Origin of the sequence: Lentzea sp. NPDC006480 (assembly GCF_040611995.1) — a bacterium.
Lineage (GTDB): Bacteria > Actinomycetota > Actinomycetes > Mycobacteriales > Pseudonocardiaceae > Lentzea.
Genome location: NZ_JBEXPJ010000007.1, coordinates 1 through 54,926, shown reverse-complemented (window position 1 = coordinate 54,926; position 54,926 = coordinate 1). Strand labels below are relative to the sequence as shown.

Sequence of the window (54,926 nt, the reverse complement as noted above, 5' to 3'; positions counted from 1 at the left end):
CCTCCAGCCGCTTGAGGAGCGGGCTGAGCGTGCCGGGATCCAGCTGCAACACGTTGCCGAGGTCCTTGACCGTGCGCGGCGACCTCTCCCAGAGGGCCAACATGACCAGGTACTGGGGGTGGGTGAGGTTCAGCGGCTCGAGGATCGGCCGGTACACCGCGATCACCGTGCGGGATGCGACGGCGAGGGCGAAGCACACCTGGCGCTCCAGTTCGAGCGGGTTCTCGGGGATACTTGGTGTACTAATCATTTGTGTACACAGTAACTCGTGGGCGCGCTCAGGTCCAAGGGATGTGGCGCGTCAGACTCCCGGTTCCCGGCGTGGCTGATCGGGGTGAGGGCGAAGGGAAGCTTCGGCAGATCGGCCGTGGCTGATCAGGGTGAAGCCGTCAGGCAGCTTCGGCAGCTCGGGGGTGGCTGATCAGGGTGAAGGCGAAGGGAAGCTTCGGGATCCGTCCGAAGTGCGGGAGATGATGTCGATCGGGGTGACCAGCGACTTCGTGAAGGTGGCGACCGCTCGGCCGAAATCGAGTCGTTGGCGGGCCCCGCCCACCCAGGGGGCTGACCACCACGAGGGGATGGCCCAAATTTATCGGGTTCGCGGCGCTGTCAAGGGCCCGCTCGGCGATCTGTGGACAACTCGGGCGGTCGCGGCAGTTGTCCACAGATCGCTCGCGGGGCCCCTTGACAGCCCGGTTGCGCCGTTAAGTTGAAGTGCAGGTGGGGCCGGCGGTCAGCCCCCTGGGTGGGCGGGGCCCTCTTCGCAGCGCAGTTCGAGGCGAGCGTCAGGCGTGGCTGATCGGGGTGAAGCCGGTGGGGAGCCAGGGGAGCTCCGGCGTGCGGGCGATGATGTCGGCGCCGGCGGGCGTGACCAGCGACTTCGTGAAGGTGATCAGGGCCCAGTCGTCGTGCAGCTCCTCCACCTGCCACGTCGAGGTGAAGAGGGCCAGCGCGCCCTTGCCACGCCAGCGGAACTTGCCCGGCGCGAGCTGCACGTCCACGCCTTCGATGGTCTTGGGGCGGCCCTTGCTGTCGCGGTAGGAGACGACGTCGAGCATGCGGTCGTCAGAGAGCGGCTCGTAGTGGAAGCGGGGGTGGGTGCGGCGGCCGGAGGTCCACATCGGGAACGTCGTGGCCATCACGTACCAGTCGCCGAGGAGACGCTCGATCACGTCATGCCTTTCCCGGGTTGAAGAGGTTCAGCGGGTCGAGCGTGTGCTTGATGGATTGCTGGACAGCGAAGACGTCCGGGCCGAGCTCGCGGATCATGCCGTCGCGCTTGAGCAGGCCCACGCCGTGCTCGCCGGTGACGGTGCCGCCGAGGGCGAGTGCCTCGGTGATGATGTCCTCGAAGGCTGCTTGGGCGGCGATGCGGGCGTTGTCGTCGCCGGGTGGGGTGATCAGCAACGGGTGCAGGTTGCCGTCGCCGGCGTGCGCGATGGTGGCGATCTGGACGTCGTGGCGAGTACCGATCTCCTCGATGCGGGCGAGCATGAGCGGGACCAGCGAGCGTGGCACGCAGACGTCTTCGGTGAGGAGCGGGCCCAGGCGTTCGAGGGCCGGGTAGGTGAGGCGGCGGGCGGCGAAGAGCGCTTCGGCTTCGGTCGAGTCGGTGGAGCGTTCGGTCCAGACGGCGCCCGCGTCGGTGAAGGCCGCGGTCAGGCCGTCGGCGTCTTCCGGTGTTTCGGCGCGGGCCAGCAGCATCGCTTCGGTTTCGGGTTCGATGCCCAGGTGCTTCCAGTCCTCGACGGCTTGCAGGCACGCGCGGTCGATCAACTCCAGAGCCGCTGGTTGCAGGCCTCGGCGCGTGCTCAAAGCGACGGCTTCGCCTGCGTCGACCAGGGTGGCGAAGGCTCCTACGACGGTGGCCGACGGGGGTGGGGCCGGGCGCAGGCGCAGGGTGATCTCGGTGACGACGCCGAGCGTGCCCTCGGAGCCGACCAGCAGGCTGGTGAGGTCGTAGCCCGCGACGCCCTTGTTGGTGCGCCTGCCGAGCTTCACCGCGGTGCCGTAGGAGACCGGGCCGCCCATCACGACTTCCAGGCCGAGCACGTAGTCGCGCGTGACGCCGTACTTGAGGCAGCACAGGCCGCCCGCATTGGTGGCGACGTTGCCGCCGATCGTCGACCACGGTGAGCTGGCCGGGTCCGGCGGGTACCAGAGTCCTTGCGCGGCAACGGCTTTCTTGAGGTCGTCGTTCACCACGCCCGGCTGCACGACGGCGAGGAGGTTGTCCTGGTCGATCTCGATGATCCGGTTCATCCGGCTCAGATCCAGGATCAGGCACCCGTCGGAGGCGTTGGCGCCGCCGGACAACCCGGTGCCCGCGCCGCGCGGCACGATCGGGGTGCCGCCGGCGGCGCAGGCTCGCACGGCCTGTTGAACGTCCTCGGTCGACAGCGGGCGGAACGCGGCGACCGGTGTGCCTGCCGGGGCCCACTCGGCCTCGTCGTGGCTGAGACCGGCGAGCGTGGCCGGGTCGGTGAGCAAGCCGGGGAGGTCCACGCACCCCAACGTAGCCAAATGGGCTGTCACCGCCGAGGATTCCGGCGGCGACAGCCCATTTCGGTACGACTAGAGCGAGCGGACCGCCGCGGCGAGACGGGTGATGCCCTCGTCGATCTGCTCCGGGGTGACGCCCGAGAACGCGAGGCGCATCTCGTTGTCGCCGCCCTCCAGCAGGAAGTCGGAGCCCTTCACGAACTCGACGCCGTGCTCCTTGGCGACCGGGAACAGCTTCTCGATCGACACGCCCGGCAGCTCGACCCACATGAAGTAGCCACCCTGCGGCGCGGTGAAGACGGCCTCCGGGAGCTCGCGCTTGAGCGCGGCCACGAGGGCGTCGCGGCGGGCACGCAGGGCGGTGCGGACGTTCACGACCGACTCGTCGAGACGGCCGGAGCGGCAGTACGAGTTCACGATCGACTGCGCCACCATGTTCGGCGAGATGTACGTGGTGGTCGCGATGTCCTGGACCTTCTTGATCACGGCCTTCGGACCCACCAGGTAACCGCAGCGGATGCCGGGCGCCATGGTCTTCGAGAACGACGACGCGTAGACGACCTTCTCGTTCTTGTCCTGCGACAGCATCGTCGGCAGCGGCTCGCCCTCGAACCGCACCTTGACGTACGGGTCGTCCTCGAACAGCACGAAGTCGTACTCGGCCGAGAGCTCCAGCAGCCGCGCGCGCTTCGCCTCGGACAGCGTGTAGCCGGCCGGGTTGTGGAAGTTCGGGATGATGTGCGCGAGCTTCGGGCGCACACCGCTCTCCAGCAGCTTCTCGAGCGCGTCGACGTTGATGCCGTCGGTCTCCAGCTCGATCGCGTGGATGTTGGCGCCGCGCTGGCGCAGGTTCAGCAGCGTGCGGTCGTAGGTCGGAGCCTCGACCACCACGTCGTCGCCCGGCTGGACGAGCAGTTCGAACAGGAACGCGTCGGCCTGCATCGAGCCGTTGGTGACGAGCACCTGCTCCGGCTCGACACCGTGCTGCTCGGCGAGCCAGGTGCGCAGCGGCACGTAGCCGACGCTCGTGCCGTACGCGAAGGTGCCGCCCGGGTCGTCCGTGAAGGCTTTCTGCGCCGCGTCGCGCAGGCCTTCCTGGTCGATGATGTCGAGAGAGGGCGCTCCGCGCGTGAACAGGATCGAGGCCATGCGCGGAGCGTACAACTCCCACGATTTGGGCTAAGCCCTATATACGTATGAGTTGAGCAGCTGCACGGCCTGAGCCGCGTTGCCGAGGTGATAGAGATCGACTGCCAGGAAGTTCGGCTTCTTCCTGGCCGCTGGCTGGCAGAACTGCTGCGCGCGGTTGCCGAGCTTGCCGTTGTCGGTCGTGGCGGTGCCGGTGAACGGGACGTCGCGGAAGTGGTTCATGACGAACAACGGCTGGAAGCTGCCCGTCGCGGTGAGCGGTTTTTCATCCCATCGGCTGTAACAGGACCAGTCGGAGCTGCCGAGGCCCGAACCCATCGACCAGTAGTTCTCGACCGTCCAGTCCTTCTGGTACAGCACACCCGAGTCCTCGCGGCCGTCCTTGCCGTGGTCGGTGAAGATCAGCAACCGCTTGTTCGCCGCCTGCAGTTCGCTGCGCTTCGGCCATCCGTTCTGCTGCACGCCTTCCGCCCGGTACAGAACGTCGTTCAGCCCCTGCACCTTGCGGAGCTCCGCGCGGATCGTGTTCGCGTCCGTGTAGTCCTCCAGGAAGACCGTGATGATCTCGCTGCGGTTGTTCTTGAGGAAGTCGACGATTCGCTGGATGTCGACGTTCAGCGCCACCGGCTTGCTGACGAGCGTGCAGCTGTTGTGGCACAGGATCGCGCCGTCGGGCGTCTGGTGGATGTCCAGCATGAAGCCGCGGACGCCGTCGCCCAGTTGCTGCACGATGCCGCGCGTCTGGTTCTTGGCGAGGTTGACGAACGGCGGCGCGAACCCGCCGTCCACCCCGTTCGCATAAGCGTTGTGGGCGGTCAGGAACGTCATCTGGTCGAGCCGCGGGTCGGCCGGCATGGGGTCGGTCTGGTTCTGGACCGGGGTCAGGTACCAGCGGGACTGGCCGCTGAGGCTGAAGAACTCCCATTGATCACCGAACTGTTTCGGGTCGTGAACCGTATCCCCTTGTGAGCACGAACCCATGGTGAGCTGGCGGGTGATGCACTGGCCCGGCGAGTCGGTGTTCTCGAACCTCCCGTCGCTCAGCCGCCATTGCTGGTGGTCCTCGTTGCCCTTGGGGCGGTGCAGGGCGACTCCATTGCCGCTCTGGGCGACGTTGAGGCCGGTGCTGACACTGGTGATGTAGTACGTGCCCGACGGAGCCGCGTTGGCGGCGGTGGGCACCAGGGGAAGTAGCAGCAGGGCTGCGACGGCAGGGAGGTATCGCACGGTGACCAGGTTCACTCATCCGAGTGAAACATGAAACATCCTCAGGCGTTTGGACGTTTAACACTGTGGGTATCCCACGCATCGTTCAAGCCTCTTCACAGGTAGTACAACTCCACGGCAGCCGTCGCCCAGCCGAAGGGTTCGGGCCGGTTCTGAGCGCCGCCTTCACAAGCCGCGCAGGGTTCGACTCCCTCGGTTGCCTCTGCTTTCAGTCGTCGTTCCCGCGGCGAGAAGACAGGCGTCGTGGTCGACGGACCGCGGCGCCTTCTTCGGTTCAGAAGGGCGGATCGCCGCTCGAGGTGAAGTCGAACTCCTCGTGGGTCGACTCCTGCCCCGCAGGAGCGCGCTGGCGTTTGTGGAGGGCTCGCAGCCGGTCGCCCGCGTACTGGAGCGCTTCGTGCAGCTGGTCCGTGGTGGCCTCGGCGCGGCGCTCAACGCCCATCAGGTCGTTCAGCTCCCGGTTGACCGAGCCCGGATGGCGCTTGGTCTCCTTGGCGAGTACGAACGCCGCTTTGTTGAGTGACGTCCGCAGCTCGTGGGAAGGCGCCCCCGCGGTGAGGCGGCGAGGCCGCCGCGGGCGCGGTGGTTCGGCGGACGGTCCGCGCTCCCTGTTGGTCAGGGCGATCTCGCGTTCGCGCGGGGTCAGGTGGGACCAGCACGCCACCGGGTCCGGCGCCGGGTCGGCGGGGTCGGGCTCGCCCCAGTCGGCGGATCGACGCGCACAGCGGCGCCCGTTCTTCTTCAGCCTCACGCACTGCGACCCCATCACCACGCCTCTCGATCATCATCGGCCTCCAATGGAACTGTGTGTGACCTCACGATGACAGACAGGTCTGACAATTTTGGAAGCCCAGCTCAGGGGCTGTTTCAGGGGCATCCCGGAGTTGCGGCGGGCCTCCAGCCGAGACGATCGGGAGCATGGGGGACAGGCTTCTCAAGATCACCGGGATCGCGTCGGTCGTGTTCACGATCGGCACGGCCCTGCACGCGTTCGTGATCATCAACGAGCAGACGTTGCAGCGGATGTTCGAGCTGGCGAACGCGGCACCTCAACCGGGGTTTCTGACCGCGTTCCGCATCGTCGGCTGCGTCTACGTCGCCGGGAACGCGATCGGGATCCTTGCCCTGAAAGGCAAGCCGCGCACCTGGCTCTTCTGGGTCGTCATCGCGGTCAACGCGACGCAGGCGGCAGGGGTGCGGATGGTGCCGCCGGAGATGTGGACCGCCGTGCTGGACGAGTTCGGCCTGGTGGGCACGTTGCCTTCGCTGGTCACCGACGGCGGGGCGCTCGTGCTCACGCTGATCTTGGTGATCACCGCGGTGGCGCGGAAATCCGTCTGGGCACAAAAGAAGCCCGCCCGGCAGCATGCCGAGCGGGCTTGAAGAGAGGTGAATCAGATGGCGCGGACCGCCTGTGCCTGCGGACCCTTCTGACCCTGGCCGATCTCGAACTCCACGCGCTGCTGCTCTTCCAGCGACTTGAAGCCGTTGCCCTCGATCTGCGAGTAGTGCACGAACACGTCCGGACCGCCGCCGTCCTGCGCGATGAATCCGAAGCCCTTCTCGCCGTTGAACCACTTCACGGTGCCCTGCGCCATACCGAATGCTCCCTAGATGTTGGTCCCCCGCCAAAGCGGGGTGCGCGGGCAGTCTGCCAGTAGCGGGGCTCTCTCACATCGTGGTTAGCCCAGTGGTGTGACGAAGTAAGTTGAACCGAGTACCCCGAGAGGAGCAGGGATGACGAACTGGCTGGACGTCGCGCACGAGGTGGCGGCGACGCTCAGGTCCGACGCGGCGGACAGGGACCGGGCCAACCAGCCACCCACCAAAGAGGTGGAACTGCTCCGGCAGAGCGGCCTGCTGAACGTCCAGGACTGGGCCCAGCAGCAGAAGATCGGCCGCGTCATCGGGGCCGCCGACGCCAACATCGGGCACCTCCTCGGGTACCACTACCTGCAGGTTTGGCGCAGCGGACTGTTCGACGCCCCGTTCAGCGTCCAGCCCGACCAGTTCTGGGCCGGCGTCAGCAACCCGCTCGACGCGGCCCTCGAACTCACGCCCACCCAGACGGGATTCGTCCTCAACGGACGCAAGACTTTCGCCACCGGAGCGGCCGTGGCCGACCGGCTCGTGGTCAGCGCCACCCGCACCGACAACGGCGAGAAGCTCACGTTCCTGCTCGACGGAAAAGCGACGGGAATCACCTACCTGGACGACTGGGACAACATCGGCCAGCGGCTCACCGCGTCCGGCGGCGTCAACTTCGAGAACGTCGAAGTCACGGAAATCCTCGGCGTCCAGCCCGCCGGCGAGGACCCGCGCATCAGCCTCGCCGCCATCGGCTTCCAGCTCGTGCTCGCCCAGCTCTACGTGGCCATCGCGGAAGGCGCGCTCGCCGAGGCCGCCGACTACACCCGCACCAAGACGCGGCCGTGGTTCGTCAGCGGCGTCGAGGCAGCCACCGAGGACCCGTACATCGTCGCGGCGTACGGCGAGATGGTGTCCCAGACCAGGGCCGCCGGGCTGCTCGCGGACGAGGCCGCCAGGCAGCTCCACGAAGCCACCGAGCTCGGCCGCCACCTCACGCCCGGCAAGCGCGGCGAGGTCGCCGTGACGATCTCCGAGGCCAAGGTGGTCAGCACCAAGCTCGTCAACGAGGTCACCAGCCGGATCTTCGAGCAGGTCGGCGCGCGCGGAACGGCCGCCAAGTACGGCGTGGACCGCTTCTGGCGCAACGCCCGCACGCTCACGCTGCACGACCCGGTCGTCTACAAGGCCCGCGAGGTCGGCGAGCACTTCCTCACCGGCGCCCGCCCCGCCTACACCGGGTACAGCTGATGCAGCCCGTCCTCGCCGACTCGGTCAGGCTCACCGACGACGGCGTGCTGATCCTCGACCGCCGCGAGTTCCCGTTCGAACGCAACTGGCTGCTCTGCCGGACGGCCGAGGACGTCGCGCGGGCCATCGAGGACATGGTCACCCAGTCCTCCGGCCCGTACTTCGCGGTGCTCTACGGCATGGTGCTCAAAGCACGCACCCTCGAAGGGAAACCCTTCGCCGACGCACGTGCGGAACTCGCAAGAACGGCAGCGGAACTCGAAAACACGAGGCGCACCAACAACGCCTTGCGCAAGGCCACCGAGATCGTCCTGGAACACGTCGACGCGGCCAAGGACATCACCCAGGCGCTGAAAGGCGCCGAAGAAGGCGACCGCAGGTACCGGGCGAAGAGCCAGGCATTGGGCGAGCACACGGCGAACCTGCTGCCCCAGCACGCCAGCGTCCTCACCCACTGCTGGGCCGACCTGTACCTCACCGAAACCGTCAGGGCCGCACAAAACCAGGGCAAGCAGCTCCGGTTCTTCTGCACGGAAACCAGGCCCTACCTGCAGGGAGCCCGGCTCACCGCCGAGACGTTGATCGAGATGGGCGTCGACACCACGCTCATCACGGACGGCATGGGCGCGGCCGTGCTGCAGTCCGGAGAAGTGGACGCATTGGTCACGGCGGCCGATCGGGTCACCATGGACGGGCACGTCGTCAACAAGGTCGGCACACTGGGGCTGGCCGTGGCGGCGCACGCGTTCGGCGTACCGTTTCACGCCCTGGTGCAGGCACCGGACCGGCAGGCCCCGACCGCGCGGGACGTGCCGATCGAGCACCGCGACGGCAGCGAGGTGTTGCACGTCAGAGGCAGACCGAGTGCCACGCCACGGGTGAAAGGGCTGTACCCGGCGTTCGACGTGACGCCGCCGCGGTTCGTCACGGACGTGGTGACGGACAAAGGGGTGTACGGCGCCGGCGAGCTGGACAAGTACTACGAGGGAGAACAGCGGTGAGCAAGTGGGTCGTGCTCGACATCGAGGGCACGCTGAGCGCGACGGACCAGGTGCTGGTCGTCCTGTACGACTACGCCCGCCCGCGGCTCGGGCCGTGGATCGAGCAGCACGGTGACGACCCGGTGTTCGCCGACGCCGTCCAGCAGATCAAGGAGCTCAGCGGCCACGACGACGTTGTCAAAGCACTGCACGACTGGATGGACGCCGACCAGAAGGTCACGCCCCTCAAGACGTTGCAGGGCTTGATCTGGCAGCAGGGCTACGCGCAGGGCGACCTCGTGGCGGAGTTCTTCCCGGACGTCGTCCCCGCGATCCGCAAGTGGCACGACGACGGCGTGAAACTCGCGATCTTCTCCAGCGGCTCGGTCGCCGGCCAGATCGCCTTCTTCCAGCACACCACCGACGGCGACCTGACCCCGCTGCTGGAGCACCACTTCGACACGGTCAACGCCGGACCGAAGCGCGAAGCCGCGTCGTACCACAAGATCGCGGAAGTCCTGCAGTCCGACGACATCACCTTCTACAGCGACGTTCCGGCCGAGCTGCACGCCGCGCAGGAAGCCGGCTGGAAGACGGTCGGCGTCGCGCGCGCGGGCGAGCCGTACGGCAACGCCGACTTCACGCCCCACCCGACGGTCTGGGAACTCTCGTGACGGCGGAGCTCGCCCGCGAGTGCGTCCGCTACGCCCAGATGGGCTGGATGCGCGGCACTTCAGGCAACCTTTCCGTGGTCCTGCAACGTGATCCGCTCCGGCTCGCGGTCACGGTCAGCGGCGTCGACAAGGGCGAGATCACCGCCGAGGACAGCGTGGTGATCGACTCCGATGGTCTCGCCGTCGACAGCGACAAGATCCCGTCCGCCGAAGCCGGTCTGCACGCCCGGATCGCGCGCGTCGCCGGTGCGGGCGCTGTCGTGCACGTCCACGCACTGGCCACGGTCGTCGCGGCCGAGCACTGGCCGGACGGCGTGGTGCTGCGGGACCTCGAAATGCTCAAGGGCTTCGGCCGCCAGGCGCACGAAGAGGTCGTGGTCCCGGTCGTGCAGAACTCGCAGGACATGGCCGAGCTCGGCGACGCGTTCGAGAAGGGCTTCGATCCCGGAGTCCCGGCGCTGCTCGTCGCCCGGCACGGCGTGTACGTGTGGGGCGACGACCTGATCCAGGCCCGGCACCGGCTGGAATGCCTGGAGTGGTTGCTGCGCTTCAAGGTGGAGACGCGAGACATCTTTACGGGGAGGCACTCATGACGCTGCTGACGGTGTGGCCGGACTCCGGCCCCGAGGAGACCGTGCTGCGCACCACCGACGCCGAGGAGATCGCCACCGCGCTCAAGGAGCACGGCGTGCGCTTCCACCGCTGGTCCGTTGTGGACGGTGTCACCGCCGAGAACGCCTTGCGGATCTACGAGTCCGACGTCGCCCGCGTCAGCGAGACGGAGGGCTACACCTACGTCGACGCGATGGAGATGACCCCGGCCGACACCGACGAGTACCGCGCGAAGGCCGTCGAGTTCCGCAACAAGTTCCTCGCCGAGCACACCCACGACGACGACGAGGACCGCTACTTCGCCCGTGGCGCAGGCGTTTTCTACCTGCACCTCGGTGACAAGGTGTACGCGGTGTTCTGCGAGGCGGGCGACCTGCTGAGCGTCCCGGCGAACACGACGCACTGGTTCGACATGGGCACCACGCCCGACTACGTGTCGATCCGGTTCTTCCACGACGACGACGGCTGGATCGGCAACTTCACCGGCAGCGACATCGCCACGAAGTTCCCGACCTTCGACGAACTCCGTTCAGGCATGTGAAAAGTTCGCCCATCTGAATCTAGTTCCGGAACTTGAACCAGCTATTGATCCCTCCGCCTTCGTGCCCCCAAAGTGGTACAGACCACTTATCGAAGGTCGGAGGGATTCAACGTGGAAACCCCTGCGCTCCACACCCGTCGTTCCGTGCTCGCCCTTGCCCTGGCCACACCTCTCATCGTGGCCCCGGCGGCTCAGGCCCTCGCTCAGCCGCCGTCAGCCCAAGATGTTTCGGCACAATGGGTCTCGGCGCCGTACACGTACACGATGCAGAAGCCGTACAACCTCGCCCTGAGCGCCCGCTACAAGTTCGAGGGCGGCGTGCACACGATGTGGGTCTACGACTACGACCAGCCCCACACCCAAGGCAGCCCAACGGATCCGCGCACCGAGATGCGCTTCAACCAGGAGTACTCCAGCGGTTCGCGCGCGTGGGAGGGCGAGATCTACATCCCGTCCGGCGTGAGCGGCCCGACCGTCGTGCAGATCCTGCGCGCCAGCCGACCGGACGGCACCCGCGCCACCGACGTCATGCTCAACGTCGCCAACGTCAACGGCGGCTCGTTGCGCAAGGACAGCGACCAGGTCATCGCCACCGGCATCTACAACAAGTGGTTCAAGATCCGGGTCGAGCACACCGCGGTCGCGGGCGGCCGCGGCACCGTCAAGGTCTACTACAACGGCGCTCTCAAGCTGACCCATCCCGACGAGGGGCCGGCGACGCGCTACTTCAAGAACGGCGTCTACCACCACGGCAGCGGACGCGCGGAGGCCCGCTTCCGCAACATCACCTACTGGAGGCAGTGATCGGCTGTCCCCAGTAGCTTGGGTGGCATGGGGGAATCGCTGTACCAGGACCTGGTCGACGCAGGTGGCCTCAGGGCTGTGCTCGAGGCCACCTGCCCCGGCTGTGAGATCGAGATGCTCGAAGCTCGGGGTGCCTTCGGCGGCTTCGTGGCCATCGCGACCAAGGACGACCGCGCCGTGAAAGTCCTGCCGGTCGTCCGCGAGCGGTTGTTCTACGTGCGGCACAAGCTGAGGGGGATGTACCTGAGCTTCCTGTTCACCACGGAGCTGGCAGAGGTCACAGGATCCGCCGCGACCTGGCTGGGCGGCGCCACCCCGCGAGAGCTGGCAGCCGCATGGCCGTTCGCCGATTTCGTCGACGTCGCCGACGCGTACGAGTCCGGCGACCGGATCGAACTCAGGTGGCAGATGTTTCGCGCACACGACAACCACGGGCTGAGTGAGTTCATCGAGGCGGCGATGCGCGAGCCGCGCCTGCGGCGGATGTTCCCGTTCACCTCGATGTACTGGATGTCGTTCCGGCCGACGGCGGACGAGTACCGGGTGCCCGGCCCGTGGGTGCGGTCGGTTGGCGACGGACGGTTCACGGTGACTGAGAATCGCCGCGTGGAAGCCGACGTCACGTACGACGCGGCCGAGGCGGTCAGGGTGTGCATGACCGAGATGGACAGGCTCGGGATTCCGTCGCCAGAGGACCTTCGCGCCGACGGATAGATCGGAATTTCGGCGTGACCCGAACGTTGCGGAGCCCGGTCCCGGTGTGGTGATGCTGGTCCAGACCACTAACCGAGGCCGGAGGCTTCCTCGTGACCCTGCCCCGTCGTTCCCTGTTCGCGCTGCCCGCGGTCGCCCTGCTCGCGACGCCCGCGCACGCCGCACCGGCGTGGACGCAGAAGCCGTTCACCTACAAGATCCAGAAGCCCTACAACCTGCCGGAGAGCGCGCGCTACAAGTTCGAGGGCGGCGTCCACTCCATGTGGGTCTTCGACAACGACAAGCCCCTGAGCGAGGGCAGCAAGACCGACCCGCGCACCGAGATGCGCTGGGACCAGGAGTACTCCAGCGGCCAGCACGCGTGGGAGGGTGAGATCTACGTCCCCAGCGGCGTCAACGGCCCGACCGTCATGCAGATCCTGCGTGTGGGCGGCGGCGACCCCGGCACTCCGGCCACCGACTTCATGATCAACGCCACCAACGCCAACGGTGGCACGCTCCGGTACTACACGAGCACGGTGATCGCGTCCGGCATCTACAACAAGTGGGTGCGCATCCGCGTCGAGCACTCCGCGGTGTCAGGCGGCACCGGCAAGATCAAGGTCTTCGCGAACGGCGTGTTGAAGGCGACGGTCAGTGACCGCGGCAAGGCCACCCGGCATTTCAAGAACGGCGTCTACCACCACGGCAGCGGACGTGCGGAGGCCCGTTTCCGCAACATCACGTACTGGACTCAATGAGCATTCTCCTTTTGGGACCCTAGAGTGAGCTGCATGAGCTCACAGGTGGCGGTGGCATCGCTCGGCGGCACGATCACGATGACGGGCGCCGGTGCGGTGTCGCCGACCCTGGGGGCGAAAGACCTGGTCCAGGGTCTGGAGGTGGGGGAGATCGCCACCCTGGCGACGATCCCCGGCGCCTCGCTCACGTTCACCACGCTGCTGGAGGCCTTCGACTGGGCCGACAAGCAGATCTCGCAGGGCGCTGCCGGCGTCGTGATCATCCAGGGCACCGACACGCTCGAAGAGACCGCCTACTTCTTCGACTGCCTGTGGCCACACGAGGAACCGGTCGTCGTCACCGGTGCGATGCGGCACCCAGGACTGCCCGGCCCGGACGGCCCCGCGAACCTCGCCGCCGCCGTCGCAGTTGCCGCCGCCCCGAACTCACGTGGACGCGGTGCGCTGCTGGTGATCAACGACGAGATCCACGCCGCGCGATGGGTTCGCAAGGGGCACAGCAGTTTGCCGAGCGCGTTCGAGTCGTTCCCCGGACCGCTGGGGCTGGTTGTCGAAGGTGCTCCGCAGTACTTCCACCCCGCGCACCAGCTGCCGGCTCTGCCGCGACCTCTGGACGCTCCAACGGTTCCGCTCATCGAGGCCACATTGGACGATGACGGTGCCATCCTCGACTGGCTCAACGTCAAGGGTGCGGTCGTGGCGGCCACCGGCGTTGGCCACGTGTCGCAGGGGATGGCCGAGGCGATCTCGCGGGCACAGTTCCCGGTGGTGGTGGCGACGCGGACGGGTGCCGGGTCGACGTTCCGCAACACCTACGGCTTCGTCGGATCCGAGTCCGATCTGATCAAGCGCGGCGCAGTCATGGCGGGATGGCTATGTCCCCGTAAGGCTCGTGTGCTGCTGCGGCTCGCCCTCGGTTCTATGGCGCCTATCGAGGACGTTTTCGCTGCACGCGGCGGCGTTTTCTAGCTCTTTTTCACCCGAACGAGCCAAGGCGTGGTTTGAATCCAAGCCTTAGCTTCGGAGGGTATGACCGCGATCATTTCCACGCCGTACAGCCGGGAGCTCGGTGACGAGCTACGACGGTTGCGGGAGACGTGCACCTCGCTCAACGGCCGCGCGATGGCTGTCCAACTCGGGTGGGATCCGAGCAAGGTGTCCGACATCGAACTCGGCAAGGCGCGGGCGAGCCAAGTCGATCTCGCGCAGTACATGGCGACCTGCGGCAAGAACCTTGAGTATTTGGAACAGTTCAACCGTCGCTACCACAACGCCTTCGACCTGTACTTCGCTCAGGTGCCGGACAACCTGACCACGCTCGCGATGACCGAGGCCATGGCCAAGAAGATCGTCTCTTACGACATCCTCACGGTGCATGGGCTCCTGCAGACCGAGCGCTACGCATGGGAGCTGTTCACGGACGGCCAGATCGAGGCGCCGGAGGACATCGCGGAGTACGTTCGAGCGCGCATGGAACGACAGACGATCCTGAGGCGGCCGAACCGCCCGGAGTGCACTTTCTACGTGCATGAACTCGCCCTGCGGATGCACGTCGGCAACGCCTCGCTGTGGGCGGAGCAGTACCGGCGTCTCCTCTGGAAAACGCACGTTCTGCGGATTGTGCCTGCGGACGTCGGCGCGTTCCGTTCCGCTGCCACGCTGTACGAGTTCGGGAAGGCAGCTCCGGTCGTGTACACCGAGACCGATACAGCTCAGGTGTATGCGCAGGACAACATCGCTGTCGCACGGACCAGGCGACTGTTTGCGCGGCTGGATGCCGTCGCGTTGGATGCGGAACAATCGAAGAGCAAGCTGGCGGAGTACGTCAGCGGACTTCGAGAGGACCGTCATGACCTCGGAACGGACCTGGCGTAAAAGCACTCGCAGCAATGCCAACGGCCAAGGCAGTTGCGTGGAGGTGTCGCTGGCTCAGGACGTGTTGGTGCGGGACACGAAGAACGCGAGTGGTGGGGTTCTCGCGTTCTCCACGGCTTCCTGGCGTGCCCTGCTCACCTGGCTCTGACGACCGAGGTGTTGGCGGTCTCGACGGTCACCCGGACCGACTGAGGGGCCAGCGACTGCAGGTACTGGGCGTGATCCGGGCCGATCGTGTCGCTGAACGCGATGAAGCCCAGGTGCGGCAGCTCGGCCGCGGTGGTGGCGCAGAAGTCCTCCAGCCGGTCGAAGCCGCGCCGGATGCCGGTGGCGTCGAGGCCGAACACGGCGTGCCGGTCCAGCTTGGCGGCGCCGATGTCGAACAGGTGCAATGCGTGCAGTGCGTGGGTGAACGCCATCGCGCACACCTCGATGCGTGCGCACGAGACGAGCAGCGTTCGCACCATCGACGGGTGCAGCGACTTGCCGGACGTGCGCAGGACGACCTCGATCCCGGCGGCGCGGAACTGGTCGAGGATCTCGAACAGGCCCGGCACGCCGAGGGGTTCCCCGCCTCCCAGCGTGACGGTGTCGGGGCGCATCGAGATCAGCGCCTTGGTGATGTGCAGCATGCGTTCGTGGCTGAGCCGCGCGTGTGCGACGTCCCAGGTGATGTCCATGCGTCGTGCCCCCTGAAGCTCTCGGCGGATACGCCGATCGAAGCGGGGGAGTAGTCCCGTCGTCAGGTGACCGGTGTCCCGACTCAGGAGGGACTTCCGAGGCCTGCCTCGCGGGCGCGGACGATGGCCTGCGCGCGGTCGGCCACCTGCAGCTTGGTGAAGATCGCGGAGACGCGGTTGCGGACCGTTTTGCCGGACAGTGAGAGCCGGTGCGCGATCGAGGTGTTGTCGAGGCCGGAAGCCATCAGCTCCAGCACGTCCCGCTCGCGGTCGGTGAGCTGCGGGAACGCCACGGCCTTCGACGACGAGATGGCGGTGAAGTAGCCCATCATCCGTTGCGCGATGGTGGCGCTGAAGATCGCCTCGCCGGCACCGATGGCTTGCACGGCCCGGACGATCTCGTCGTCGTCCGTGGTCTTGACGAGGTAGCCGCGGGCGCCGGCCTTCATCGCGGCGAAGACCAGCTCGTCGTCCTCGTGCATCGTCAAAACCAAGACGCCCAGCGACGGCAACGCTTCCAGGATCTGCTTGGCGGCCTCCACGCCACCGAGAAGAGGCATGTGCAGGTCCATCACGACGACGTCGGGTTCCAGATCGAGGACGACCTTCACGGCTTCCAGCCCGTCCGAGGCCTCGCCGACCACGGACAAGCCGTCCTCGCCGTCCAGCAACGCTTTCAGGCCGCGCCGGAACACCGGGTGGTCGTCGGCGATCACCACGCGCGTCACAGCGTCCATCACTGGGCCTCCAGCGGGATCCGCGCCACCACGCGTGTCCCGTGTGGTGGCGCAGGTCCCACTGTGCACGATCCACCCAGCTCGGCGCATCGCTCACGCATGGAATCGAGACCGACACCCGGACGAGCATCAGCCGCGACGCCGCATCCGTCGTCCACGATCTCGACGACCAGGTCGCCGTCGGTGCGCACGGTGATCACGCAGGTCGAGGCGCCTGAGTGGCGTGCGGTGTTGGTCAACGCCTCCGCGACGATCCGGTAGGCCGCGACTTCGACGGCCGCGGAGAGCCCGTCGATCTCCTCGGCCTCGACGCGAACCGTCAGCTCGCCGTTGAACCGCGCGGCCTCATCGCGCACGGCCAAAGCCAGCCCCTGGTCCAGAATCGGCGGACGCAGCCCGTCGACGAGCCGCCGCACTTCGCCGGCGGTCGAGTCGACGTCACCCAGGACCGGGTCCAGGACCTCGCCCAGCGAGCGCTTCAAAGCCTTGAGCTGCAAGCGAATGCCTACCAACGCCGGTCCGACGCCGTCGTGCAGGTCGCGCCGGAGCCGCAGGCGCTCTTCTTCGCGGGCGCGCACGAGCCGTTCGCGTGCGAGCTGCAGGTCGGCGGTGAGCTTGATCGACTGAGCGGCCGGGGCGGTGGAGCGGGCGAGGTCGACGAGCAGCGACAGCTCACGGTCGCTCAACCGCTCGTCGGGCGCGCGAGGCTCAACCACAAGATCGCCAACCAGAGAACCGCGATAGGTCATGGGAAAGCGGAGCTGCGGCCACCCGCGGCTGCGTCCGTGTTCGGCCAGCACAGAGCCACCGCGAATCGCGACGTACGGCAGCTTCAACGACTCGGCGACGGTCTGGGCCACGGTCGGCAGAACGTCCTGGGAGCGTTCGAGCTTCTCGCTCAATGTCGACAAAGCGCTATGAGGATCAGCGCGCTGACCGAACAGCCACCGGTCGAGCTTCCGTTGCAGCCAGCTGCGGATGGGCGCGAACACGAGCCCGGCCGCGACGACTCCGATGACCTCGGTGTCGTTGGTGAACAACTCGCCCGCGCCGACCATCACGCCGAGGTAGACCAGCAGCAGCACGACGGTCAACGAGCCGTAGAGCAACGACCGGTGGATGAGCAGGCTGATGTCGTACAAGCCGTACCGCACGATGGCGATCACCGCGGCGGCGGGAAAAGCCAGCACGCCGATGATCCACGCGACGTGTCCGTCCGTGGTCTCGACGACGGTCGCCACGACGGCCAGTGCCAGCAGCGCAACGGCCCACACGAGCAGCCGGCGTTCGTCGCCTTCCGCTCGCCGCCACCGAATCGCCAGCGACACCACAGCGGCGATCACCGAGACGCCCGCCGCGAGCACGGCGACCAGGGTGATCGTCTTGGCGAACCCGCCGCCCGGCGTCTGCCAGAACGAAACAGGATCACCCCACGACGCCCACGCGATCCCAAGCGTGCCAACGAGAGCGCTGAACAGTGACGCACCGATGGCGATCCACCAGCGCCCGCTCAGCGGTTTGCCGTTGGGGAAGACGAGTGCCACAGCAGGCAACAACGCGTAAGTGGGCCACCAGACCCACGCCTCGACCCAGCGGGCGGGATGATCGGGAGCCTGGCCGGCGACCGCGACGGCAACGCCGCCGAACACGCCCATGACCAGCAGCAACCACCCGACGGCCGACCTGCGGACGTGGCCGATCACGCGCACCCCGAGCAGGGTGCAGGCGAACGCGACCAGCCAGTTCCGCGGATGCGAAACCGCGCCGGTGACCGCTGTGTGCACGACGGCGAAGAGCACACACGCGGCCACCAGCGCGCCGATGACCCGAGCGAGGACGACCTCGCGCCGGGTCAGTCGCTGAGCCAGTGCCACAGGTTGTGGAAGGGCGAACCGGCGTCCTGCGTCGTGAGGTCCTCGGGTGACCAGCCCTGGAACGCCATGAGCCGCGCCCGCACCTCTTCCGCGGTCATCGGGGCGGCGGCCTGGTGGGAGTGGGTGAAATCGACGTCCCCAGGCGGCGGGTTGACCGCGCGCGCCTGCAGCCCCGCGTACCAGGCGAGGAGCTCTTCGTCGGACATGAGCGAAAAGTGCGGCGGTACTACTTTCTGCTCGGACTTCGACATGTCTGGAAGGAGTCGTGGACACTCGGCTGGATACACGAGTGCCCACGATCCGTCCGACCTACCTCAGGGCAGCACCTGGATCTTGCGGCCCTTACCGGCTTTGAACTGGTCCAACGCCCCGGCGTAGTCGTCGAGCGGCACCCTGTCGCTGATGAAGATCCCGGGGTCGAGTACTCCGGTCGCGAACAGATCCGCCGCCCGTTCGAACGAGTGCAGCACCGCCATCGAGCCGGTGATGGTGATCTCCTGGTTGTAGATCTTGTACGGCTCGATGGTGACCCGCGCGGAGTAGTCGGACACGCCGAACTGGAGGAACGTGCCGCCCTTCGCGACCCGGCCGAGCCCGTCCTGGATGGCCTTCTCGTTGCCGGTGGCGTCGATGACCACGTCCCACCCGGAAGGCCGGTCCAGCTCGTCGGCCGACGACGCGACCGCCGAGACGCCCAGCTGCCGAGCCGTCTCCAGCCGCTCCGCGTTCAGGTCCACGACCTCGATCGACGACGCGCCCGTGAGCTTCCCGAGCTGCAACATCATCAAGCCCATGGTCCCGGAGCCGTAGATCAGCACCCGCGAAGCCAGCTGCGACCGCAACACGTCGTACCCGCGCACCGCACACGACAACGGCTCGATCAGCGCCGCGTCCTCGGTCCGCACGTGGTCGGGCAACTTCACGCAGTTCGCCACGGGAGCCACCGCGAACTCCGCGGCACCACCAGCAGTTGTCACACCGATCGCAGCCCACCGCTCGCACAGGTTGTTCTTGCCCGCGCGGCACATCCGGCACTCGTAGCAGTAGAGCGACGGGTCGACGGCCACGCGGTCGCCGACCTTCAGCTCGTTGACCTGAGAGCCGATCTCCACGATCGTGCCCGCGAACTCGTGGCCCGGCACGACCGGCAGCGTCGGCGCGAACTCGCCCTGCAGGATGTGCAGGTCCGTGCCGCACAACCCGCAGGCCGCCACGTCGACGACCACCTGACGCGGACCGCACCGAGGATCGTCCACAGTGGTCACTTCGACGGACCCGACGCCGGTGATGACCGCTGCTTTCACTTGACCGCTCCCAACGAAAGGCCCTGGACGAGCTTGTCCTGGGCGGCGAACCCGGCGATGAGCACCGGCAGAGACACCACGACCGCGGCCGCGCACACCTTCGCCAGGAACAGGCCCTGGGAGGTGACGAACCCGGTCAGGTACACGGGCGCGGTACCGGCGACGACACCGGTCAGCACCCGTGCGAAGAGCAGCTCGTTCCAGCTGAAGATGAAGCAGATCAACGCCGTCGCCGCGATTCCGGGCATCGCGATCGGTGCCACCACGCGGCGCAGGATCGTGATCAGCCCGGCCCCGTCGATGGAAGCGGCCTCAAGAATCTCGCGCGGCACCTCGGAGAGGAACGAGCGCATGAGCCACACCGCGATCGGCAGGTTCATCGAGCAGTACAGCAGCGTGAGGAACGAGATGTTGTCCAGCATCCCGGCGAACTGGGCGATCAGGTAGATCGGCAGCAACGCCGCGACGACCGGCATCATCTTGGTGGACAGGAAGAAGAACAGCACGTCGGTCCACTTCTCGACCGGCTTGATCGACAACGCGTAGGCCGCCGGAATCGCCAGCAGCAGCACGATGATCGTCGACCCGATCGAGGCGCTGAACGAGTTGAGCAACGGCGGCCAAGCACCGGCGTTGAAGAACTCCGTGTAGCCGTCCAAGGTCAGCGGCGCCGCGATGGAAGGCGAGTTCGTCGCAGCGTCCGTCTCGCTGTGCAGTGACGTCAGGAACATCCAGGCCACGGGCGCGAAGAACACGAGACCGCAGAACCAGGCGAGCACACCCCAAATCCGGTTCATCGCTTCTCCTCCTTGAACAGCGAGGACACCGTGCGCAACGCGAACGTCGCGATGATGATCGAACCCGCCACCACGATCACGCCGGCCGCGGAGGCCTCGCCGTACTCGTGGGCCTGGTAGAAGGTCTGGTAGATCATGTACGGCAGGTTCGCCGTGCCCAGACCACCGGACGTGATCGTGAAGACCGCGTCGAAGTTCTGCACGATGTAGATCGACCCGAGCAGCCCGCCGAGCTCCAGGTACTGCCGCAGGTGCGGGAACGTCAGGTACCGGAAGATCTGGAACGGCGAGGCGCCGTCGATCGTGGCTGCCTCAACGGGTTCGATCGGCTTCGACTGCAGACCCGCCAGCAGGATCAGCATCATGAACGGCGTCCACTGCCACACCAGCGACAACACGACCGCCGACATCGGCATCGAGCTGATCCAGTCGGGCTGTACCGAGAAGCCGAGCCAGTTCAGGATTCCGTTGAACAGGCCGTACTCCGGGTTGTAGAGCACGTGCTTCCAGATCAACGCCGCCGCGACCGGCACCACGAGGAACGGCGCGATGAGCATGGTGCGCACGAACCCGCGACCCCGGAACTTCTTGTCCAGCAACAGAGCCAGGCCGAGACCCAGCACCAGGCTGATCAGCACGACCGACGCCGTCAGCACGATCGTGTTCACGACGGAAGACCGCAGGTCCGGATCGGTGAACACGTTGACGTAGTTGTCGAACCCGGCGAACCCGCGGTTGGTGGGATCGAGCGAGTTCCACTTCAGGAACGAGATGACCAGCGTCGCCACGAACGGCAGCTGCGTCACGATGATCAGGAAGACGAGCGCGGGCAGCAGAGGTGCCCGCGTCGACCACTTCGCGTACTTCCTGCGGGGGGCGGGAGGCGGCCGGTCGACGACCGACCGCTCTGCCCGCGTGATCACAGCCATCCCGGGGCTCCCATCACTGGCCCTTGTACTTCGAGGCGACCTTCTCCGCGAGCCCCTGGCCGTTGTTCAAGGCGTCGTCCACCGTGACCGCGCCCGCGATCGCCGAGCTGATCTGCTGCGACACCTGGGTGCCCAGGTCGGTGAACTCGGGGATGCCGACGAACTGGATGCCGGGCGCCGGCCGCGGCTGCACACCGGGGTCGAGCGGCTTCGCACCCTTGATCGCGGCCTCTGCCTGCGCGGAGAACGTGCCGGAGGACTGCTTGTACTCGGCGCGCTGGTAGGTCGAGGAACGCTTGCCGTCCGGGACCTTCGACCAGCCGAGGTTCTTGCCGACGAGCTCCTCGTAACCCTTGCCGGACGCCCACGAGATGAACTTCCAGGCCGCGTCCTGCTTCTTCGACGCCTTCTGGATGCCGAACGCCCAGGTGTAGAGCCAGCCGGAGCTGTCGGTCTTCACGACCGGCGCCTGGGTGAAGCCGAGCTTGCCCTTGACCGGAGAGTCGTTGGCTTCCAGCAGGCCGGCGGCGACCGTGGCGTCGTACCACATCGCGACCTTGCCCTGCGTCATGTTGTTGAGGCACTCGGCGAACCCGGCCTGCGGAGCACCCGCCTCGCCGTAGTTGCGCACGAGGTCGACGTAGAACTTGGTGGCCTCCTTGAACTCCGGCGCGTTGACCTGCGCCTGCCAGTCCTTGGTGAACCACGTGCCGCCGAAGGTGTTCACGACCGTGGTGAGCGGTGCCATGACCTGGCCCCAGCCCGGCTGGCCGCGCAGGCAGATGCCGCGAACCTCAGGCGTGGCAACCTTCTGAGCCGCTTCCGCGACCTGCTGCCACGTCGGCTTGTCCGGCAGCGTGACGCCCTTGGCCGCGAAGATGTCCTTGCGGTACATGAGGAACGACGACTCGCCGTAGAACGGCTGCGCGTACACCTTGCCGTCCGCGGCCGTCAGCGACTGCTTGATCGGCGGCAGGATGTCGGCCTGGTCGAACGCGCTGTCCTTCGCCACGAAGTCGTCCATCGGCGCGAGCCAGCCGTTCTTGGCGTACATCGGCGTCTCGTAGTTGGAGATCGTCGCGACGTCGTACTGCCCGGCCTGGCTGGAGAAGTCCTGGCTGATCTTGTCGCGCACGTCGTTCTCGGGCAGCACGGTGAAGTTGACCTTGATACCGGTGTCCTTGGTGAAGTTGTCCGCGGTGAGCTTCTGCAGGTCCTGCATCTGCGGGTTGTTCACCATCAGCACGTTCACCGAGTCGGAGCCGCTGCCCCCACCACCTCCGGCGCCCGCGCAAGCGGAAGCCAAGAGCAACACGGCGGTGGCGGCCCCGAATGTGCGTAGGGGTGTGCGGATCGACAACATCGTCTTTCCTTCCGGGGGATCGTTTCCGGGCACGCTGAGGAGAGCCCGGCAAAAAAACTCGGGGGTGTTGATTTCGGGTGCGGCTGGAAAGTGCTCAGGCCCTGAGCACTTTGGGCCCGAGCAGGGTGTAGCGGTGGGCCTCGTGGGCGGAGAGGCCGCTGTCGGTGACGATCGCTTCGAGGTCGCTGACCTCGGCGAATCGATGAAAACTGGAGACGCCGAACTTCGTGTGCGTGCCGACGAAGATCTTCCGCCGGGCGACGCTGAGCGCTTTGGCCTTGACCGCGCCGACCGCCGGATCGGGCGTCGTCAGGCCGTGCTCGCGGGAGATCCCGTTCGCACCGATGTAGGCGAGGTCGATCACCATCTCGCCGAGCATCCTGGTGGTCCAGTGGTCCACAGTGGCCAGTGTGTGGCCGCGAACCCTCCCGCCCAGCAACAAGACCGTGCAGGACGGGTGCTCGGACATCGCCGCGGCGGTCGGCAGCGACGCCGTGATGATCGTGAGCGGGTTGGACGTGGGCAACGCCTCGGCGACGAGCTGCGGCGTGTAGCCCTCGTCGATGAACACGGTCTCGGCGTCGTCGATCCGTTCGGCCGCGGCCTTCGCGATGCGCCGCTTCTCCGGCACGTGCGACCCGGCGCGGAACCTCAGGCCCGTCTCGAAGCCGGCGCTCTCGACCGGGATGCCGCCACCGTGCGTGCGGCGCACCAGCCCGTGCTCGTCGAGCACCCGCAGGTCCCGCCGGACGGTTTCGGGCGCGACCTGCAGTTCCTGCGCCATCTCGACCACGTCGACGCGGCCGTCGGCGCGGGCCCTGGCCAGGATGCGCCGTTTGCGTTCCTCGGCTCGCATGTCACCTGCCCACTCGGCTCTTGGGTTGCCCGTTCGGGCCGTGCATGAATGAAACACCCTCGAAACACTGTGGTCGGCACCACAACTGGGTGACATCCTGCCCGGTTTTTGCCCGGTTCGCCGTGTGTGACGCCTCGTTCACGCAGGTCGACCAGACTGGGCGCGCCCGAACCGCCCCGCGCGTGTGCCCGGATGGCCTCCAGACGGCTGGTGAATTCGGTGGAACCGGGCGGCGCGGGGCGCAGTCCAACACGGACCGACGAGGGGGATCGAGACGCATGAAGTGGCTCGCGGGCCTGTTCGCCCTGGTGATCTTGGGATGCGGCTGCTTGCTGGGGATGACTGGTTTCACGAAGTTCGATCCCTCGGCCAAGGAGGTCGCGGACCGGGGGGTCGCGCGCGTGGCCGACTGCAAGAGCAGTGGGCCGGTGAGCATCCACGGCTTCGGCAACTGGTGGATCTGCCAGGCCGACGTCACGTGGGAGAGCGGGCGCCAGACGCGGGTGACGGCCGAACCAGGCCAGCTCACTCCGTCTGACGAGGAAGTACCCGTGGTGCAAAGAGGTGAGCAGAAGGTCCGCAACGGTTCCGGCAACCCGCCGGTGTACCGGGCGGACTTCGAACCCAGCATCGCGCTCGGGCTCGGCTCGTTGCTCGGCGGGATGGGCATTGGTGCGATCGGGGCGCTGGCCGTTTTGGGCACGGTGGCTTCCCGCGGCAAGAAGGCACAGGAGAGGGAGTAGATGAACCCGGCAGCAGCTGACCCTGACGCGTTGATGCGTCAGTGGAACGAGCAGATCCAGACGAAGCTTCGGCAGGCCGACGAGATGAAGCAGGTCGCGAACGCCGTCAAGGTGACGCAACGTTCGTCCGACGGCTCGGTGTCCGTCACCGTCGACCAGAACGGCATCGTCTCGGCGCTGGATCTGACCGACGCGGCGTTGCGGAAACAGCCCGCGCAGCTGTCGTCCGAGATCCTCACCGCGATGCGGACCGCTCAGGCGCAGATCGCGTCGCGCATGCAGGAGGTCATGGCGCCGATCATCGGTGACGACTCCGCGACCATGGGCGCGCTGATGGGCGGCTACCACGAGCGCTTCCCCGAGCCCGAGCCTGAAGAGCCGGTTCGCGAGCGTTCTCCCCGTCCGGATGACGACGACTTCGGCGGGCACAACTTCGCCCGTGACGACAAGGGCTGGTGATCATGACTGCGGCAGGTTTCAACGTCCACACGCAGGCGATGCGCGAGCACGCCAAGCGGCTGGACGGCATCGTGAAGCAGATCGAGACGGCGCAGCAGGCCATCGGACAGGCGCAGATCAACGGTGCCAACGCCTACGGCATCCTGTGCAGCCCGTTGCTGGAGCCGATCATGGGCACGGTCGAGGCTGCTGGGGTGGCGGCGATCGGTGCCTCGCACGGCGTTGTGGACGCCACTGTGGACGGTGTCAACGGCATGGCCGACATGTACGACGCCGCCGACAAGGCCGTCGAGGGCAGGTTGAAGAAGATCGTCGAGAAGCTGGGGGAGCTGACCTCATGACCGCACCGAACCCGTTGGTGGCCAAGGCTCCTGACGCTCCCGGCGGACTGGCCGGCATCAACCTGATCGAGCCCGCTGCGGACGCGGTCTCCGCGATCCAGCGCGGTGACTGGGCGGAGGCCGGCATCAACGTCCTCGGCGCGGGCATCGACGCGCTGGGCTTCGTCACGGACCCGTTCGGCACGCTGCTGTCGTCGGCGTTCGCGTGGTTCATCGAGCACGTCGAACCGTTGACGTCGATGCTCAACTCGCTCGCGGGCAATCCTGGTGTGATCAACCAGAACGCCGCCACCTGGGGCAACGTCGCCGATTACCTGAAGAAGGCCAGCGAGGAGATGTCGCGGATCGTCGACTCCGACACCGCGCAGTGGCAGGGTGCCGCGATCGCCGCCTACACGTCGGTGGCGAAGCTGGAAGCGCAGGGCGTGAAGGCCGCGGGCATCGCGGCGGAAGGTGTCGGCGCCGCGCTCGTCGGTGCTGGAGTGGCCGTGGCGACGGTGCGGACGATCGTGCGCGACCTGATCTCGATGGCGATGTCCGAGCTGGTGCAGGCGTTGATCCGGTGGGCTGCCGCGGCGTTGCTGACCGTCGGGCTCGCCACGCCGGGCATCATCGCGGACGGCATTCGCCTGATCATGAAGTGGGCCAAGAAGGTCTCGGACTGGCTCGACAAGGTCATCAAGACCATTCGCGGCCTGTCCAAGTGCATCGACACGATCTTCAAGACCCTCGACAAGGTCAAGGAAGTCCTGAAGGGCGTCATGCCGAAGGCGTCCGGCCCGTTCACCGAGATGTTCGAGAACATCGCGACCGGCGCCGTCAACACCACAGCCACCGGCGTGGTCAAGAACCTCCCCACCGAGTCCGCCAAGGTCGACGACTCGGCGTACGCGACTCGCTGATGGGCGTTGCTCCCCGTCCCCCTCGGCCGGGGAGCAACGTCCGGTTCAGCTCAGCCAGGCCGCCGCGTCGGGCGGGAGCTGGCCGTTGGTCAGCGGGATGCTTGACAACGTTGGCGTGGCGGGCAGATCGATCGGCTGGTCCGACAGGTTGACGATCGTGGTGTGGTTGTTGCGGCGGAACGCCAGCACGTTCTCGCCCAGGTCCAGCCACTCCAGGTCGCCGTCGATCGCACGGCGTTGCGCGAACACCTCGCGGTACAGGCTGAGCATCGATTCCGGGTCGTCGGTCTGGGCCGCGACCGAGAAGTCCTGCCAGCTTTCGGGCTGCGGCAACCAGCTCGGACCGTCCTCCGAGGACCAGGGGAGTGGCACGCGGCAGCCGTCGCGGCCTCGGTCGGTGAAGCCCGAGCGATGCCAGACCGGGTCCTCGCGCAGCTCGTCCGGCAGGTCCTCGACTTCCCAGAGACCCAGCTCCTCGCCCTGGTAGACGTAGACGCCGCCGGGAAGTGCCGCGGTGAGCATGATCGCCGCGCGGGCCCTGCGCGTGCCGAGCTCGAAGTCGGTCGGGGCGCCGTGTTGCCTGTCCGCGAAGGAGAAACCGGTCTTCTCGCGGCCATAGCGGGTCACGTGCCTGGTGACGTCGTGGTTCGAGAGCACCCAGGTCGGTGGCGCGCCAACGGGTTCGTGCGCGTCGAGGGTGTCGTCGACGACCTGGCGCAGCTCCTGGGCGTTCCAGGGGCAGCAGAGGAAGTCGAAGTTGAACGCGCTGTGCATCTCGTCCGGGCGCAGGTACCGGGCGAACCGGATCGGGTCGGGCAGCCACATCTCGCCGACCAGGATCCGGTCGCCGTCGTACTCGTCGACGATCTCGCGCCACCGGCGGTAGATCTCGTGCACGCCGTCCTGGTCGGAGTAGGGCTGCTCGGCGTCCGGGCGGCTGAAGTCCTTGACCAGGCCGTCCGCCACGTCGATGCGGAACCCGTCGACGCCGCGGTCGAGCCAGAACCGCAGGATGTCCTCGAACTCGTCCTCGACGGCCTGGTTCTCCCAGTTGAAGTCCGGCTGCTCGGCGGCGTAGAGGTGCAGGTACCAGCGGCCGTCCGGGAGCTTGCTCCACGCCGGGCCACCGAACCGCGACTTCCAGTCGTTGGGGAGCTCTTCGGTGTCCCGGATGTGGAAGCGATCCCACAGACCGTTCTTGAACCACGGGTGCTGGTCGCTGCAGTGGTTCGGGACGAGGTCGATGATGATCCGGATGCCGAGGCCGTGCGCGTCGGCGATGAGTTTCTCGGCGTCGGCGAGGGAACCGAAGACCGGTTCGATGTCGCGGTAGTCCGCCACGTCGTAGCCGCCGTCGGCGAGCGGGCTCGGATACCAGGGGTTGAGCCAGATCGCGTCGAAGCCGAGGCTCGCGATGTGCTGGAGCTTGGCGCGGAGGCCGGCCAGGTCGCCGATGCCGTCACCGTTGCCGTCCGCGAAGCTCCGGAGGTAGACCTGGTAGATGGATGCGTTGCGCCACCAACTCATCTGGGGTCCTTTCAGCCTTTTACGCCGCCCGCGGTGAGCCCCGCGAGGATGTGCCGCTGGAACGCCAGGAACAGGGCGACCATCGGCAGGCTCGCCAGCACGAGGCCCGCGAGCAGGAGGTTGATCGGGGTGTCCGGCGCGAAACGCTGCAGGGCAACGCTGAGCGTCTGCTTCGCCGGGTCGGGGAACACGAGCAGCGGCCAGATGAAGTCCTTCCAGGCCGCGACGACCGCGAAGATCGAGACGACGGCGAGGATGGGCCGCGAGATCGGCAGGATGATCCGGACGAGGGTCGTCCAGGCGTTCGCGCCGTCGATCCTGGCTGCTTCCAGCAGTTCTTCGGGGATCTGGTCGAAGAAGCGCTTGAGCAGGTAGACGTTCAGGGCGTTCGCGGCGGCCGGGAACCAGATGCCCGCCGGGTTGTTGAGCAGGTCGAGGTCGGTGAGGGTGAGGTAGACCGGGACGAGCAGCGCGGTGGCGGGCAGCATGAGCGTGGCCAGCATCAGGCCCATGATCACGTTGCCGAAGATCGGGCGCAGTTTGCTGAGCGCGTAGGCCGCCGGGACGATGACGGCCATCTGCACTGCCCACGCGCCGATCGCGACGACGAACGTGTTGAGGAAGAACCGGCCGAGGTCCATGTAGTTCCAGGCGTTGACGTACGCGCCCGGTTCCCACGTCTGCGGAAGGATCGTCGGGGGTTGCTGGGCGAGCTCGGCCGGTGGCTTGAACGCGCCGAGCAGCACCCAGATCAGGGGGAGCAGGAACGCCGCGGTGAACAGGAACAGCGTGATCGTGAGGACTGCCCAGTAGAGCTTGCCGGTGCCTCTGGTGAGGGTCCTCATGCGTCGGCCTTCCTGGTGATCTTCAGGTAGAGGAAGGAGAAGACGGCCAGCACCGTGAAGAGGATCAGGCTCAGCGCACTCGCGGTGCCGAAGTCGTTGTAGTAGAAGGCGTAGCGGTAGAGCAGGAGGAGCACGGTGACGGTGGACTCCTCCGGGCCGCCGCCGGTCATGACGAACGGCTCGGTGAAGATCTGCATGGTCGCCACGACCTGGAGCAGCAACAGCATCAGGATCACGAACTTGGTCTGCGGGATCGTGACGTGCCAGATCTTCTTGAGGATTCCGGCGCCGTCCAGGTCCGCGGCCTCGTACAGCTCACCGGGGATCGTCTGCAGCGCGGCCAGGTAGATCAGCGTCGCCGAGCCCATGTTCGCCCAGGTGATGACGAGAACCAGGCTGATCATGCTGGTGCTGCTGGAGTCGAGCCATTGGGACGTCGGCAGGCCGAGTCCTCTCAGGACTGAGTTGAACAGGCCCGGTCCCGGGTCGTAGAACCACTTCCACAGCAGGGCCGTGACGACCGGTGGCAGCATGACCGGCAGGTAGACCAGGAGGCGGAAGTAGCCCTTGGCGTGCCGCAGTTCGTTGAGCACCACGGCGGTGAGGAACGGGACGCCGAAGCCGATGACCAGGGCGAGAACCGTGAAGTACAGCGTGTTGCGCCACGCCACCACGAACAGCGGATCCGCGAGGAGTCGTTCGAAGTTCTCCCAGCCCACCCAGTCGGGGCTCGTGACGAAGTTGACCTGCTGGAAGCTCAGGACCACCCCGCGCACGACGGGCCACCAGGAGAAGATCGCGAAGACGACCAGCGCGAGGCTGAGGAAGCCGTACGCGGTGACGTGGCGCCGCACTTACTTCACCTGGGCCAGTACGGCGTTGACCTTGGTCTCCGCGTCCTTGAGCAACGCGGCGTGGTCGGCGTCGGAGTTGGTGAGAGTCGCCTGCACAACGGAGTCGAGGATCGCGTAGACCTGTTGTGCCTGCGGCGGTTCGAGCGTGCCCTTGGTCTGCTCCGAACCGTCCACATAGGCCTGGAAGTTCTTGACCGGCATCGTGGCGAACTTGCCCTTGAGCTCTTCCTGCTGCTGCCGCGGCGCACCGGTCCAGATGTCGGCGATCGGCGGGATCGGCAGGCCGACGGGCTGGCCGCGGTCCTTGTACTTCTGCAGGTTCGCCTCGAGGCGGTCCGGGTTCAGGTACTTCCACTGGATCCACTTCAGGCCGGCCTTGATCTTCTCCGGCGTGGCCTTGGGGTTGATCATGTAACCCTCGCCGCCGAGCAGAGTGCCCTTCTGCCCCGGGATCGCGGCCAGGCCGTAGTCGTCGTACTTGCCCTTGAACTGGTTGACGATCGTGGCGACGTTGTCGGGTGCGGCGAGGTACATGCCGAGCTGGCCCGCGCCCATCATGTTCTGCACGTCGCCGATCTCCAGGAGCTGCTTCTCGCCCATGGAGTTGTCGTCCCAGCGCATCTCCTTGAGACGGCGCAGGACTTCGCGGCCCTTGTCGTTGTTGAAGTCGGCGACGTACTTGTCGCCGTCCTTCTTCGCGATGTCACCGCCGACGGACTTCATCCAGGTGGTGAAGTGCCAGCCGCCCTGGTTGCTCTTGCTGTACTCGGCAAAGCCTGTGACACCAGCGTCTTTGAGCTTCTTGGCCGCTGTTCTCACCTCGTCCCAGGTCTTCGGCGGCTGGTCCGGGTTCAGGCCGGCCTTGGTGAAGTTGGTGCGGCTGTAGAGCAGACCCATCGTGTAGTTCGCGGTGGGCAGCCCGTAGACCTTGCCGTCGGCCGTGAAGACGTCTTTGAGCTCCTGCTTGAGGTCGCCGTAGTGGGGCACGTCCTTGACGTAGCTGGTCAGGTCGGCGGCCTGTTTGCGCTGGATGAGCGCCGCGGGATCGGTGAAGTAGACGTAGAAGACGTCCTCCAGCTGCCCGCCGGCGAGCTTGGCGCTGAACGTCTTCGGGTCCATGAACCCCTCGTGCGGAACGAGGTCGATGTCCGGGTTCGCCTTCTCGAACTCCGCCACGTCCTCGTCGAAGACCTTGCGGTCGAACGCCTGGGTCTGGGGCGGCTGGCCGTTGATGTTGATCTGGACCTTGCCGCCGGGCTCGGTCGTGGAACCGCTCCCACAGCCAGCGACCAGGACACAGCCCAGCAGCACGGCAGCGGACTTCTTCATGGTGGGGCCGCCCTTCTCGCGAGCGCGTCGATGTGACGGCGACCATAAGTCGTCGTTACATCTGAACGCAATATCTAGACGAAAACTCGCAAGAAGCTGACTGGCTTACCTGACCGGCGCGCTGGAGGCCCTCACCACCAGTTCGGGCTCGAAGAGGAGCTCGTCCGGCGCCACGGTGTTGCCGGAGATCTGGTTGGCGAGGAGCTCGACGGCCGCCCGCCCCATGGCCTCGATCGGCTGACGGACCGTGGTGAGGGGCGGATCGGTGCAGGTCATGAACGCGGAGTCGTCGTACCCGATGATCGACACGTCCTTGGGCACGTCGAGCCCGGCCCTGCGCACGGCCCTGATCGCCCCGAGCGCCAACGGGTCGCTCGCGCAGATGATCGCCGTGACCCCGCGCTGCACCAGCTTCGTCGCCGCCGCCTGACCGCCTTCGAGGCTGAACATGGCGTGCTCGACGTCCGCGCCGCCCTGCTTGGTGATGGCCTCAAGTTTTCGTTGGCTCGGCACGTGGTCCGGCGGCCCGAGCACAGCCCCGATCCTCTTGTGTCCCAATGACGTCAGGTGCCCGTACGCCTGCTCGACCGCGACCGCGTCGTCACACGACACCCGCGGGAACGCCAGGTCGTCTATGGCGGCGTTGACCAGCACCGCAGGCAGTTTCCTGCTCATCATCTGCTGGTAGTGGCCGTGGCTCGCGTCCTTCTGCGCGTACAGCCCGCCGGCGAACACGATCCCGGAGACGTGCTGTTCGAGCAGCAGCTCCAGGTACTCGGCCTCGGTGACCCCGCCGGCCGTCCTGGTGCACAGGACGGGGGTGAAACCGCGTTGCGCGAGCGCGTTGCCGACCACGTCCGCGAACGCGGGGAAGATCGGGTTCTGCAGCTCGGGCAGCACGAGACCGACGAGCCTGGCCCGTTCGCCCCTGAGCTGCGTCGGCCTCTCGTAACCGAGCACGTCGAGCGCGGTGAGGACGGCGCTGCGCGTGGCGTCCGAGACACCCGGCTTGCCGTTCAGCACCCGGCTGACGGTGGCCTCGCTGACCCCGACCTTGGCCGCGACCTCGGCCAGCCTCCGTTGCGTCATGGCGCAAGTGTACGCAAGTTCTTGCGCTCGCTTGCAGCACCATGCTCACCCGCTCGGCAGGCGCCCGAGACGTTAGCGCGCGTTTACCCTCGAAGAGCCGCCACAGCAGGGAGGAGACCGCGATGAGTCCCGAACGCAGCCCAGGCGCGCCTACGCCTGAAGCTCCCTCCGCGCCGAATCAGCGCACCTCTGTGGGAGAACCTGTGAGCAGAGTCGACTGGTTCCGCAGCGCGCCCAACGGCGGCACGGTGTTCGTGGCGCAAGAAGGCTCGGACTGAGTCAGTCGCGCATCTCTCGCCACAGCAACGCGATGCCGTGTCCGGGAAGCACCCACGAGCGCACGTAGAGATCGCTCAGGTCTTCCGCGCTCAGCCACTGCGCGGGCAGCGTGTTGGAGCGGAATGTGAACGGCATGACGCTGAACTCCTGCTCCGGCGCGTGATCGACGGCGAGGCTGCGTACGTCGAACGTGATCCGTTCCACGTACGACGGGTAGGGGGACTGCCAGTAGCAGAAACCGTCACTGGTGCGCTGGAGCGTGCGCGAGTTGATGGTCAGCCCGCAGATCGCCCGCACCACGTGATCGTCCGCGATGCCGCTGAGGTCGCACTCGAAGATGCGCAGGTCTCCGAGGTGGTTGTGCGAGCTCAGCTTCGGCAACGGGCCCATGGCCTCGCGGAAGAACGTCAGGTAGTTCGGCCACTGGTCGAACCGCACCTCCACCGGCGGGATCTGGCTCGGTTCCGCGGAACGCCGGTTGTTGTCGTGGTCGATGTAGTCGATCGCGATCTGGGTCGAGTGGAGCATGTCGTCGACCGAATCCAGGAACTGCGAGGGATCTGGGATGAAGTACAGCTCGAACAGCGGGAACCGGCAGGCCGCGCTGATCGTGTCGCGGAGCAGCACGCTGCTCGTGACGAAGAGGACGAACCGGTCGACCGGCACGGTGTGGCGGAACTGGTAGCTCTGCGTCGTTACCAGGTGGTAGGCCTTGGCGTCGATGCCCTGCAGTTCCAGCTTCACCGTGGTGTTCGTGCTGATCGTCAGGTCGCCGCCCTGGGGATGCACTCCCTCGCCGCCGAGCAGCCCGGACACGACGTCCTGGTTCGCCTCGTTCGCACCGTAGATCGAGGACAGGAACGTCCTGAGCACCTCGCTCGGCAGCAGGTGGGCGAGGATGTTCGGGCCCGAGATCCGGCCCAGCTCCACCACCAGCCGCTGGTGCAGGAACAGTTCGTACGCCAACAGTCCCAATCCGGCGAGAGTGGGCAACGGCCAGGCCACCGCAAAAACCTGCCGCAGCAGTTCGCCGGCGGGGGAGGCGGGGCGCCACAGCTGCGTCGCGGCGAGCCCCGCGACGGCCACGACGAGCAGGGCTAAGGCGGCGACGACCGCCCGCCTGCGCCTGCGGGTCTGAGCCGTCACCACGTGGTCGCCGCCCCCTCACTCCACCGGCTGTCCATACATGGTGGGAGTGAGGCGGCATTCGCGCCAGAGCCTTTCGGCGGACGCCGTACTAGGTGGTGCCCCGCGACCGGGGCCATCTCGGCTCGTCGTGGTCTCCCACGTAGGTGGTCAACGTGGCCTTGGGCTCAGCGTCGTCAGTGACGATGTCGTTGTACAGACCGAGCAAATGCGTGGTCATCGCGGTCTTCGCGCCGGCCTCGTCTCGGCGGCGGAGGAACCAGATCACCTGTTCGTGCTCGTTGGCCGACCTGTTGTGGACCTCGCGGGACGGGTGCGCGTGCCGCTTGCAGTCCTGCAGACCCGGCACGAGCGCCTGGTACATCTCCTCCAGCAGCTCGTTGTGGCTCGCCCGGATCAGCGCCAGGTGGAACTCCTCGTCCGACTCGATCACTTCCTGCTGGTCGTCGACCGGGGCGCGCTGGTAGCGGCGATTGAGCTTCGCGAGCTCGTCCAGTTCGCCGTCGCCCGCGCGGACCGCGGCGAGAGCCGTCGCGGTGGTCTCCAGTGAAATGCGCACTTCCAGCAGGTCGGTCGCGGAGAACCGCTTCGCCGCCAGCCTGCCCTCGAGGTGTTCCTCGATCGCCGCGAGATCGGTCCGGCGCACGTACCAGCCCAGGCCACGACGCACCTCGACGATGCCCTGCAGCTGCAACCGCTGCAGAGCTGTACGCAGCGAGCTCCGCGCGACATCCAACATACGGGCGAGTTCGGGTTCGGTGGGGAGCCGGTCACCGGCCTTGAGTGCACCGCCGATGATCTGCTCACGGAGCTTCTGCTCGATCAGCTCCGGCAGCGGGCGACGCGAGTCGGGCGAGAGCGCCCAGCTCTCGCCGAGGTGTGCGTCGTCGGCGGGCATTGGTTCAGTCTAGGGCTCTTGCCGTCTGGTTGCAACTTGTCTGGCAACCTGGCGACCGTTGACAGACAACCGACCGCGCGGGACTCTTATGTCATGCGAGACGCCTGGGATCGCCCACACCCAGGAGCACGGGCTCGCTAGTCGGGAGGGATCGAGATGTCCGCAGGGAGTGCACTCGGAATCGCCGCCGCCGTCGCAGTCGCCGTCACCGCGATCGGATGGCGCACCGTGTTGACGATGCTCGCCGTCTCCATCGTCGCGCTTGCCGTAGTCGGCTTCGTGAACGTCACCAGCATCATGCTGAGCTGATGTCGGGGAGGGGAGACAGATGCCCGCGTCACCTGGAATCCGCAGGTGACGCGGGCATCGGCCTGTTTGAGGGGTGTCGGCTATCACAGCGTTGCCAGTTACCGGTACGCTTCCGCGCTTGTACGAGGGCGACATCGATTCTTGGTGCCGCCCCAGACCTCATTGGCGTCGGGCACGCAAGTACAAGGTTGTGTCGGTGATTGGTTCGGCGGTGCCGACTTTCGCGAGCACGCATGTGATGCATGCGTCCATCGCGCCCGCCAGCGTGCTGGTCGACGAGCGGCGGACGCTCTACCGGCTCGCGGGCGAGATCTTCGCGCCCGGTGTGCAGTTGTCGGACAAGCTGGTGGATCACCCGGCGATCCGCTACGAGCTCGGTCGTGCCCTCGCCGGCCATGACGACCTCACGGCGGAGACGTTGTTCGAGGCTGCGAGGATCGACGTGCGTGACGCTGCGGGCGTCGACGTCGTGTCGGATTCGCAGGCGACTCACAAGCTGGCCACCCCGTTGCGAATCATCGCGCCGCCTGGAGCACGTCCGCAGGTGCTGACCGAAGCCGACGGCGAGCGTTTCACCGCCGCTCTCGCGCTGGTCGGCGAGGCGGTGCGGCTGTTCAGACGGCTGGCGCTGGAGATGTCCGACGACCTCCTATCTCATCTCGACCTGTTCGCCGTTCTCAAGGCGGAGACTTCAGGTGGCGTCGTGTCCGCGTCGACGCGGTACATGCCCGGCCTGGTGCTGATCGACGAGCCGGCGACCGCGATCGAGATCGTCGAGGCACTCGTGCACGAGTGCTCCCATCTCAAATTCTTCGACTTCGCCGTCACCCGCGAATTCCTCGACGGTGCGCGGGCGGAAGAAGCCGACCATTTCGTGAACTCGTGGTCCAAGGCCGACTGGCCACTGGAGCAGACGTTCGCCGCTTGGCACGCCTACACGGCGCTTGCCCAATTCTTCCGCGTGTGCGGTTCCCAGGAGCTCAGCCAGGTCTCCCTGCTGCCGAAGGCGCAGGACCGCGCTGCCGAGATCGGTCGGTGGCTCGTCGCGCACGAGGCCGATCTGCGCTCGGACGCGCGCTGGCTCCTGTACGCGCTGCTCGACCACGTTTCTCCAGGTCACGTCGATGAGATGCCGTCCTCTGTGAACGGTGCGACACTCCCGGACGTATGCCTCGTAAATGGTCACTTCCAGCTGGCACCCGGACTGAGGCTCGCCCAGGCGGCGTCAGGGCGAATGGTGGTGGCGAGGGCAGGACGCCCTCTTGACATCTTCTGGCTCGACGCGGACTCCAGCTGGGCCATAGCCCAGTTCGACGACGAAAGCGCCACGATAGAGGCGGCCGCGATGGTGGCCGTTGCAGTCGAAGAGTGGAGTGCTTCAGAAGGCGCCGTGATCCGGCGCTTGAACGTCGCGCTCGGATCGCTCGAAAACGCATCTCTCGTTCGAGCCAGGGGACGAATCATCCCATTCGAGAAGGATCCGATGACGTGACCCCGAACCAGCCAGTCCGCTCGCCCATGACGCCTCCGACGCAGGGCGGGCGCACCCCGCAACTTCCCAGTGGTGTGGGTCCAGTGGTTGGTCAGCCTGTGAACCAGGTTGATTTCTTCCGGCACATGCCCAATGGCGGTGCCACGGTTTACCTGCGTCCATCCGAGGTCGCGCAGACCGACTGATGCTTCGTTGACTTTCGCGGGAGGGGACCGGTGCACCGGTCCCCTCCCGCGTTTGGTCGTTCGGGACTCAACTTCACAGGGGCATAACAACTGGGCCACAAGGCGTACCTGAGACCGCCTCTTCACCCGTTAGGGGGACGTCGATGGTCTTAGATCTCGGCATCCCGCCGAACCCCAACGGAGTAACCCGATGCGCCTGACGCCCCTGAGAAGATCCGGCCTGCTCGGTGCCGCCGCCCTGGTTGCCGTGGCCACCCTCTCCCTGGTGACCACCGCGTTCGCCCAGCCCGACAAGCCGGCTCTCGACTCCGGTGACCAGCGCGCGGTCGCTTACGACGGCAACGTCGAGTGGAACTGGAAGACGGCCTGCACCGTCGGTGGTCTGACCGGCACGTCCATCACCTCGGACAAGTTCACGTTCACCGGCGGCAAGGGCACTCCGGACGTCGACATCACCGTGATCCCCTCCGGTGTGACGATCACCGGCGTCGTGGTGAAGGGCGGGGACGCGTACAACGTCTACCTCGCCGACAAGCTCGGGGCGCTGCCGTGGAACGACCTGCGCTCGCCGTTCAACAACGGCGGCCAGATCCCCGGTATCAGCCACTGGTACGCCTGCGGTGTCGACAAGGAGCAGACGTCGAGCAGCAGCTCGTCAACGACCTCGTCCTCGACCGTGACGCACTCGTCGACCCCGAGCTCGTCCGAGACGACGACGCCGTCTTCCTCGGAGGTCGTGACCACCACGACCACCACGACGACGGTGGCTGCGCCGGTTGACGAGGACCTGGCCTCGACCGGGTTCGGGTCCGCCTGGCTGGTCGGGCTGGGTGCCGCTCTGCTGGCCGCCGGTGCCGCCGTGCTGCTCGTGCTGCGCAGGCGTCGCGCCTAGGAGCTCTCAGCTGAACGCCGGAGGAGCCTGGACGGCTGCTCCGGCGTTCGTGCGTTCGGGTGCATGACGGATGCGGCGTGGCGATGGGCTTGGATCCCGGCCATGCCGAGATCGTTAGCCGCCTTCGCCGGGGCCCTGTTCGTGCTGATCGTGTCGACCGCCACCGCGCAGGCGGCCGACGCAGGGGACTCGCGGGCCACCGTGCACGAGAAGAGTGTCGAGACCTGTGCGGCCGCTGGGCTCGCCGGTACGACGATCGCGCCTGCTTCGGTCAAGGCGGACGTCAAGGAGGGCACGTACATCGACGTGCTGGACCACACCGGGATCACCTCGGTCGTGGTCGTCAGCAGCTCCGGCTACAACGTCTACCTCGCCGGGAAGCTGGCGAAGGGATGGGCGGACCTGCACGCGCCAGTCGACTCCGGGCGGCTGCCGGAGAAGATCACCGCGTGGTTCGCCTGCGGCACGGTCACCGAGCCGCCCAGCAGCAGCGTGCCGACGTCGCCGAGCAGCACCACGCCGCCGAGCAGCACCACGCCGCCGAGCAGTGCGACTGCCACTCCCGTGCCGACGACGACCGCGCCCGCCTCGAAGGACGAGCTCGCGGCCACCGGGTTCGGGTCGGCCTGGCTGCTCGGGCTGGGTGCCGCGCTTGTGGCTGCGGGTGCCGCGGTGTTGCTGGTGTTGCGCAGGCGGCGCGCCTAGGAGTTCTCGATCAGCAGGCCCCACAGGGTGCCGAAGAGGATGCGCACTTCGACGTGGAACTCCACGTCCTGAGGAGCCGCCCCGCCGCCGTAGATGTCCGCGGTGCGCTGGGCGGCCTCGGGACCGGCTTCACCGGCCAGGCAGGCCAGGTCCCAGGCGACGGGGCCGCGCCAGGTGTCCTCGAAGTCGAGCCACACCGGGCCGGCCGCGGTCATCAGCAGGTTGCCGTGGTGCGGATCGCCGTGCAGTGGTTGGACGTCGTTGTAGTGCGCGTCCCAGAACTCCAGGAGCTCGGAGCGGCGTGTGTAGAACGGCTCCAGGTCCGGAACACCCCGCGCGGACAGATAAGCGAGCGTGTTGTCGGTGTCGTCCAGAGGACCGCGAGTGGGCAGCGAGCCGTCGTAGTGGCGAAGTTCGGCGTGCAGGTCGGGCAGCATCTTGAGCACGTCGGGGCGCGACAGCTCTGCGGAAGGGTCGTGCGGGACGTAGGTGCTGAACGCCAGAACGAAGCCGTCGACCACATGAGGCCCCGCGGGTAGCTCTGCGGAAGGCGTCACGACCGGAACGCCGCGCGAGGCCAGAAAGGAAGACACCGAGAGGTCGCGGGCGAAATGCGAGGAGACCGACGGGCGGACGAGGGCCGTGCGTGAGGCGACCCGGGCCACGACCGGGGCCGGGCGCAGGTGCACGATCACGTTGCTGCCGGCCTTCATGACGACGGGGTCTGTGCAGACCACGCCGTGCGAGGCCGCGAACGACACGGCTGCGCGTACGGCTGCTGAGGTGCTCACGGCAAAGAGGCTGGCATCAGCCCTGTGGGAGAAGCGACTCCATTTCCGCGATCTCCTTCTCCTGGTGCGCGATGACGTCCTGCGCCAGCGTGCGAGCGCCTGGATCAGTGCCGGCGGACAGGTGCTTCTTCGCCATCTCCACGGCGCCGCGGTGGTGCAGGATCATCAGCGAGAGCCACTGGCGGTCGAACTCCGTGTCGGAGAGGTCGGCGAGGTTGCCCAGCTCGACCATGCCGTGCGAGTCGGAGTGGCCGTGTGACGAATGCGACGAAGCCTGGACGGGCGCGTTCCAGTCCTTCAACCACCCGTTCATGCGGTCGATCTCGGGCTTCTGCGCCGACGAGATCCGCGTCGCCAGGTCGATCACGCGGGGGTTCTCCGTGCGGGAGGCGACCAGTGCGGTCATCTCCAGCGCTTGCTCGTGGTGCGGCACCATGCCCTGCGCGAACGCGACGTCCGCGGAGTTGTGCGTGGCGGGCGAGCCGCAGGCGGACATGATCAGGACGGAAGCGACAGCGAGGACCATTCGGAGCACGGCGGCAGGATACGTGTGACGTGCGCTACGCCGCTGGCAGGCGGCCATGGCCCACCCGAATGGAGCTGATCGGCTCCGTCTAATATCCCGGGGAGTTTCCCGAACGAACTGGTCCCACCAAGGCCTGGAGGCACCGTGACGGCCGTAGCCCCGCAGCCGATCGCAACGCGTCCTTATCCGACGCGCACTGCGGTCAAGGGGTCCTTCCTGCTGCGGATGTTCCGCACCACGGACCACAAGCAGATCGGCATCCTGTACCTGGTCACGAGTTTCGCCTTCTTCATGGTCGGCGGCGCGATGGCCATGCTGATGCGGACCGAGCTGGCCCGTCCCGGCATGCAGTTCCTCAGCCAGGAGCAGTTCAACCAGCTCTTCACGATGCACGGCACCGTGATGCTGCTGCTGTACGCGACGCCGATCGTGTTCGGCTTCGCGAACTTCGTGCTCCCGTTGCAGATCGGCTCGCCCGACGTGGCGTTCCCGCGTCTCAACGCGTTCTCGTACTGGCTGTACCTCTTCGGCGGCCTGATCGTGATGTCCGGCTTCATCACCCCCGGTGGTGCGGCCGACTTCGGCTGGTTCGCCTACACCCCGCTGAGCAACGCGATCCACTCGCCCGGCGTCGGCGCCGACCTGTGGATCTCCGGCCTCGTCATCGGTGGTCTGGGCACGATCCTCGGTGCGGTCAACATGATCACCACCGTGGTCTGCCTGCGCGCGCCCGGCATGACGATGTTCCGCATGCCGATCTTCACCTGGAACATCCTGGTGACGTCGGTGCTGGTGCTGCTCGCGTTCCCGATCCTGACCGCGGCCCTGCTGGGCCTGCTGGCAGACCGGCATCTCGGCGCCCACGTGTTCGACCCCGCCAACGGCGGCGTGATCCTGTGGCAGCACCTCTTCTGGTTCTTCGGACACCCCGAGGTCTACATCGTCGCCCTGCCGTTCTTCGGCATCGTGTCCGAGATCTTCCCGGTGTTCAGCCGCAAGCCGATCTTCGGCTACAACGGCCTGGTCTACGCGACGCTCGGCATCGCGGCCCTGTCTGTTGCCGTGTGGGCGCACCACATGTACGCGACCGGCGCCGTGCTGCTGCCGTTCTTCGCCTTCATGACGTTCCTCATCGCGGTCCCGACCGGCGTGAAGTTCTTCAACTGGATCGGCACGATGTGGAAGGGCCAGCTGACGTTCGAGACGCCGATGCTCTTCTCGATCGGCTTCATCGTCACGTTCCTCTTCGGTGGCCTCTCCGGCATCCTGCTGGCCGCACCCGCGATCGACTTCCACGTGTCGGACACGTACTTCGTCGTCGCGCACTTCCACTACGTGCTCTACGGCACGATCGTGTTCGCGACCTTCGCGGGTATCTACTTCTGGTTCCCGAAGATCACCGGCCGGTTCATGAACGAGCCGCTCGGCAAGCTGCACTTCTGGACGACGTTCATCGGCTTCCACGCGACGTTCCTCGTCCAGCACTGGCTGGGCAACGAGGGCATGCCGCGCCGCTACGCCGACTACCTCGCGTCCGACGGCTTCACGACGCTGAACATGATCTCGACGATCGGTGCCTACATCCTGGGCGCGTCGACGCTGCCGTTCATCTGGAACGTCTTCCGCAGCTACCGCTTCGGTGAGGTCGTCACGGTCGACGACCCGTGGGGCTACGGCAACTCGCTCGAGTGGGCCACCTCGTCCCCGCCGCCGCGGCACAACTTCACCGAGCTGCCCCGGATCCGTTCGGAGCGCCCGGCGTTCGAGCTGCACTACCCGCACATGATCGAGCGGATCCGGAACGAGGGTCACGTGACCTTCACCGGCAAGGTCATCGCGCACAAGGACGCCAAGCCCGCTCCCTCGGAGCTCGCGGCCGCGGCCATCAAGTCGGGTACGGCCTCCGAAAAGGACGACCCGAACCACGACAAGTAACCTGCTGTTCACAGGTTCAACGACGAGCCCCGACTGCTGCCACGCGGTCGGGGCTCGCCGCGTCTTACGAGGAGACGACGACGTGAAAACGCCCGTGCTGATCACCGTGACCGGCCCCGACAAGCCTGGTGTCTCCTCGGTGCTGTTCGCCGTGCTGACCAGGCACGGAGTCGAGGTGCTGGACGTCGAGCAGGTCGTGATCCGGGGCCGGCTGGTGCTTGGCGCGCTGGTGTCGACCGACCACGACCCCGAGGGGCTGCAGGAGTCGGTCGAGCAGGCCATGGCCACTGTCTCGATGCATGTGGAGATCGAGCTCGGCGCCGACTCGAAGCGCACCGCGCGCCTGGAGTCCTCGCACGTGCTGATCGTGCTGGGCCGCCCGGTGACGGCCAAGGCGTTCACCGAGGTCGCGCGCAGGCTGGCGTCTCTGGGCGTCAACATCGACGCGATCCGCGGTGTCGCCGACTACCCCGTCACGGGTCTTGAGCTGCGGGTTTCGGTCGCGGACGACACGCTGGAGAACGACGCGGAGCTGCGTTCGGCGCTGGCGGACGTGTCCGTGCGGGTCGGGTTGGACATCGCGGTCGAACGAGCGGGCCTCACGAGGCGGGCCAAGCGGCTGATCGTGTTCGACGTCGACTCCACGCTCATCCAGGGCGAGGTGATCGAGATGCTGGCCGCGCACGTCGGGTGCGAGGAACAGGTGCGCGAGATCACCGAGGCCGCGATGCGCGGTGAGCTCGACTTCGCCGAGTCGCTGCGGCGCCGGGTCGCGCTGCTGGAGGGCCTCGACGAGAAGGTGCTGGACGAGGTCGGGGCGTCGCTGGAGCTCACGGCCGGCGCGCGCACGACGATCCGCACGTTGAAGCGGCTCGGGTTCTACTGCGGTGTGGTGTCCGGTGGGTTCACCTCGGTGATCACGCCGCTGGCCGACGAGCTGCACCTGGACTTCTGCGCGGCGAACACCCTCGAAGTCGTGGACGGCAAGCTGACCGGCAAGGTGGTCGGCGAGATCGTCGACCGGCCGGGCAAGGCCGTGGCGTTGCGGCGGTTCGCCGAGGAGGCCGGCGTCTCGCTGGCGCAGTGCGTGGCAGTTGGTGACGGCGCGAACGACATCGACATGCTCGGGGCTGCCGGGCTGGGGATCGCGTTCAACGCCAAGCCCGCGTTGCGCGAGGTGGCGGACACGGCGCTGTCGCACCCGTTCCTGGACGCCGTGCTGTTCATCCTCGGCGTGACGCGCGCCGAGGTGGAGGCCGCGGACGCGGCGGACGGCCTGGAGCTGACCCGGCTGTGATGATCCTCGACCTGATCGCTTCCCGGAACTACGCCGAGGAGTCCGAAGTCCGCGCGATGCCGATGGTGTTGCGGATCGAGCGGGTCGATCCGCCCGCGCGGACGGCGTTGCTGGAGGCCGCGGCTGCTTCGGCGGTCGCGGTGTGCCTGGATCCGCGTGCGGATGTCGGCGGGGAGTGGCACGAGGCCGTGCGCGCGTGGGTGGCCGGGCGGATTCGCAAGGTGTCGCGGCGGGCGCGTGGTGTGCAGTGGGACGCGGTGCAGGAGCTGCCGGGCGTGACGGTGACGGTCGACGGGGCGTCGGTGCGGTCGTTGTTGCCGGTGCTGGTGTCCGAGACGCCGCGCGAGGTCGCGAAGCTGCAGATCTCGGGCTCCGACCTGCCGGTGGACTCGCCTGGACCGGTGCCCGAGGGTGCGCGGCTGCTGTACGTGAACCCGCGGGTCGAGATGTCCGCAGGGAAGCTCGCGGCGCAGGTCGGGCACGCGTCGATGTTGCTGGCGCCGCACCTGTCCGTGGACGAGCTGAAGGCTTGGGCGGCGTTGGACTACCGGTGTGCGGTGCGGACTCCGTCGGTGGCCGAGTGGGACTCGTTGATCCACCGCGGCGACGTCGTGGCGGTGCGGGACGCGGGTTTCACGGAGGTCGAGCCGGGCACGACGACGGTACTTGCTGTTTAACATCGGGCTAACCGGGTAAATCTCCGGCTCGTGGGCTTACTCGACGTGCTCGACGCGCGGCTCGGTGACGGGCTGGAGAACGTGCTGTGCTCCCATCACGGCCGTCGGCTGCGGCGGCTGGGGTGGGGCGAGGTACTGGACGGCGACGCCACGGGGTGGTTCACGCCTCGCCGAACCGTCCAGCGCGGCAACAAGATCGAGGTCCTGATCGACGGCGCCACGGCGTTTCCCGTGGTGGCGGAAGCGATCGAGAACGCGCAGAAGTACGTCCACATCGCGAACTGGCACGCGTCGCCGGACTTCCGGCTGACCCGCGAGCCGGGTGCGCCGCAGCTGCGCGAGCTGCTTTCCGCCGCGGCGGAACGGGTTCCGGTGCGCGTGCTGTTGTGGGCCGGGCCGCCGATCCCGTTCTTCGAGCCGACCCGGAAGCGAGCTTTGGCTGCGCAGAAGGCGTTCTGGGACTGCGGCGCCGTCCGGTGCGAGCTCGACGCGCGCGAGCGGACCCTGCACTGCCACCACGAGAAGATCGTGATCGTCGACGACGTGGCGTTCGTCGGCGGGCTGGACATGACCGCCGTCGAGGGCGACCGGCACGACTCGCCGGAGCACCCGCCGCGCGACCTCGGCTGGCACGACCACGTGGCGAAGATGGAGGGCCCGGTCGTGGCGGAGGTGGCCGGTCACTTCGCGGCGCGCTGGCTGGAGATCGCGGGGGAGACCCTGCCCGCGCCCGAGGTTCCTCCGGAGGCCGGGTCGTCGTCCGTGCAGGTGGTGCGGACGGTGCCGGAGAAGACCTACTCGTTCGCGCCGCACGGCGACTTCAGCCTGCTCGACTCGTACCTGCGGGCGTTGCGGTCGGCTGAGTCGTTGATCTACCTGGAGAACCAGTTCCTGTGGTCGCCGGAGATCACCGAGGTGCTGATCGAGAAGCTGTGCCGGCCGCCTTCTGACGAGTTCCGGATGGTGCTGCTGCTGCCGCAGAAACCCAGCAACGGCGCCGACACCACCCGCGGTCAGCTGGGCCGGTTGATCGACGCGGACGTCGATCGGAGGCTGGTCGCGGCAACCCTTGTCGCACATGGCGATGCTCCGGTCTACGTGCACGCGAAGCTGGCCATTGTGGACGATCAGTGGCTCTCGGTCGGCTCGGCGAACCTGAACGAGCACTCGCTGTTCAACGACACCGAGGTCAACGTGGTGACCGACGACGCCGCGGTGGCCCGTGCGACGCGCATCCGGCTGTGGACGGAGCATCTGGGCGTTTCCGTGTCGGGTCCGGCGGACGAGGTGGTCGACCGGGTGTGGAGGCCTGCCCTGAAGGGTCGCGCGCGGGTGAGTCCGCTGCCCGGGGTGTCGCGGCGGGCCGGAAGGTTGCAAGGACCGTTACGCGGATTGCTGGTCGACGGCTGATCTCTGGGTCTAGTTTGGCGACGTGGCCAACGAGGTGACGATCCCGCTGCTGCCGTGCGCCTCCATCGACGAGGTGGCCGAGTTCTACGTGATGCTCGGGTTCACGGTCACGTACCGCCAGTACCGGCCGAACGCGTACCTGTCGGTGCGGCGTGAGGAGATCAACCTTCACTTCTTCGGCATCCCCGGGTATGTCGTGGAGCAGTCGTACAGCTCGTGCTTGATCCAGGTCGAGGATCCGCGATCGATGTACGAGGCGTTCGCCGCCGGCATGCGCGCGGTGTACGGGCAGGTGCTGCTCACGGGCATTCCGCGGATGACCCGGCCGCGGCGGGACGGGTTCCTGTTCGTCGACCCCGGTGGCAACTGGATCCGGGTGGTGCCGGCGGTGCGGGAGCGGGAGCCGTCGCGGAACGGGCTGACTCGGGCGTTGCGCAACGCGGTGACGCTGGCCGGGTCGCACGGGGCTGAGCGGCAGGCGTTGAAGATCCTCGAAGGGGCGTTGGTGCGGGAGACGCACGCTTCGGAGGAGGAGCGGGAGTCGGCGCTGGAGTTCCGCGACGAACTGCTCGAACGGCTGGGCCTGCACGGCTGAGGCCGATCGGCACGTTCTCGCTGGACGCACCTTGACGGCTTAATCTACATAGGTAGTATTGGTGGCGTGGAGCCACTGCAACGCATCGGCAAGGCCACCGTCGACGTGCTCGAAGTGCTGCTGGGTGCGGATGAGCCGCGCTGGGGGCTGGAGATCATCAAGCTGACCGGGCGGCCGTCGGGCAGCGTCTATCCGTTGCTCGACCGGTTGGAGCGGGCCGGCTGGGTCACGTCGGAGTGGGATGACGACGCGGAACGGCGCGGGCCTCGGCGGCGGATGTACCGGCTGACGGCGGACGGGGCGGCTGAAGCGCGGAAGGTCGTTGCGCGGGCCGCTCCGGAGCCGCGATTCGTGCCCAGGACGGCGCAATGAAGGTGGCGTTGTTGGTGGTGCGGTTCGCGGCGGCCGTTGTGGGTGATGAGCTCTATCGCGAGCAGTGGGAAGCGGATGTTGTTGGGGCGCGCGAACTTGGGATGTCGCCGTTGATGGTGGCGTTCGGGGCGTTGCGCGCTGTCGTCGCCATACCGTCGAAAGGTGCTGTCGTGGCTGGGATCGGGCCGTTGGGCATGGCGTTGAAGCACGCGGGAACGTCGCGTGGGCGGGTGCTGGCGATCGCTGTGGTGTCGGCGTTGCTGGTGCTCGGCGGGGTTGCACTGCTGTTCGCTTGAGCAAATTGCTCGGTGTCGTTTCGGCGCTACCGGGCTTAGCTTCGGGCGGTGGCGAACGAACTGACGATTCCACTCCTGCCCTGTCCGGACATTGATGAGATCGCGTCGTTCTACGAGATGCTCGGCTTCTCGGTGACCTATCGGCAGACGCGGCCGAACCCGCACGTGGCTTTGCAGCGGGAAGACATCAACCTGCACTTCTTCGGGATGGACGGCTTCGATCCCGAGCAGTCGTACGGCACGTGCCTCGTAATCGTGCAGGACACCGGTCCGTTGTACGAGGCGTTCGCGGCGGGGATGCGGGCGGCGCACGGGAAAGTGCTCATCTCCGGCATTCCGCGGATGACCCGGCCGCGGGTGCGCAACGACAGGTACTCCGGGTTCAGCGTGGTGGATCCCGGTGGCAACTGGATCCGGATCAACAAGGCCGCGCAGGAGCCCGAAGCGACCTCGAAGCTCGCCAAAGCAATGGAGAACGCCGCGCGGCAGGCTGATGCGCGCGGTGACGAGCGCCAGGCGTTGAAAATCCTGGAAGGCGCGCTGAAACGAGCCGAGGGTTCCGAGGAGGAACTCCAGGAAGCTCAGGCGTTCCGGGACGAGTTGATCGAACGGATCAGGGTGGCTGAGTCTATTTGGTTTGGGCCGCGTCCAGGCGCTTGAGGGCGGCCCTGACCACCTCGGGGTCGTAGGTCGTCCAGAACGGGGGGAGAGAGGCGCGCAGGAAGCCGCCGTAGCGGGCCGTGGCGAGCCTCGGGTCGAGGATTGCCACGACGCCCTTGTCCGACATCGAGCGCAGCAACCGGCCCGCGCCCTGAGCGAGCAGCAGGGCGGCGTGCGTGGCGGCGACGGTGAGGAAGCCGTTGCCGCCGCGTGAGTTGATGGCCTTCTGGCGGGCGGAGGCGAGCGGGTCGTCAGGGCGCGGGAACGGGATGCGGTCCATGATCACGAGCTGCAGGGACGGGCCGGGGACGTCGACGCCCTGCCACAGCGACAGGGTGCCGAAGAGGCAGGTGCGCTCGTCTTCGGAGAACTTCTTGACCAGCAGGCCCGTCGCGTCGTCGCCCTGGCACAGGATCGGGTAGTCGAGCTTGTCCCGCAGCGCTTCCGTGGCCGCTTTGGCCGCGCGCGTCGAGGAGAACAGGCCGAGTGCGCGGCCGCCCGCCGCGTTCACCAGGCCCTCGATCTCGTCGAGGTACTCAGGGGGCAGGCCGTCGCGGCCCGGTTGCGGCAGATGCCTTGCCACGTAAAGGATGCCGCTCGACCCGTGCTCGAAGGGCGAGCCGACGTCCAGGCCGGTCCACTTGGGACCGTCGACGTCCTTGATCTCCTTGTCGGTGGCCGCGCCCTCGATCTTGCGGACCTTCTCCGACGGCGGCAGGCCCCACTGGCGGGCCATCGTGTCGAACGCGCCGCCCAGCGTGAGGGTCGCGGAGGTCAGGACCGTGGTGCGCTTGGCGAACAGTCGTTCCCGGAGCAGCCCGCCGACGCCCAGCGGCGCGACCCGCAGCACCGGCGACTTCTGGTTGAAGTCGCCCGACACCCACACGACGTCGTGCTCCTCGCCGAACGCGTCGAGGATCCGCACCGCGCAGTCGTGGACCTCCTCCAGCAACGCCAGCGCGAGCTTGCGCGCCGTCGCCCCGTCCGGGTCCTCCTTGCGCTCCGGCCCCATCGCCGACATGCAGTTGTGCGCCGCGTCGCGGGTGGCGGCCAGGGCGCCGGCCAGTGCCCTGGGGAGGGCGTCGAGCCGGCCGGACGGCATGTCTTCCAGGATCATGGCCAGGCCGTCGCTCGCCTCGGCGAGGCGATCCGCGATGTCCTGGTCGATCAGCCGCCCGCACCTGCGCGCCGCCATCGCGACGGACGCGCCGCTCAGCTCCTCCGTGGCCACCGACGTGACGCGGTCGACCAGGTCGTGCGCCTCGTCGATCACCACCACGTCGTGGTCCGGCAGCACCTGGTAGCCCTCCAACGCGTCGATGGCGAGCATCGCGTGGTTCGTGACCACCACGTCCGCCTTGCCGGCCTGCGCCCTCGCCTTCTCCGCGAAGCAGTCGGTGCCGATCGGGCACTTCGACACACCCAGGCACTCGCGCGCGGTGACGCTGACCTGCCGCCACGCCTGCTCGCTCACGCCGGGCACGAGCTCGTCGCGGTCACCGGTCTCGGTGTCCGACGACCACTCGTTCAGCCGCTTCACCTCACGCCCGAGCTTCGACATCGCGAACGGGTCGAACAGCACGCTGTCGTCCGGCTCGTCCGGCGCGCCGTTGTGGACGCGGTGCATGCACAGGTAGTTCCTGCGGCCCTTGAGGATGGCGAACGTGGGCTCGCGGCCGAGCTCCTTCTTCAACGCCTTCGCGAGACGCGGCAGATCCCGGTCGACCAGCTGCCGCTGCAGGGCGATCGTGGCCGTGGAGACGACCACCGTCTCGGCCTCCGCCACGGCGTGCCTGATCGACGGCACCAGGTACGCGAGCGACTTGCCGGTGCCCGTGCCCGCCTGCACCGCGAGATGCTCGCCCGTGCGGATGGAGTGGTCGACGGCCTCGGCCATCTCCACCTGGCCAGGGCGCTCCGCACCACCGACGGCGTGGACGGCGGTCTCGAGGAGGCTCAGCGTGGGGGGAACTTCAGGCACGAGACAGACCGTACCCGGCAGGTCCGACAGTCTCCGCCAGACACCGCCGACCCGGATGCGGCGGACTCAGTCGCCGCCGCCTCCACCGCACCCGCCGCCGCAGCCACCTCCACCGCAGCTGCTGCCCCCGCTGTCACCGCTGCCGCACGAGCTCGACGAACACCCGCTGCCGCAACTGCTGCTGGACGACGTGTCACGCGCGGGCAGCAGTCCGACCATCACCGGCGTCAGCCCCAGCATCCCGGCGATCGCGACCCTGCCGACCCTCCCGCGCAGGCCCCTCGACGCGACCGCGCCCACCGGATCCTGTGTGCTGACCCGCAGCTGTGCCCGTTTCGCCAGGCGGTAGCCGGTCCTGGTCCGCAGTCGGCCGGGGTCGCGCGCCTTCAGCACCGAGGCCCAGACGAACACCACCACGCCGGCCGCGAAGAAGTACCAGGGCGGGTACTCGGTGATGTTCGGCACCGGGAGCTCCCGCAGCAGGTCCGGCACCACGATCCGGAAGAACCCGGCCAGCGCGAGCGCCGTCCCGAGCAGGAACAGCCACGGGTACAACCTGGGGCGCCACGACCGGTGGTGCCGCAGCAGGCCGCGGTCCGCGAGGTGGTGACGCAGGCCCTCGGCTTCAGGTGAGGTGGCCGTCTCCCGCAGGACGTCGTGCAGGTACCTGCCCACCTGGACGCTGTTCAGGATCCGCGCTTCCAGCGGCGTGAGGCGGCCGGGGTTGCGGTGGACGGCGGTCACCACGCCGTCGCGGGAGATCCGGACCGCGCCGGCGTGCAGCAGGCGGGCCAGGGCCACCTCGGCGGCGCGGGATGGGCCGCCGACGAGACAGCCCAGCTCTTCCGGAGTATGCGTCGTCACGCGGATTTCTCGGGCAGAAGCCTCAGGTCGTTACGTCGGCCAGGATCCGGTCGAACAGCTCGATGGCCGCCTTCAGGTGAGTGTCGGTGAGCGGTAGCTGTGAGCCGCGGCGGACCGACACCAAGTCCAGGAGTGGTAGGTCGGGCCAGTGGGCGGCGGCCAGCACGCCTGCGCGCGACTTGCTGACGATCTCGCCCGTGCGGATGGTGTGCCACAAGCGCGCGGGGCCCAGTCCGATCCAGAGGATGTCTTCTGGCGGCAATTCGGGCATCGTGCGAACCTGCTCGAACAAGCGCTGCCAGTAGCTGACGAGGTTGTCGCGGCAGTAGGCCTCGACGTCTGCGGACGTGCCCGGACATGTGGGGCGTGCGCCGCGCACGGTTTGACCTACGGTCCGCAGCTGCTGCCACAACACCGGAGTGATCTCGCCGGCCAACGGCGTCACGTCGAAAACCGGCTTCTCCAGCGAGCCGGCCAGGACCACGGCGACGTCAGCACCCTCGAACGAAGGCACCTCGGCAGCTGAAGACAGCTCGATGACGATGTCCAGGTCCGAGTCGGCGACGACGTCGTCCAGCACCCGCGACCCGTAGACGTGCGCGCCCACCACGAGACCGGGCAGGCGCGCGTCCAAGAACGACAGATGTTCCCCAGGTGTGATCACCTGGTCCAAGCTACCGACGCCGGACGAGTGCCCAGGCTCCCGGCAGCACGCCGGCCGCCAGCGCGATCTTCAGGGCGTCGCCGAGCAGGAACGGGACCACGCCGACAGCCACGGCCTTGGAGAAAGACATGCCGGTCACGGCCATCAGCCACGGCACACCGACGGCGTAGATCGCCAGGTTGCCGAGAGCCATGGTGCCGACGACGCGCAACGGCGTGCGGTCGCCGCCGCGTCCGGCGAGTGCGCCAACGAGAGCGCCGGCGAACACGAAGCCCACGACGTAGCCCAGCGACACCGGCACACCCGACGAACCGCCCTGGAACCACGGCACGCCCGCGACGCCCGCGATCAAGTACAGGAGCATCGAGGTCGCGCCGCGCTGCCAGCCCAGAGCAGCGCCGACCAGCAGCGCGGCGAAAGTCTGGCCCGTCAGCGGAACCGGGCTGCCCGGGATCGGCAGGGCCACCTGCGCGGCCAGGCCGGTGAAGGCGGCACCGGCGACGACCAGGGTCAGGTCGCGGACCAGTGCGCCCGGCACGAAGTCGGCGAGCACGGTGCGACGGGGCGCGAGTGCGAGTGTCACGTTCCCTCCCAGGCGGAATCGAGAGAACCTGAGGTTAACCAGGGGAACTCGAGAACGTCTTTGTTCGATCTCTACAAAGTGATCGGTCACACATCCGCGGTGACCACACGACGTTCGGTGTTGCGGCGGGTCTTGGTCCAGCCGTTGTTGCCGCGTACCAAGCGAATCAGCGCGCGCCACGACGTGATGTAGAAGGTGTAGATGTACAGCGCGTAGCCGAACCCGTACGCGATGGACTTCCAGAACGAGACCGGCACACAACGCGCGCGGTACACCGGCCCCCACAAGACGAACGGCAACAGGCCGAAGGCGCCGTACACGGTGAAGAGGATCCACGCGCCGTCGAAGAACCACGCCACGACTTCGGCAGGCGACACCGCGAACCGGTAAGCCATGAGCGCCATGGGAATCGGGTAGATGAGCGTGCCGAGCAACTGCATCCACGGTTGCGCGAGGTAGTACATCATCTCGGCGGCACCGAGGGTCGTCAGGTGCTCGGAGTCCCAGATGCGCCGCAAATAACGCATGCACTGCATGGTTCCCTGGCCCCAACGCGTGCGTTGCGCCAAGAAACGGCGCAACGAGTACAGCGCTTCCTGGTTCACGTGCGTGTCCAACGAGAACCCGGTGTGCCAGCCCGCGGTCAGCAGGTGCACGCCGAGCTCGAAGTCCTCCAGCAACGAGCCGCGCCACGGCGAACCGGTCCGCCCGGCGATCGAGTCCAAAGCGGACAGCCGGGTGAACTGACCGTTGCCGCCCATGGAGATCGTGCCGGTGGCGCCGCGCGACATCTGGATCGCCGCGATGGCCGTGCGGAACTCCAGGTCCTGCATCCGCACCAGCGCGGCACCGAAAGTCCGCCGCCACAACGAGACACCCGGCTGGCGCAGGCCCGCGTTGATCATCCGCACGTCCACCTGCACGGCGCCGATCCGCGGGTTGCCGAAGAGATGAGCAGCCGCACAGACTTCCAGGCAGTTGGGAGCCGGCCGTCCGTCAGCGTCCACCACCACGATGATCGCGCGGTCCGTGTCCGCCCGACGGCCCATCCACAGTTTCAACGTTCTGTACGCGTCGTTCAACGCGTTGCCCTTGCCGGTCCGGGCATAGGGCCGTTGGCGCTGCACGAGATGGATGTGCGTGTCGCGCACACCGCCGTTGCGCTTCAACGTCCGCACAACGCCGGCAGTGCGGTCGTCGGAGTCGTCGTCGATCACCCACACGTGCGCGATGGGGAAGGTCCCCCGCAGATACCTGATCGTGTCACCGATGACGGCTTCCTCGTCGCGGCACGGCACGAAGAAGTGCCACTCCAACGATGCGGGATCGCCCAGAGGCGCCGGTTTGCGCCGCAGGTACGGCACCACGATGAAGAGAACGTACGTCACGAAGGCGACGCTCATCGTCAGAGCGAGCGCCTGCGTGAACCCGAGGACGAGGTCGAGGCTCACTTGCGGGTGGCCAGCCAGACGAAGGCGACCAGCGCGGCCGCGCCACCGAAGACGCTCACCATCGAGCCCAGCAGCGTGTGGCCCCAGTAGTACCCGGTGTCGACGCCCAGCCACTGCACCAGCCCGACCAGGGTCAGCACGCGGAACTGGTTCACGATCACCACCGCCAGCGCGGCGACTCCCAGGGCGAACAGCACGCGCGACTGGATGCGAGGCCTGAGCGCGATCATCACGGCACCGACGACGATCAGCGGCAGCACCAGGAACGCCGAGGTGCACTCCGGCGTCATCCGCAGGCCCAGCGGCGTGTCCGAGCCCAGTCCGAAGTAGACGGTCTGCCGGTCCGGGATCACGTCCACGCCGTAGGAGCTGATGACGCTGAGAATCGCGCCGGACAGCGAGATCTCCGCCGTGCGGTACAGGCGGTGTGCGAACACGAGTCCCGCGGCAACCGCGAGCAGGACGACCACCGTCACCCGGCTCGGGAATGCGGTGCGGCGCACGGCAAGCGTCACCCGAGGATCCTTTCCACCGATTGAGGGAGCGCCCAGACGGGCTACCTGACGTTCCATCGGTAGACGCAACGTCAGCCCTCACCCCCGGATCGGGTGACGCCGTAACCGGAAATTGATCAAAAAACCCACGATGAGTGGCCCCGACTGGGCGAGTTGGGTGGTCGTGTCCCCCGATACGGGGAGTAACCCTCAGTTCCCTCGAAAGAAAGCCGATGCCGGTAATTGCCCCCGGAAAGCGTGAAACCAGATTGGTATCGGCGCGCCCTGGGGCCGGAGGAATCAAGGGAAGGAGTTTCATGCGTGTCCGAATGACGGGACTGGCAGGAGTCATCGCGATTGCCGCACTCCTGGTCGGTGCCGCACCTGCTTCGGCCGCTCCGGGGGACGCCTCGGCATACGGTGCGAGGCTCGACGTGACGCTGCTCGGCAACCCGGCGGTCCACGCCGAACCGTTCGCCGCCGCCAACGCGAACGGGCCGACCCAGAACACGTTCGCCGGCGTTGACCTGCCCGGGATTCTGAAGACCGGTGTCATCAACGCCTCCGCGTCGCGCGACGACAAGTCCGGCGGCGTGTACTCGCGGGCGAGCACCGCGGACGTCCGGGTCGACCTGCTCTCCAAGGTCACCGGCAAGATCTCCGCCGAGCTGGTCGAGGCGGAGTGCGCGGCGACCCAGAAGGGGCTCGTCGGCAAGTCCAAGCTCGCGGGCGTGAACCTCGGCAAGCTCGGCCAGGTGAACGCGGATCCGGCGCCCAACACGGTGCTCAACGTGGAACTGGCGGGCATCAAGATCGCCGAAGTCATCTTCAACGAGCAGTACAAGAACGGCGACGGCAGCCTCACCGTGAACGCGATTCACGTGAAGCTGTTGCAGGGCAAGCTCGGCTCCCTCGGCACCGGCGACGTGATCCTCTCGTCCGCCACCTGCGGTCCCGCCGGCCTGCCCATCCCGATGGCGTCGGGGGCGGGCCTGTGGATCGGCCTCGGCCTGCTCGGTGTCGTCGCTGCTCCGGTCGCGTTCGTGGCGCTGCGCCGTCGCGCGTCGCTCAACGCGGCTTAAAAGAGGAGCAGCAGATGTACAAGGTCCCCGGTACCGGCATCGGTGTCGGCACGGGTGTCGGAGCCCTCGCGGTCACCGGCGCGGACGTGACGTGGTGGATCGTCGCGGGAATCGTCCTCCTGCTCGTGGGCGCGTTCCTGCTGCACAGCACGCGCCGCAAGCGCGTACCCGCCACGGCGAAGGCCAGAAACCGAGCCGGCTGACAGAGCCCGCCTGGGATTGCCCCCGGTCCCAGGCGGGTCTCCCGGTCTCCCCGAGAGAGGACTACGGTGAGGAAAGAAGTTCTGCTGGTCGCCGGTACGCGGCCGGAAGCCGTGAAGATCGCCCCGGTCGCCATCGCGTTGAAGGGCCACCCCGCCCTCCGCCCCACAATCGTCCACAGTGGACAGCACGCAGGCATGGTCGAACAGGCGCTCGGCGCTTTCGACCTGGTGCCGGACGTGCGGCTGGACGTGCCCAGGATCAACGGCACCCAGGCCGAGCTGGTCTCCCGGCTGTTGCCCGAGTTCGACGCCGTGCTGGAGGAGCGCGACCCCGCGGTCACCCTCGTGCAGGGCGACACCACTACTACTCTGGCCGCCGCACTCGCCTCGTTCTGGCGCGGAATCCCCGTGGCGCACCTCGAAGCCGGTCTGCGCACCGGTGACCTCTACGGCCCGTTCCCCGAGGAGGGGAACCGGCAGATGATCTCCCGCATCACCTCGCTGCACCTCGCGCCGACCGACGACGCCGCCAACGCGCTGAACGCGGAATCCCTGCCGGACAGCCACATCGTCGTCACCGGCAACACCGTCGTGGACGCCGTGCAACGCGTCGCGTCCGCCGATCTGCCCGCGTCCAGCCCGGATCTCGTTGCACTGGAACGGACTCTGGACGCCACCGGTGGCCGGCTGATGCTCGTCACGGTGCACCGCCGCGAGTCGTGGGGCCGTCCGCTGATGCGCGTGCTCAACGCCGTGCGCGCCATCACCGACCGCCATCCCGACCTGCACGTGCTGATCCCCGCGCACCCGAACCCCGGTGTGCGCGAACAGGTCGTGTCACTGCTGGGTGGCCACGAACGAGTCGTCATCACCGACCCGCTGGACTACCCCGATCTCGTGCGAGTGCTGCGCCGCGCGGCCCTCGTGCTGACCGACTCCGGTGGCATCCAGGAGGAGGCGCCGACGTTCGGTGTCCCGGTGCTGGTGCTGCGCGAGACCACCGAACGCATGCTCGCCGTCGACGCCGGGTGCGCCTGGCTCGTCGGCACGGACACCACCCGCATCCTCGCCGAAGCGGGCTGGGTGCTCGGCTCCCGGCTGCGGCTTCCCTTGGGGCGCAACCCGTTCGGCGACGGGCGTGCCGCGGTCCGGGTGTGCTCCGCGCTGGAGAGGCTGGCGGGTCTGCCGACAGCTCTGCCGCGCCGGGAGCCGTTCGCCACGTTGGTGGGTGTGCGCTGACGAACAGCTTGCCTGTCACCCAGTCGTGTAATTGCGAATTCACGAATGGGTGACATGGGGTGCCGAGCTGTTAATCACGCCCCCCATCACAACCATTATCGGGCGGTGGTAAATCGAGCCATAGGGGAGTGAGCAACAGTGCGAAAGAGTGTGATCGCAGGGGCGGTTGCCGCGTTGACGTTCGCCACCGCGGCTCCCGCTTTCGCGAGCAACCCGCCCGGCACGGCCAGCTCGGGATCCGCCGACTTCGCCAAGGCGGACCAGACGTTCAAGGTCGAGCCGCTCGCCGTGTGCGACGTGAACCCGGACCAGGCGGGCACGGTCACCGGGTCCAGCCCGGCCGTGAGCAAGAACGGTTTCAAGGTCGGTGAGACCAGCTCGGCCTGCACGACCGAGGTCGTGAACCAGGCGGAGCTGCTCACCAAGACGACGTCCGTGGCCAAGGGCAAGGCGTTCGAGCTGTCCGCGCTCGTCGCGAAGAACGGCCCGCGGCTCAAGATCGGCGAGTGGTCCATCCGCAGCAGCCGGGTACCGCGATCAGCATCGTCGTGCTGGGGCTGACCGTCGCGGCCGTGGTGCTGCAGTTCCTGCCGCCGTCGAACAGGTACGTGCGGT

At 67.4% G+C, this 54,926-nt stretch carries 63 protein-coding genes (1 of these 63 running past the window's edge); 32 read left to right on the top strand and 31 right to left on the bottom strand.

Going from position 1 to position 54,926, the window contains the following annotated elements; translation table 11 throughout:
* From ABZX92_RS04950 to ABZX92_RS04925, 6 genes are all read right to left on the bottom strand, one after another.
* Positions 1-250 carry the 5' portion of a MarR family transcriptional regulator gene (locus ABZX92_RS04950; RefSeq protein ID WP_355554115.1) on the bottom strand. 200 nt of this gene lie to the left of the window's left edge, so the window shows 250 of its 450 coding nt (coding positions 1-250); it begins with the start codon at positions 248-250; its stop codon lies off the left edge, out of view.
* Positions 251-785: 535 nt separating this feature from the next.
* Positions 786-1,172: a hypothetical protein gene (locus tag ABZX92_RS04945; RefSeq protein WP_355554112.1), complete on the bottom strand. Its 387-nt coding sequence runs from the start codon at positions 1,170-1,172 to the stop codon at positions 786-788.
* Between the two features lies 1 nt (position 1,173).
* Positions 1,174-2,505: an FAD-linked oxidase C-terminal domain-containing protein gene (locus tag ABZX92_RS04940; protein ID WP_355554109.1), complete on the bottom strand. Its 1,332-nt coding sequence runs from the start codon at positions 2,503-2,505 to the stop codon at positions 1,174-1,176.
* A gap of 69 nt (positions 2,506-2,574) precedes the next feature.
* Positions 2,575-3,651 (bottom strand): PLP-dependent aminotransferase family protein, encoded by a 1,077-nt coding sequence (locus ABZX92_RS04935; protein ID WP_355554106.1) that lies wholly within the window; start codon positions 3,649-3,651, stop codon positions 2,575-2,577.
* Between the two features lie 30 nt (positions 3,652-3,681).
* Positions 3,682-4,878, bottom strand: coding sequence for a PI-PLC domain-containing protein (locus ABZX92_RS04930; protein WP_355554103.1), 1,197 nt, complete (start codon positions 4,876-4,878; stop codon positions 3,682-3,684).
* Between the two features lie 274 nt (positions 4,879-5,152).
* A complete protein-coding gene (locus ABZX92_RS04925) occupies positions 5,153-5,629 on the bottom strand; it encodes a hypothetical protein (RefSeq protein WP_355554100.1) in 477 nt (158 codons plus the stop codon).
* A 167-nt stretch (positions 5,630-5,796) separates the two neighbouring features.
* On the opposite strand from ABZX92_RS04925, the gene ABZX92_RS04920 reads away from it, so the two are divergent.
* Entirely contained in the window at positions 5,797-6,261 is a 465-nt protein-coding gene (locus tag ABZX92_RS04920; protein ID WP_355554097.1) for a hypothetical protein, read from the top strand.
* An 11-nt stretch (positions 6,262-6,272) separates the two neighbouring features.
* On the opposite strand, the gene ABZX92_RS04915 is transcribed toward ABZX92_RS04920, so the two are convergent.
* Positions 6,273-6,476 carry a cold-shock protein gene (locus ABZX92_RS04915; RefSeq protein ID WP_045310287.1) on the bottom strand — a complete coding sequence of 68 codons (204 nt, stop codon included), beginning with the start codon at positions 6,474-6,476 and terminating at the stop codon, positions 6,273-6,275.
* A gap of 139 nt (positions 6,477-6,615) precedes the next feature.
* Between ABZX92_RS04915 and ABZX92_RS04910 the strand changes: the two genes are divergently transcribed.
* The 11 genes from ABZX92_RS04910 to ABZX92_RS04860 all read left to right on the top strand — a co-directional run bounded on the left by ABZX92_RS04910 (position 6,616) and on the right by ABZX92_RS04860 (position 14,804).
* A complete protein-coding gene (locus tag ABZX92_RS04910; RefSeq protein WP_355554094.1) occupies positions 6,616-7,716 on the top strand; it encodes an acyl-CoA dehydrogenase family protein in 1,101 nt (366 codons plus the stop codon).
* A complete protein-coding gene (locus ABZX92_RS04905) occupies positions 7,716-8,717 on the top strand; it encodes a s-methyl-5-thioribose-1-phosphate isomerase (protein ID WP_355554092.1) in 1,002 nt (333 codons plus the stop codon). Before ABZX92_RS04910 ends, ABZX92_RS04905 begins: the two co-directional genes overlap by 1 nt.
* Positions 8,714-9,370 (top strand): acireductone synthase, encoded by a 657-nt coding sequence (gene mtnC, locus ABZX92_RS04900; protein ID WP_355554089.1) that lies wholly within the window; start codon positions 8,714-8,716, stop codon positions 9,368-9,370. The genes ABZX92_RS04905 and mtnC overlap by 4 nt, the downstream gene beginning before the upstream one ends.
* Positions 9,367-9,963, top strand: a complete 597-nt coding sequence (mtnB, locus tag ABZX92_RS04895; RefSeq protein ID WP_355554087.1) for a methylthioribulose 1-phosphate dehydratase — start codon at positions 9,367-9,369, stop codon at positions 9,961-9,963. Before mtnC ends, mtnB begins: the two co-directional genes overlap by 4 nt.
* On the top strand, positions 9,960-10,523 hold the full coding sequence (locus ABZX92_RS04890) for a cupin (RefSeq protein ID WP_355554084.1): 564 nt from the start codon (positions 9,960-9,962) through the stop codon (positions 10,521-10,523). Before mtnB ends, ABZX92_RS04890 begins: the two co-directional genes overlap by 4 nt.
* Positions 10,524-10,634: 111 nt before the next feature.
* Positions 10,635-11,327 carry a polysaccharide lyase family 7 protein gene (locus tag ABZX92_RS04885; protein ID WP_355554081.1) on the top strand — a complete coding sequence of 231 codons (693 nt, stop codon included), beginning with the start codon at positions 10,635-10,637 and terminating at the stop codon, positions 11,325-11,327.
* 27 nt (positions 11,328-11,354) lie between these two features.
* The gene (locus ABZX92_RS04880) at positions 11,355-12,041 is read left to right on the top strand and encodes a DUF6193 family natural product biosynthesis protein (protein WP_355554078.1); all 687 of its coding nucleotides are present in this window, start codon (positions 11,355-11,357) and stop codon (positions 12,039-12,041) included.
* 92 nt (positions 12,042-12,133) lie between these two features.
* Complete coding sequence (locus ABZX92_RS04875) at positions 12,134-12,781, top strand: hypothetical protein (protein ID WP_355554075.1); 648 nt, start codon at positions 12,134-12,136, stop codon at positions 12,779-12,781.
* A gap of 33 nt (positions 12,782-12,814) precedes the next feature.
* Entirely contained in the window at positions 12,815-13,750 is a 936-nt protein-coding gene (locus tag ABZX92_RS04870) for an asparaginase (protein ID WP_355554072.1), read from the top strand.
* Between the two features lie 60 nt (positions 13,751-13,810).
* Complete coding sequence (locus ABZX92_RS04865) at positions 13,811-14,656, top strand: helix-turn-helix transcriptional regulator (protein ID WP_355554069.1); 846 nt, start codon at positions 13,811-13,813, stop codon at positions 14,654-14,656.
* Between the two features lie 37 nt (positions 14,657-14,693).
* Positions 14,694-14,804 carry a DUF397 domain-containing protein gene (locus ABZX92_RS04860; RefSeq protein WP_355554066.1) on the top strand — a complete coding sequence of 37 codons (111 nt, stop codon included), beginning with the start codon at positions 14,694-14,696 and terminating at the stop codon, positions 14,802-14,804.
* On the opposite strand, the gene ABZX92_RS04855 is transcribed toward ABZX92_RS04860, so the two are convergent.
* From ABZX92_RS04855 to ABZX92_RS04815, 9 genes are all read right to left on the bottom strand, one after another.
* A complete protein-coding gene (locus tag ABZX92_RS04855) occupies positions 14,791-15,336 on the bottom strand; it encodes a hypothetical protein (protein ID WP_355554063.1) in 546 nt (181 codons plus the stop codon). The genes ABZX92_RS04860 and ABZX92_RS04855 overlap by 14 nt on opposite strands.
* Before the next feature lie 83 nt (positions 15,337-15,419).
* A complete protein-coding gene (locus tag ABZX92_RS04850; protein WP_355554060.1) occupies positions 15,420-16,073 on the bottom strand; it encodes a response regulator transcription factor in 654 nt (217 codons plus the stop codon).
* Positions 16,073-17,947 carry an ATP-binding protein gene (locus ABZX92_RS04845; protein ID WP_355554057.1) on the bottom strand — a complete coding sequence of 625 codons (1,875 nt, stop codon included), beginning with the start codon at positions 17,945-17,947 and terminating at the stop codon, positions 16,073-16,075. The genes ABZX92_RS04850 and ABZX92_RS04845 overlap by 1 nt, the downstream gene beginning before the upstream one ends.
* On the bottom strand, positions 17,926-18,153 hold the full coding sequence (locus ABZX92_RS04840; protein WP_355554054.1) for a hypothetical protein: 228 nt from the start codon (positions 18,151-18,153) through the stop codon (positions 17,926-17,928). Before ABZX92_RS04840 ends, ABZX92_RS04845 begins: the two co-directional genes overlap by 22 nt.
* A gap of 108 nt (positions 18,154-18,261) precedes the next feature.
* The gene (locus ABZX92_RS04835; RefSeq protein ID WP_355554051.1) at positions 18,262-19,251 is read right to left on the bottom strand and encodes a zinc-dependent alcohol dehydrogenase family protein; all 990 of its coding nucleotides are present in this window, start codon (positions 19,249-19,251) and stop codon (positions 18,262-18,264) included.
* A complete protein-coding gene (locus tag ABZX92_RS04830; RefSeq protein WP_355554048.1) occupies positions 19,248-20,048 on the bottom strand; it encodes a carbohydrate ABC transporter permease in 801 nt (266 codons plus the stop codon). The genes ABZX92_RS04835 and ABZX92_RS04830 overlap by 4 nt, the downstream gene beginning before the upstream one ends.
* A complete protein-coding gene (locus ABZX92_RS04825) occupies positions 20,045-20,977 on the bottom strand; it encodes a sugar ABC transporter permease (protein WP_355554045.1) in 933 nt (310 codons plus the stop codon). The genes ABZX92_RS04830 and ABZX92_RS04825 overlap by 4 nt, the downstream gene beginning before the upstream one ends.
* Positions 20,978-20,990: 13 nt before the next feature.
* Positions 20,991-22,340 carry a sugar ABC transporter substrate-binding protein gene (locus ABZX92_RS04820; protein WP_355554042.1) on the bottom strand — a complete coding sequence of 450 codons (1,350 nt, stop codon included), beginning with the start codon at positions 22,338-22,340 and terminating at the stop codon, positions 20,991-20,993.
* A gap of 94 nt (positions 22,341-22,434) precedes the next feature.
* Positions 22,435-23,196, bottom strand: coding sequence for a DeoR/GlpR family DNA-binding transcription regulator (locus ABZX92_RS04815; protein ID WP_355554039.1), 762 nt, complete (start codon positions 23,194-23,196; stop codon positions 22,435-22,437).
* Positions 23,197-23,474: 278 nt separating this feature from the next.
* On the opposite strand from ABZX92_RS04815, the gene ABZX92_RS04810 reads away from it, so the two are divergent.
* Genes ABZX92_RS04810 through ABZX92_RS04795 form a run of 4 tightly spaced genes read left to right on the top strand, consistent with a single transcriptional unit; the run spans position 23,475 to position 25,641 of the window.
* Complete coding sequence (locus ABZX92_RS04810) at positions 23,475-23,939, top strand: DUF6346 domain-containing protein (RefSeq protein WP_355554036.1); 465 nt, start codon at positions 23,475-23,477, stop codon at positions 23,937-23,939.
* Entirely contained in the window at positions 23,940-24,398 is a 459-nt protein-coding gene (locus ABZX92_RS04805; RefSeq protein ID WP_355554032.1) for a YbaB/EbfC family nucleoid-associated protein, read from the top strand.
* Positions 24,399-24,400: 2 nt separating this feature from the next.
* Entirely contained in the window at positions 24,401-24,739 is a 339-nt protein-coding gene (locus tag ABZX92_RS04800) for a type VII secretion target (RefSeq protein ID WP_355554029.1), read from the top strand.
* Complete coding sequence (locus tag ABZX92_RS04795; protein ID WP_355554026.1) at positions 24,736-25,641, top strand: hypothetical protein; 906 nt, start codon at positions 24,736-24,738, stop codon at positions 25,639-25,641. The genes ABZX92_RS04800 and ABZX92_RS04795 overlap by 4 nt, the downstream gene beginning before the upstream one ends.
* 45 nt (positions 25,642-25,686) lie before the next feature.
* On the opposite strand, the gene ABZX92_RS04790 is transcribed toward ABZX92_RS04795, so the two are convergent.
* From ABZX92_RS04790 to ABZX92_RS04760, 7 genes are all read right to left on the bottom strand, one after another.
* Positions 25,687-27,168 (bottom strand): glycoside hydrolase family 13 protein, encoded by a 1,482-nt coding sequence (locus tag ABZX92_RS04790; protein WP_355554023.1) that lies wholly within the window; start codon positions 27,166-27,168, stop codon positions 25,687-25,689.
* 11 nt (positions 27,169-27,179) lie between these two features.
* A complete protein-coding gene (locus ABZX92_RS04785) occupies positions 27,180-28,013 on the bottom strand; it encodes a carbohydrate ABC transporter permease (RefSeq protein WP_355554020.1) in 834 nt (277 codons plus the stop codon).
* Complete coding sequence (locus tag ABZX92_RS04780) at positions 28,010-28,867, bottom strand: sugar ABC transporter permease (protein WP_355554017.1); 858 nt, start codon at positions 28,865-28,867, stop codon at positions 28,010-28,012. Before ABZX92_RS04780 ends, ABZX92_RS04785 begins: the two co-directional genes overlap by 4 nt.
* Complete coding sequence (locus ABZX92_RS04775; protein WP_355554015.1) at positions 28,868-30,196, bottom strand: extracellular solute-binding protein; 1,329 nt, start codon at positions 30,194-30,196, stop codon at positions 28,868-28,870. It abuts the gene before it with no gap.
* Positions 30,197-30,301: 105 nt separating this feature from the next.
* On the bottom strand, positions 30,302-31,285 hold the full coding sequence (locus ABZX92_RS04770; protein ID WP_355554012.1) for a substrate-binding domain-containing protein: 984 nt from the start codon (positions 31,283-31,285) through the stop codon (positions 30,302-30,304).
* A 279-nt stretch (positions 31,286-31,564) separates the two neighbouring features.
* Positions 31,565-32,710, bottom strand: a complete 1,146-nt coding sequence (locus tag ABZX92_RS04765; RefSeq protein ID WP_355554009.1) for a hypothetical protein — start codon at positions 32,708-32,710, stop codon at positions 31,565-31,567.
* A 91-nt stretch (positions 32,711-32,801) separates the two neighbouring features.
* On the bottom strand, positions 32,802-33,608 hold the full coding sequence (locus ABZX92_RS04760) for an FCD domain-containing protein (RefSeq protein WP_355554007.1): 807 nt from the start codon (positions 33,606-33,608) through the stop codon (positions 32,802-32,804).
* Positions 33,609-33,764: 156 nt separating this feature from the next.
* Here ABZX92_RS04760 and ABZX92_RS04755 point away from each other — a divergent pair, with 156 nt between their 5' ends.
* From ABZX92_RS04755 to ABZX92_RS04740, 4 genes are all read left to right on the top strand, one after another.
* Positions 33,765-33,917: a hypothetical protein gene (locus ABZX92_RS04755; RefSeq protein ID WP_355554004.1), complete on the top strand. Its 153-nt coding sequence runs from the start codon at positions 33,765-33,767 to the stop codon at positions 33,915-33,917.
* Positions 33,918-34,035: 118 nt separating this feature from the next.
* The gene (locus tag ABZX92_RS04750) at positions 34,036-35,409 is read left to right on the top strand and encodes an HEXXH motif-containing putative peptide modification protein (RefSeq protein WP_355554001.1); all 1,374 of its coding nucleotides are present in this window, start codon (positions 34,036-34,038) and stop codon (positions 35,407-35,409) included.
* Positions 35,410-35,784: 375 nt separating this feature from the next.
* Complete coding sequence (locus ABZX92_RS04745) at positions 35,785-36,486, top strand: LPXTG cell wall anchor domain-containing protein (RefSeq protein WP_355553998.1); 702 nt, start codon at positions 35,785-35,787, stop codon at positions 36,484-36,486.
* 102 nt (positions 36,487-36,588) lie between these two features.
* Positions 36,589-37,191, top strand: a complete 603-nt coding sequence (locus ABZX92_RS04740) for an LPXTG cell wall anchor domain-containing protein (protein WP_355553995.1) — start codon at positions 36,589-36,591, stop codon at positions 37,189-37,191.
* Here ABZX92_RS04740 and ABZX92_RS04735 read toward each other — a convergent pair.
* Entirely contained in the window at positions 37,188-37,982 is a 795-nt protein-coding gene (locus ABZX92_RS04735; protein WP_355553992.1) for an aminoglycoside phosphotransferase family protein, read from the bottom strand. The two genes, ABZX92_RS04740 and ABZX92_RS04735, sit on opposite strands and share 4 nt — an antisense overlap.
* A 16-nt stretch (positions 37,983-37,998) precedes the next feature.
* Complete coding sequence (locus tag ABZX92_RS04730; protein ID WP_355554254.1) at positions 37,999-38,508, bottom strand: DUF305 domain-containing protein; 510 nt, start codon at positions 38,506-38,508, stop codon at positions 37,999-38,001.
* Positions 38,509-38,652: 144 nt separating this feature from the next.
* On the opposite strand from ABZX92_RS04730, the gene ctaD reads away from it, so the two are divergent.
* The 8 genes from ctaD to ABZX92_RS04690 all read left to right on the top strand — a co-directional run bounded on the left by ctaD (position 38,653) and on the right by ABZX92_RS04690 (position 45,750).
* Positions 38,653-40,443, top strand: coding sequence for a cytochrome c oxidase subunit I (gene ctaD / locus ABZX92_RS04725; protein WP_355553989.1), 1,791 nt, complete (start codon positions 38,653-38,655; stop codon positions 40,441-40,443).
* An 82-nt stretch (positions 40,444-40,525) separates the two neighbouring features.
* Positions 40,526-41,740, top strand: a complete 1,215-nt coding sequence (gene serB / locus ABZX92_RS04720) for a phosphoserine phosphatase SerB (protein WP_355553986.1) — start codon at positions 40,526-40,528, stop codon at positions 41,738-41,740.
* The gene (locus ABZX92_RS04715) at positions 41,740-42,417 is read left to right on the top strand and encodes a peptidyl-tRNA hydrolase (protein ID WP_355553984.1); all 678 of its coding nucleotides are present in this window, start codon (positions 41,740-41,742) and stop codon (positions 42,415-42,417) included. Before serB ends, ABZX92_RS04715 begins: the two co-directional genes overlap by 1 nt.
* Before the next feature lie 30 nt (positions 42,418-42,447).
* On the top strand, positions 42,448-43,827 hold the full coding sequence (locus ABZX92_RS04710; RefSeq protein WP_355553981.1) for a phospholipase D family protein: 1,380 nt from the start codon (positions 42,448-42,450) through the stop codon (positions 43,825-43,827).
* A 22-nt stretch (positions 43,828-43,849) separates the two neighbouring features.
* Positions 43,850-44,422, top strand: a complete 573-nt coding sequence (locus ABZX92_RS04705; protein WP_355553978.1) for a hypothetical protein — start codon at positions 43,850-43,852, stop codon at positions 44,420-44,422.
* Positions 44,423-44,488: 66 nt separating this feature from the next.
* Positions 44,489-44,794, top strand: a complete 306-nt coding sequence (locus ABZX92_RS04700) for a helix-turn-helix transcriptional regulator (RefSeq protein WP_045310239.1) — start codon at positions 44,489-44,491, stop codon at positions 44,792-44,794.
* Positions 44,791-45,090, top strand: a complete 300-nt coding sequence (locus tag ABZX92_RS04695; protein ID WP_355553975.1) for a hypothetical protein — start codon at positions 44,791-44,793, stop codon at positions 45,088-45,090. Before ABZX92_RS04700 ends, ABZX92_RS04695 begins: the two co-directional genes overlap by 4 nt.
* Before the next feature lie 48 nt (positions 45,091-45,138).
* On the top strand, positions 45,139-45,750 hold the full coding sequence (locus ABZX92_RS04690) for a hypothetical protein (RefSeq protein WP_355553972.1): 612 nt from the start codon (positions 45,139-45,141) through the stop codon (positions 45,748-45,750).
* On the opposite strand, the gene ABZX92_RS04685 is transcribed toward ABZX92_RS04690, so the two are convergent.
* The 6 genes from ABZX92_RS04685 to xrtP form a co-directional block, all read right to left on the bottom strand.
* The gene (locus ABZX92_RS04685) at positions 45,719-47,647 is read right to left on the bottom strand and encodes an ATP-dependent DNA helicase (RefSeq protein WP_355554251.1); all 1,929 of its coding nucleotides are present in this window, start codon (positions 47,645-47,647) and stop codon (positions 45,719-45,721) included. The genes ABZX92_RS04690 and ABZX92_RS04685 overlap by 32 nt on opposite strands.
* A gap of 150 nt (positions 47,648-47,797) precedes the next feature.
* Positions 47,798-48,595: a TIGR04222 domain-containing membrane protein gene (locus ABZX92_RS04680; protein ID WP_355553970.1), complete on the bottom strand. Its 798-nt coding sequence runs from the start codon at positions 48,593-48,595 to the stop codon at positions 47,798-47,800.
* 22 nt (positions 48,596-48,617) lie between these two features.
* On the bottom strand, positions 48,618-49,259 hold the full coding sequence (locus ABZX92_RS04675) for a nucleotidyltransferase domain-containing protein (protein WP_355553967.1): 642 nt from the start codon (positions 49,257-49,259) through the stop codon (positions 48,618-48,620).
* A gap of 10 nt (positions 49,260-49,269) precedes the next feature.
* Entirely contained in the window at positions 49,270-49,842 is a 573-nt protein-coding gene (locus ABZX92_RS04670; RefSeq protein WP_355553964.1) for a biotin transporter BioY, read from the bottom strand.
* An 86-nt stretch (positions 49,843-49,928) separates the two neighbouring features.
* A complete protein-coding gene (locus tag ABZX92_RS04665; RefSeq protein ID WP_355554248.1) occupies positions 49,929-51,245 on the bottom strand; it encodes a glycosyltransferase family 2 protein in 1,317 nt (438 codons plus the stop codon).
* Between the two features lie 44 nt (positions 51,246-51,289).
* A complete protein-coding gene (xrtP, locus tag ABZX92_RS04660) occupies positions 51,290-51,769 on the bottom strand; it encodes an exosortase P (protein WP_355554245.1) in 480 nt (159 codons plus the stop codon).
* A 335-nt stretch (positions 51,770-52,104) separates the two neighbouring features.
* Here xrtP and ABZX92_RS04655 point away from each other — a divergent pair, with 335 nt between their 5' ends.
* The 4 genes from ABZX92_RS04655 to ABZX92_RS04640 all read left to right on the top strand — a co-directional run bounded on the left by ABZX92_RS04655 (position 52,105) and on the right by ABZX92_RS04640 (position 54,872).
* Positions 52,105-52,869, top strand: a complete 765-nt coding sequence (locus tag ABZX92_RS04655; RefSeq protein ID WP_355553961.1) for a choice-of-anchor P family protein — start codon at positions 52,105-52,107, stop codon at positions 52,867-52,869.
* Between the two features lie 14 nt (positions 52,870-52,883).
* Positions 52,884-53,072: an LPXTG cell wall anchor domain-containing protein gene (locus tag ABZX92_RS04650; RefSeq protein WP_045310231.1), complete on the top strand. Its 189-nt coding sequence runs from the start codon at positions 52,884-52,886 to the stop codon at positions 53,070-53,072.
* Between the two features lie 66 nt (positions 53,073-53,138).
* Positions 53,139-54,311, top strand: a complete 1,173-nt coding sequence (gene wecB / locus ABZX92_RS04645; protein WP_355553957.1) for a UDP-N-acetylglucosamine 2-epimerase (non-hydrolyzing) — start codon at positions 53,139-53,141, stop codon at positions 54,309-54,311.
* 138 nt (positions 54,312-54,449) lie between these two features.
* Positions 54,450-54,872, top strand: a complete 423-nt coding sequence (locus ABZX92_RS04640; protein ID WP_355553954.1) for a hypothetical protein — start codon at positions 54,450-54,452, stop codon at positions 54,870-54,872.
* The last annotated feature ends 54 nt before the right edge of the window (positions 54,873-54,926 follow it).

What these genes read in the sequence shown, in the direction of transcription:
- ABZX92_RS04775 (WP_355554015.1), bottom strand. Translation starts at nt 30,196, where the DNA reads ATGAAGAAGTCCGCTGCCGTGCTGCTGGGCTGTGTCCTGGTCGCTGGC.
- ABZX92_RS04830 (WP_355554048.1), bottom strand. Translation starts at nt 20,048, where the DNA reads ATGAACCGGATTTGGGGTGTGCTCGCCTGGTTCTGCGGTCTCGTGTTC.
- ABZX92_RS04655 (WP_355553961.1), top strand. Translation starts at nt 52,105, where the DNA reads ATGCGTGTCCGAATGACGGGACTGGCAGGAGTCATCGCGATTGCCGCA.
- ABZX92_RS04800 (WP_355554029.1), top strand. Translation starts at nt 24,401, where the DNA reads ATGACTGCGGCAGGTTTCAACGTCCACACGCAGGCGATGCGCGAGCAC.
- ABZX92_RS04840 (WP_355554054.1), bottom strand. Translation starts at nt 18,153, where the DNA reads ATGTCCGACGAAGAGCTCCTCGCCTGGTACGCGGGGCTGCAGGCGCGC.
- ABZX92_RS04920 (WP_355554097.1), top strand. Translation starts at nt 5,797, where the DNA reads ATGGGGGACAGGCTTCTCAAGATCACCGGGATCGCGTCGGTCGTGTTC.
- ABZX92_RS04665 (WP_355554248.1), bottom strand. Translation starts at nt 51,245, where the DNA reads ATGAGCGTCGCCTTCGTGACGTACGTTCTCTTCATCGTGGTGCCGTAC.
- ABZX92_RS04745 (WP_355553998.1), top strand. Translation starts at nt 35,785, where the DNA reads ATGCGCCTGACGCCCCTGAGAAGATCCGGCCTGCTCGGTGCCGCCGCC.
- ABZX92_RS04650 (WP_045310231.1), top strand. Translation starts at nt 52,884, where the DNA reads ATGTACAAGGTCCCCGGTACCGGCATCGGTGTCGGCACGGGTGTCGGA.
- ABZX92_RS04825 (WP_355554045.1), bottom strand. Translation starts at nt 20,977, where the DNA reads ATGGCTGTGATCACGCGGGCAGAGCGGTCGGTCGTCGACCGGCCGCCT.
- ABZX92_RS04770 (WP_355554012.1), bottom strand. Translation starts at nt 31,285, where the DNA reads ATGACGCAACGGAGGCTGGCCGAGGTCGCGGCCAAGGTCGGGGTCAGC.
- ABZX92_RS04850 (WP_355554060.1), bottom strand. Translation starts at nt 16,073, where the DNA reads ATGGACGCTGTGACGCGCGTGGTGATCGCCGACGACCACCCGGTGTTC.
- ABZX92_RS04755 (WP_355554004.1), top strand. Translation starts at nt 33,765, where the DNA reads ATGTCCGCAGGGAGTGCACTCGGAATCGCCGCCGCCGTCGCAGTCGCC.
- ABZX92_RS04795 (WP_355554026.1), top strand. Translation starts at nt 24,736, where the DNA reads ATGACCGCACCGAACCCGTTGGTGGCCAAGGCTCCTGACGCTCCCGGC.
- ABZX92_RS04785 (WP_355554020.1), bottom strand. Translation starts at nt 28,013, where the DNA reads ATGAGGACCCTCACCAGAGGCACCGGCAAGCTCTACTGGGCAGTCCTC.
- ABZX92_RS04805 (WP_355554032.1), top strand. Translation starts at nt 23,940, where the DNA reads ATGAACCCGGCAGCAGCTGACCCTGACGCGTTGATGCGTCAGTGGAAC.
- ABZX92_RS04870 (WP_355554072.1), top strand. Translation starts at nt 12,815, where the DNA reads ATGAGCTCACAGGTGGCGGTGGCATCGCTCGGCGGCACGATCACGATG.
- ABZX92_RS04810 (WP_355554036.1), top strand. Translation starts at nt 23,475, where the DNA reads ATGAAGTGGCTCGCGGGCCTGTTCGCCCTGGTGATCTTGGGATGCGGC.
- ABZX92_RS04880 (WP_355554078.1), top strand. Translation starts at nt 11,355, where the DNA reads ATGGGGGAATCGCTGTACCAGGACCTGGTCGACGCAGGTGGCCTCAGG.
- ABZX92_RS04935 (WP_355554106.1), bottom strand. Translation starts at nt 3,651, where the DNA reads ATGGCCTCGATCCTGTTCACGCGCGGAGCGCCCTCTCTCGACATCATC.
- ABZX92_RS04915 (WP_045310287.1), bottom strand. Translation starts at nt 6,476, where the DNA reads ATGGCGCAGGGCACCGTGAAGTGGTTCAACGGCGAGAAGGGCTTCGGA.
- ABZX92_RS04695 (WP_355553975.1), top strand. Translation starts at nt 44,791, where the DNA reads ATGAAGGTGGCGTTGTTGGTGGTGCGGTTCGCGGCGGCCGTTGTGGGT.
- ABZX92_RS04790 (WP_355554023.1), bottom strand. Translation starts at nt 27,168, where the DNA reads ATGAGTTGGTGGCGCAACGCATCCATCTACCAGGTCTACCTCCGGAGC.
- ABZX92_RS04685 (WP_355554251.1), bottom strand. Translation starts at nt 47,647, where the DNA reads ATGGCCGAGGCCGTCGACCACTCCATCCGCACGGGCGAGCATCTCGCG.
- ABZX92_RS04855 (WP_355554063.1), bottom strand. Translation starts at nt 15,336, where the DNA reads ATGGACATCACCTGGGACGTCGCACACGCGCGGCTCAGCCACGAACGC.
- ABZX92_RS04890 (WP_355554084.1), top strand. Translation starts at nt 9,960, where the DNA reads ATGACGCTGCTGACGGTGTGGCCGGACTCCGGCCCCGAGGAGACCGTG.
- ABZX92_RS04815 (WP_355554039.1), bottom strand. Translation starts at nt 23,196, where the DNA reads ATGCGAGCCGAGGAACGCAAACGGCGCATCCTGGCCAGGGCCCGCGCC.
- ABZX92_RS04715 (WP_355553984.1), top strand. Translation starts at nt 41,740, where the DNA reads ATGATCCTCGACCTGATCGCTTCCCGGAACTACGCCGAGGAGTCCGAA.
- ABZX92_RS04905 (WP_355554092.1), top strand. Translation starts at nt 7,716, where the DNA reads ATGCAGCCCGTCCTCGCCGACTCGGTCAGGCTCACCGACGACGGCGTG.
- ABZX92_RS04740 (WP_355553995.1), top strand. Translation starts at nt 36,589, where the DNA reads ATGCCGAGATCGTTAGCCGCCTTCGCCGGGGCCCTGTTCGTGCTGATC.
- ABZX92_RS04760 (WP_355554007.1), bottom strand. Translation starts at nt 33,608, where the DNA reads ATGCCCGCCGACGACGCACACCTCGGCGAGAGCTGGGCGCTCTCGCCC.
- ABZX92_RS04820 (WP_355554042.1), bottom strand. Translation starts at nt 22,340, where the DNA reads ATGTTGTCGATCCGCACACCCCTACGCACATTCGGGGCCGCCACCGCC.
- ABZX92_RS04910 (WP_355554094.1), top strand. Translation starts at nt 6,616, where the DNA reads ATGACGAACTGGCTGGACGTCGCGCACGAGGTGGCGGCGACGCTCAGG.
- ABZX92_RS04865 (WP_355554069.1), top strand. Translation starts at nt 13,811, where the DNA reads ATGACCGCGATCATTTCCACGCCGTACAGCCGGGAGCTCGGTGACGAG.
- ABZX92_RS04730 (WP_355554254.1), bottom strand. Translation starts at nt 38,508, where the DNA reads ATGGTCCTCGCTGTCGCTTCCGTCCTGATCATGTCCGCCTGCGGCTCG.